Origin of the sequence: Lyngbya aestuarii BL J (assembly GCF_000478195.2) — a bacterium.
Classification (GTDB): Bacteria; Cyanobacteriota; Cyanobacteriia; order Cyanobacteriales; family Microcoleaceae; genus Capilliphycus; species Capilliphycus aestuarii.
The window spans coordinates 1-57,671 of sequence record NZ_AUZM01000031.1 but is presented as its reverse complement, the minus strand read 5'-3'; the positions used below and the strand labels follow the sequence as shown (position 1 = coordinate 57,671).

The window sequence follows — 57,671 nt, the reverse complement described above, 5'->3', positions numbered from 1 at the left end:
GATCATCACTCATCCAACCTGCACGTTTTCCTTTGGCTTGTCGCAAAACGGACTTTTTCACCCATCCCCAACCAAACCAGATCAGCAGACTACCGATAACTATTTGCAATAAGTACAAGGGGATTAACTGCAAACTACTACCAAGAGCGATCGCCGCCACAGCCACCACCGTCAACCCGGCTACCGTTCCCCAAATGGCTTCGCGCCTGTAGCCGGAACGGGCGATCGCATAAGCAATAGCCGCAGTTTCGAGAAACTCAACGCTGGCACTCCCCGCCGCCGCCAAAAAGATACTCCAGTTCATCGTACTTGAGATATTTTCTCAACATTACCGTGCTATTATACAGGCAGGTCAGCAAAAAAACCAGGATTTCGCTGAACTTTCCTTAAATCTCTCTTTTTGAGAATTAATCTGTCTAACAGTCTACAGTATAACAGTCTACAGTGAAAAATCTCTTGTGCTGAAACGCTTTTCATCTATAAAATTAAGTCGGATAAAATTAGGGGTAATAGCCCTCATGGTCGCCGCCATTGTGGTGGGGGTGACTAAATTACAATTCACCTCCAGCTATTACCATCCTCCGTTGCCAGAAAATACAGCCCTAGCGACTTCTGTTTATCCTCAACCTGTTTTCATCGAAAATATACAGGTTCGTAAGAATGTTGTCAACCTCACGACTGAGGAAAAAACAGCCTTTGTTAATGCGCTTAAAACCCTAAAAAATACCTTTCCAGAAGGCAGTCAAATTAGTCTTTACGATCAATTTGTTTTGCAACACGTTTTAACGATGGGGTTTCGGAAAAAGTTGGGTGCAGAAGGTTTTGCTGAAGGCAACCCCGCCCACAGTCAACCCGCTTTTTTGCCTTGGCATCGTCAATTTTTGTGGGAATTTGAACAACAATTGCAAAAAATTGATCCGAGTGTGACAATTCCCTATTGGGACTGGACCGATCCGCAAGCATTAACGATTATTTTAGATGAGAATTTTCTCGGCCCAAATGGAACGGGAGAAACGGTAGAAATTCCGGGTTTTGGTCCCTTTACAGGCGGCCCTGTAACCTCGGGTTTTTTGGCTGATTGGACGCTGAATGAAAACATTCATTTTGACCCGATTAATATGACTTCATTAGGGTCAAAACTCATTCGGTTTGTAGGTTTACCGCCCTGCGAAAAATACCCGATTTCCAAAACAGAAGTTGAACAATTAATGAGTTTTGATAACTATGAAGTGTTCAATGCGATTATTGAAGGCGCGTTAGTTTTAAAAACCGGAAAATATGTTCCGGGTTGGGCATTACACGCCTACGCACATTCTATCATTGGCGGGAGTTTAGTGGATGAAATTCGCCCGAAAGATCGGGTTCCCCATCAAACTAAAATCCTCGGTACAATGGATAGCATTCCCAGTTCACCTTACGACCCAATTTTTTGGTTAAATCATGCCAATGTAGATCGATTATGGGCAGAATGGCAAGATAACGGACATACGGGCGAAAGCTTTTATCCGAGTGCAAAAATGCCTGCCGGACACAACCTTAACGATCCGATGTGGCCCTGGGATGGAGGATTATCAAAACCGGGAGATTATGGATTGGGAAATATTGGGTCTTTGCTGGTTAATTTTCAGGGAGAAAAAACCGTTACTCCCGCCGATGTTTTGAACTATAGAAAACTCGGCTACACCTACGATACCACAGTTTTAAATTCATTTCAACATGACAACAACACAAAACTTTAATACTTGGTTAACCTGTTGGCAACCGAACCCCGAAGCAAAATTACGCCTATTTTGTTTTCATTATGCCGGAGGAGGAGCGTTAATTTTTAGAAATTGGCCTTGTTATTTTTCTTCGAGTATTGAACTGTGTGCAGTTGAACTTCCGGGGCGAGGAAAACGCCTGCTCGAACCCGCATATACAAAAATGAAACCCCTCATTCAAGCCTTGAGTTTAGCCCTTCATTCTTACTTAGATAAACCCTTTGTTTTTTTTGGTCATAGTATGGGCGGATTGGTGAGTTTTGAGTTGGCGCGTCAACTGCGTCGAGAATACGATCTTACTCCCCAACACTTGTTTGTTTCGGGGTGTCGTGCGCCGCAAATTCCCGATCCCGACCCGCCCATTCATCAGTTATCAAACTCCGAGTTTATCGAAGAATTACGGCGTTACAATGGAACCCCAGAAGCGGTTTTAAACAATCAAGAATTAATGGATTTATTGTTACCCTGTTTGCGGGCAGATTTTGCAGTTTTAGAAACCTACAACTATCAGTCTGAACCTCCGTTAACTTGTGGAATTACAGCCTTTAGCGGTTCGGAAGATCAACAAGTGAGTCAAGCAGAGATGCTGGCTTGGGAATACCAAACAACGGCTGATTTTTGCTTACAAACTCTTCCGGGCGATCATTTCTTTATCCATTCCCATCAGTCGCTTTTACTTCAGCTACTCAGCCAAGACATGACCAATGTTTTAAGATCGTTAATTCGATTATCTTAAACCATTTTTCTATTAAGCTGACCAAGAGAGGGGACAGGCAAGATTGATCATTCATAATTCATAATTTATAATTTATAATTTATCACTCCTGACTGTTTTAAGCACTTCTCAACGCAACAATGGGGTCAAGTTTTGCCGCTTGTTTGGCAGGAAATACCCCAAAAAATAACCCAATTCCACCGGAAACACTCACCGCCAACCCAATCGCAACAGGTGAAATTCCTGCTTCTAAAGGCGTTAACATTCCAATAATAAATATACCACTCACTCCGACTGTTGTGCCGATTAATCCTCCCACAGCCGATAAAATTACAGCTTCGATAATAAACTGCATTAAAATATCCCGTTGAGAAGCACCAATCGCTTTTCGCAGTCCGATTTCTTGGGTTCGTTCGGTAACAGAAACTAGCATAATATTCATAATTCCAATTCCACCCACAAACAAAGAAATTGCTGCGGTTGCTGCCAGTAATAATGTCAACGCCCCGGTAATTTTACTGAGTCTGTCCATCAACTCTTTTTGACTCTGAACTGTAAAGTCATCTTCGTTTGTAATTTTATGTCGCAGTCGCAGTAAATTTTCTATCTGAAATTGAGCCGCAGGCATTTTAGATTGATCTTCTACAGAAACGGAAATAAATGTCACTTGAATTCCATAAGGCGAGGTTTTACCAACAATTCGATTTGCCATTGTTGTCACCGGAATAAAAGCATTCATATCTTGATTATTTCCTAGCGTTGAACCTTTAGGGCGCATTACCCCAACGACTTGTAAAGTAATATCTTTGAGTCGCACCGATTTTCCTAACGGGTCTTCATTCCCAAATAATTGTTCGGCAATTTCTGAACCCAAAGCGACAACTTGTTCATTTCTTTTCAAGTCTAAATCGCTAATAAATCGACCCCTAGCCACATCAAAACCGCGAACCGTTAAATACTCGGGAGTCGCCCCAACTAAAGCCGCAGAAGAATTTTTTCCCCGATAAGACATCAGTTCGCTTCCTGTTATCGAAGGCGCCACTTCTTTAACAGAGGGAACTTGTTCCGCTATGGCTGTCGCATCTTCTAAAACTAAAGTTTGAGGCGGATAAACCGGACGACTTTGAGCTTCAGGACTTCCGGGGAGAACAAACAACACATTCGGCCCAAAAGAATTGACCTGTTGACTGACAAATTCTTGGGCGCCTTCTCCCACTCCAATCATTCCAATAACAGAAGCATTTCCGATAATAATTCCGAGCATTGTTAAGCTACTTCGCATTTTATGAGCGACTAGAGTTTGGGTTGCCATTTTAACGTGTTCTAGGAAGTTCATTGGTAACGGATGGGTTGAGTTTGGGTGTTTTAGGTTGATACTTTTGGAAACGGATGGGTTGAGTTTGGGTGTTTTAGGTTGATACTTTTGGAATGGGTTGATTTGTATAAGTTTAAGGGAATAGATTCTGCTTTCATTACTTAATAATGTCTTCTAGGGTTTGATTTTCGGGCAATTCAACAAATACGCGATCGCCCGTATATACCCCTTTGAGAATTTGAATTTGATTTCCTAGCGTTGAACCAATTGTTACCGGGTGAAATTCCGGTTGGTTGTCTTCATCGGGCATTAAAACCCCCGTTTCTCCTTGATGGGTGACAATTGCCACCGTCGGAACAACGAGAGCATTTTTGAGTTTTTCTCCGATAAATTTGAGATCAACATTCATCCCGGACTGTAGTTTTTCTTTGCCTGAAATAATCTCAATGCGGGCTTGAAATAAGGTAACATCTTGTTCTTTTACCGCTTCTGGGGCGATGAGTTGAACTCGTCCTGCAAAGACTTGATCCGGGTAAGCATCGGCCACAATTTCGACCTTTTGATTGGGTTTAATTTGAGCAATATCCGCTTCGGGAATTTTAGCTAAAACTTCTAAATCTTTTGCCAACGCGACAATAGAAGTCGAAGTCGCAGAAGTGGCATCAGATGCCGAAGTTGCCGGGGTCACAAACGCCCCTTCTACGGCATAACGTTGGGCAATAATTCCCGCAAAAGGAGCGCGAATTTCTGTATCTTTTAACTGAGTTTGATAAAATTGTACAGAAGCTTCTGCTTCGGCGACTTCGGCTTGAGAACCTGCAATTTCTTCGGATCGAGTTCCATTTAATAATTCATTCAGTTGACTTTGGGCTTCGGCGACTTCGGCTTCAACTTGAGCTATTTCTTCGGGACGCGCCCCATTTTGCAATTGTTGTAAAGCCTGACGTTCTTGTTCAACGCTTGCTTGCAATTGTTCAATTTGAGTTTTTCGACTTTGTTGAAGTTGTTCTAAACGTCTTTTTGCTTCCTCCACAACGGCATTAAGTCGGCGTTCATTTTGTCGATATTCTTCGAGTTCATCTTGAGAAATTGCGCCCTGTTCCCCTAAATTTTCATAGCGACTAACCCGTTCATTGGCAAGTTCTAATTCGGCTGTATTGCCTTCAATTCTGGCTCTGGCTTGAGCAATTTCTTCTTCGAGACTTCCCGATTTCGCATCTGCTAATCTTGCTTCGGCTTCGTTTAATTTCGCTCTGGCTTGAGCAATTTCTTCGATCCGAGTTCCGGCTTTTAATTCAGCTAAACGGGCTTTTGTTTGATTTAATCTCGCTTGGGCTGCGGCAATTTCTTCGGGACGACTTCCGGTTTTTAGTTTTTCTAAGTTGGCTTTTGTTTGTGATAATTTCGCTTTTGCTTGCAATAATTGCGCCTCTATTTCGCCGCTTTCCATGCGGGCAATCAGTTGACCAACTTCCACGCGATCGCCCTGTTCAACGTATAATTGAGCTAGGCGTCCTTGTGTTTTTGGACTGAGATTAACTCGCCGCACAGGTTGAACAACACCACTGGCTGTAATTCGCACAGTGATTTCTTTGGCTTCCACAGGTACAGTTAGAATTTCAATATCATCAGTCTGAATCTGATGGCGTGATCGCCAACTATAAAGAACAATTAAAGTCACCAGGAGTCCAGCAATCAACATCAGTCCAAATAGCCAATAATTACGAAACTTGGATTGAACTTTGGGCTGAAATTTGGGGTTATCTTCCTGTTTATTTTCTGATTGTTCTATTTCTTGCTTAATCTTGGCTTTATTCGTCTCATTTGTATTTTTTTGATTGGCTTCTTGTTCAAGATTTAATCTTGATACAGATTCAAAACTGGGTTCGGGTTCAGGATTAAATTCCGGTTCTGCTTTTGATTCAATATTCGACATAATCCCTGAAATAAATTCAATCTGATCGACTCGCTTATCGGAACTTTTTTATTAGCCTAAATCCTCCGATTGAAATCAACAGTAATCCCCAGATATTTCCCGGTTCAGGAATGGGAGTTGGTGGTTGTTGTTCGGCTCTCCAAATCGCAAATAATGGATTACTAATATTATCTAAGTCTCTCGAATTAATCAATTCGATATAAATGATATTATCAGTCGGGGAATAAAACAAATTTGAGCGATGAGCCAAGGTCAAACCTCGATGACCATACCATTGTCTGAGCGGACTTTCTAACGCCCCAATTCCCATACCATAAGCATCATAATTATCAGAATTAATGGGTTGCTCAAAGGTCAACATTTGCTCTAAAGAATTCTCAGCCAATAGCTGTCCACTTAGCAAACCCGAAATAAATCGTGCCAGATCAATTGGGTTAGAAACCATTGCACCTGCCGCCCAAGCCCAAGATAAATTAGCCCCAGAAACATCATTAAAATTACCATCTCCATCAAAATCCCAATAGGCATTAACATATCCTCCCGGAATCTCTTCTTCTTCCGCAAAGAATGTATCGTTAAGTTCCAATGGTTCAAGGATTCTAGAACGAATTTCTGCCGCCATATTAGATTCGGTGACGGCTTCAATAATTAGCCCCAATAAAATCACATTTGTATTAGAATATTCCCAAGATTCACCCGGCGCAAAATAAGGGTTTTGATTGGTAATAAAAGTTAAAAGTTCTTCCGGTTGCCAGTCTTGCAAAAATACTCCTGGATTCGTTTGAGCTTGAAAAAACAACGGCAGAGTATAGTCTGCAATTCCACTGGTATGATTTAATAATTGACGAATTGTAATCTTTTCAAAATTGGGAATATTTGCTAATACTTCTACAGATAGCCTGTCGGTTATCGGGTCATCTAGTCCGATCTTTCCTTCTTCAACTAATTGTAATATAATTGTAGCAACAAAGGTTTTGGTAATACTACCAATTTCAAACCGATCTTCGAGGGTTAAGGGAGTTTCGGTTTGAAGATTAGAAACACCGCTGACTCCCACCCAAGTTCTTTCTGGATTGATAATTCCAAGAAAAGCGCCGGGAATGTCATCGCGGACTTGATCAAGAGTTATTTGTAATTGTTCTGCTGTGGCATCGCTGACTGTATTCTCAAGGCTGTTGCGATTGAGAACATCTAATAGAAACTGATTATTAATAAGACTCTCATCAAAAGAAGCTGCGTGAGCAGTTGCAGATAAGCCCAAAGAAGCGATTAAACTGGCAGAAGCAACAGTTGTATAGATTAACTTCACGATTTCTTCCTGTAAAATTAGTAAAACTAGGACAGCAATTCCAACTGTGTCCCCAACTCAGTTTGAGTTTGTGCTAACCAGAATATCATTAATCCGCTTGGTTGACAAAGAATGTCATTAAATTATAAGCTTTAGACTATTCTTCGATAGGGTGGCAACTGATGCTGATTATTCGTGGGTTGAGCAAGACCTACAACAACGGAATCCAAGCACTACAGAACGTTTCTCTAGAAATTGAACCCGGAATTTTTGGACTACTTGGGCCAAATGGGGCGGGAAAGTCCAGTTTGATGCGAACCCTGGCAACCCTTCAAGACGCGGATTCTGGGTCTGTTCAACTCGATGGTGTGGACTTGCTGAGTTCACCTCAAGTCGCCCGACAACTGTTAGGATATTTACCCCAGGATTTTGGCGTTTATCCCCATGTTTCTGCCGAGGAATTGTTGAATCAACTCGCTGTTTTTAAAGGATTTGTTAATCCTAAAGAACGTAAAGAAATAGTTTCCCAACAGTTACAACTGGTGAATCTTTACTCTCAGCGTCAACAGAAATTAGGAACGTTTTCCGGTGGAATGCGCCAACGATTTGGGATTGCCCAAGCCCTTTTAGGATCGCCTAAACTCATTATAGTCGATGAACCGACAGCCGGGTTAGATCCAACCGAACGAATTCGGTTTCAGAATTTATTAGCAGAAATTAGTCAAAATCGGGTGTTATTACTTTCAACGCATATTGTGGAAGATGTGGCTGAACTGTGTCCCCAGATGGCAATTCTAAATCAAGGGAAAATTGTCTGTTCTGGTAGTCCTAAACTTCTAACAAATGCACTTCAAGGAAAAGTTTGGAAAAAAGTTTTTGATGATTTTAAAGTCTCTAATTCATCGGATAATCAATCAAATAACTGGGGATTAATAACCTCTCGAATGTCACGAGGAGCGCGTTGTATTCGAGTGTTAAGCGATTCTCAACCGGATGCAGGTTTTCAGATGACAGAACCCGATCTAAATGACGTTTATTTTACTGCTTTATTAGATCAATCTCAAGCTGAACCCGTTACTGTCTAGTTAAATCTATGTCTCCTATCTTAAGTTTTGAATTTGTTTATCATCTCCGCCGCCCCACGTTTTGGTTGATTGCAATTTTGTTTTTTGGGATTGGATTAACAGATATTGTTTCTAAAGCAGAACAGGGAAATGCTTTTTTCTTTGTCAATAGCCCATCACAGATTTTTCAAACTACAATTTGGTATACCATTTTTGGAATTTTAGCCGCTTCAGCCTTTGTTGCAGAAACATTTGTGCGAGATTATCAGACTCGGATGGAGTCCTTAATTTTATCTACCCCAATTCGGAAATGGGATTACCTCGTTACTCGTTTTTTAGCTGCATTTACTGTAACACTCCTGGCTTTTTCTGGCTACTTATTGGGGATGATTTTGGGAACGCTAATGCCGGGACTGAATCCCTTTGCAGTGGGGCCATTACGTCTCGATGCTTACATTTTTAGCTATTTATTATTTGTTCTCCCCAACTTATTTTTAGTTTCGGCGATCGCATTTTCTCTAGCTTCAAAAACCCGCAGCCTTGCGATTACCTATGCCGGGGCAATTATTCTCGTAATGCTGTATCTTGCCTCCTTAATTATGGTCGGGGTTGATGTCATTAATTTTGAGCAATATCAACTCTGGGCAATGTTAGATCCGTTTGGTTTTTATGCCTTTGAAGAACAAACCTTAACCTGGACGATCTATCAACATAATACACTCATGCCGCCCTTGAGTCAAACCTTAGTTTGGAATCGATTAGTTTGGATTGGTATGGGTTTAATTCTGTTTGTTGGGGGCTATCATAGCTACTCAATGAAACTGATTAATTCTGGTCGTTCAAAATCCGTTAAGTCGGTTAAAAATCTAGAAAATTCTTCATCTTCTATCATTCAAACTACGAAACAGATTGACTTTTTTGCTCGTTCTCCAAAACCGCAGAAAAGGTTTGGCGTAAAAGAGATAATTCAGCAATGGTTTGAACGGAGTTTTTTTGAAATCAAATCAGTTTTACAAGGGAAAGCATTTTTACTCCTAACAGGCTTTGGTTTAATTAGCCTCATACTCTCAGCAATGGGAACCCGTACCTATAATTATTCAAATCCCAGTACGGATATTTTAATTCATTCTGCCAATATTTATTTAGAATATATTCTTTTCGCCATTATTATTATCTATTCAGCCGAACTGATGTGGCGCGATCGCAATTTTCGTCTACAATCTGTTTTAGATGCCACACCCATTTCAAATTCGGTTTTACTGTTATCAAAACTCACAACCCTATTTGTCATCATTACCCTTAATTTACTGTTAGCAATGGCGGTGATGGTGATGTACCAAATTTTTAGCAGATATACAAATTTTAACTTTCCGCTGTACTTTCAAATGCTCTTTGTCGAACATGGGCTGTACTTTTATTTAACTGCTATTTTAGCATTATTTACCCAAGTCATAACGCGACATAAATATGCGGGGATGGCATTAGCCTTAGCAATTTCCCTCTCTAAAATTCCCTTAGATGCTTTGGGTTGGTATCACAATCTTTATCGTTTTGCAGCCACAAACGACATTGATTATTCCCCGATGAACGGCTATGGTCATTTATTTACCGGACATCTCTGGTACACCCTTTACTGGGGAATTATTGGGGCGATTATGATTGTCATTGCTGTTATTTTTTGGCCGAGGGGAACGGTTGATAAAAAACAGTGGAAACGTTCATGGCAACAAGCTGGAAACCGAATAAAGCAGATATTAGCCGGATTAGTTGTTGTGTTTGCGGGGGTGGGAGGATGGATTTTTTACAACACAAATATATTGAATGAATATCAACCTCCAGGCAAAGAAGAAACCGCAGCAGAAATAGAAAAGCAATTCAAACAATATGAAAGTTTACCCATGCCAGTGGTAACGGAAACTAAACTCAATATTGAACTTTATCCAGATGAGCGTTATTTTGTGGCAAAGGGTGAATATACACTAGAAAATAAAACCCAAAAACCCATCAATGAAATCCACCTGATAACGTTTATTCACCTGAAGTTAGAAGACGTTAGTTATCCCGGTTTAAAACTGCGAGAAGCCCATCCAAAATGGGGATATTATATTTACGATCTCGAACAGCCCTTAATGCCGGGTGAACGTCAAACCATGCAATTTACAACTCTAACCCCGCATCCTCAAGGGTTTGAAAATCACGTTAATAGTGATGATATTTATATGATTTATCCCAACGATGTTGTTGGCAATGGAACCAACTTATATAGCCCTTTTATTTTGCCATTTGTGGGCTATACTAAAATGGTAGAACATAAAAAAGCATGGCTACGGGAGCAATTTAATTTACCGCCCCTCGACGAACGGATGCGAGATCATAACGATCCCATTGGACGCTCTCAAGGCTTGATGTTGACTCATTTAGGTTGGGGAAAAACAGAGATTATTATTGGAACTTCCACCGATCAAACTGCAATTACTGCGGGTCAATTAGTCAAGCAATGGCAATCAAATAATCGTAACTATTTTCAATATCAATCAACGACTCCCGACCCAGGTAAGTTTACCATTTATTCGGGTCGATATGCTACTTATCGGGATAATAATTATCGGGTTCCGATAGAAATTTACTATCATCCTCAGCACGAACAGAATGTAAAGTTAATTGCCGAACAGGTTGGAAAAGCTTTAGAATTCTATGAAAAAACATTCGGAAATTATCCGTTTGAGCAAGTCCGAGTTGTAGAATTTGTTTACTATGATGGTATGGTATTTTCAGAGGCGGGAGTGATTGGAATTCCCGAAGTTTTGGTTTGGAAAAGTGAGGCTGAGGGATTAGGAAAAGAAAATATTATTGATTGGGTGACTTATCTTTTAGCTTATTCTTGGTGGGAAGATCAAATTATTTCCGCCGATGTTGCTGGAGGAATGACCATTCGAGAAGCCCTCAGTTCCTATGCGAGTTCTCTCTATCAACGTTCTCGTCGAACCCCAAAACAACAGCATCTTTCCCGACAACAACTGATGCGGGATTTCTTTCGTCAGTTGGGTAAAATAGACTTCCAAGAACCGCCTTTAATTGATGTTTATAATGAGTTACCAATTGCCCGTTTAAAAGGGGGAATGGTGTTAGAACAGATTGAAAGTTTGATCGGACAAGATGCTTTACTCGCCGCAATCAAAGACTTTCTACAAACCTATCGTTACCAACCCGAACCTTACCCAACCATTCTAGATTTACAAGGTGCAATTCTCAAAAAAGCTTCTTCTAAACATCAAGAAATAATTCGGGATTTGTTTGCAAATGTTGTCACCTATCAAGTTGGACTATCCGATGCGGTTTATGAAAGCTTACCCGATGGGAAGTACAAAGTAACACTTCAAATTGAAGCCCAAAAGTTGTATACTAAAAATTTAGGACAGCAAGAATCTACAACCTTAGACTTTCCCTTAACCCTTTCGTTGCTGAATCAGGATAGAGAACCAATATTTTCAAAACAGTATCAAATCTCAACTCAACAAGCGACTGTGGAAATTATCTTAGATCAACTACCAATCTATGCAGCAGTCGATCCAAATTATATTCTACCTTCTGCATTTCTACAGGATAATATTAAGCGAATTCGTCCAAAATTCAAAGAGGAGATTTAAGCGAAAAAATGGATTTATAGCTTCTTCTTTTCGAGAGCCATTAGGTATTGGTTAAGTTACCGGATGATAAAACTTATTCAACGGTTATAGCGGTTATCGATCCGGTGAGATACGAACAATCCCCCTAAATCCCCCTTCAAAAGGGGGACTTTTCGAGTGGCAAATCCTCAATTTAAAAGGGGATCTGAGGGATGTTAATTAAACCAGAGAAATATCGGGCGTATACACGAACAAATCAGAGGTTAATTCATCAGAATCAACACCTTGAATAATTGCCAAAGTTTCCCCAGATTCGATAACGCTAATCGTCGCACCCAGATCACTATTGGTAATCGAAAGATCCTCAAACATGAGTTCACCTTCGACCAAACCAATCATGTCTTCAGTAACATCAAAATCGGTAATAGTATCGGTTCCATCCCCATTACCAAAGACAAACAAATCGCTACCACTACCCCCGGAGAAATCATCCCCCGTCAGCGTATCGTTACCCGTGACGCCCATAATAGTGTCATCCCCGTCATCGCCGAAGATTTCATCATCACCCGCATCACCGCTAAGGAGGTCATTACCGCCCTTACCGCCAATCCGGTCATTACCAGCGCCGCCCGAAATAACGTCATCACCGCCATTTGAACCGCCCGGAGAACGACGATTCGCATCGCCCCGCAGGACATCATCACCCGAGCCACCGAAGATGCTGTCATCGCCCAAACCGCCCGCAACGAGGTCATCACCGCCCAAAGCATCGATGCTGTTATTTTCGCTATCGCCTTCGAGAGTTTCGGCGTCATTGGTACCAACGATATCGGGTTCACCGCCACCATCAACCGGAAGCAACGTCGCATTCAGCAAATAAGGACCCGGTTCAAAAGCGCCGGGGAACGTCCAACCGCTACCACTTCCCGCAACATTCGGGTCATAGAAATTATTGCCCAAATTGCTAATTCCGGCGTAGTAAGTCCCCGTTTCCGGAGCGATAAACTCAATATAAGTATCGCCATTGGCTTGAAAGATTTCATCGGGCGCCGCCGCATTTTCAACAATAGCAACCTCATTCCCTTCGCTATCGAAAATCCGCAGTACAGAGTCCATCAACGAACCTTCGACCCCCGCATCACCCGAACCCCCCGCATCAACATCGAGGACCAAAGTTTGACCCGCTTCCAACTCAAAGCCGTACATATCCACATCTTCGGAACGATCGATCAGGTTGCGGGTTGCAGGAGTTGTACCAATTTCTCCAGCAAGGGTAACAGTCGAATTAACCCCTACTTCGATACTCTTAGCATTGGCGATGGTATCATTTAACTCGGTTTCATCGAATGACGTTTCATCATCGGTTACAGGTACAGAATCAGGGTTTTCAATACCATCTTGAGTCGGTTCCGAGGGAATTTCTTGATTCAATAACAGATTGAGGGTATATTCGCCGCTACTGCTTCCGGTACCGCTACCCGCCTCAAAGGGTTCGTAGGGATTATTCTCAAAGTCAAACTCACCGTTGGGGGAACTGCTGACCCCCACATAATAAGTTCCTTCCGTCTCAGCAGTAAATTCTAGATAAGAATCTCCCTGACTATCGGCTAACAATTCATTGGGTGCAAAATCATCGTTACTTTGGGCGAGTTGATTTCCGGACCCATCAAACAAACGTAATACCGAGTCGAGGGAAGACCCCAACAATTCCGCATCGATATCTAATACAACGCTATCCCCCGCTTCCAAGTCAAAGGAATACATATCCACATCTTCGGTTTGATCGACCAAACGATTACCAAAGGTAAAGGAAATAGCACTATCTAGGGAAACGGTATCATTATCAGCGCTGAGATTCGTGGCGATCGCTTCGGTAATTGTATCATTGGGTTCGGAGATTTCCAACGGCGACGGTGGCGCTTCCTCAGTTGTGTCTACAATGGTAAAATTAGCTTCCCCAACTTCCGGTGAAACTTGATAACCCTCCCCTTCTGCAACGGTAAAAACAGCCGTTTCCAAACCTTCCGATTCGTTATCCTCAGCCAGCGTTAAATTAACCGTAGCGGCTTGTTCTGTGATTGTTAGGTCAAAACCATCATCCCGAACTTCCGCAATTGTAGCGCCCTCTAGGTCGATGCTGTCGAGGTCAAATTCGTTTAAATTGGGAGCATCAACTGATACAGTTAATCCTTCTGCGGGTGGGGGAGAACTTAAGTTAAACGTGTGAACCGATACGGTATTTTCCGACTCAATTAAAACTTCAGGACTCGCCTCTAAACTAACTTGAGTCAGAGAATTAGCATCATCGGCGATCGTTAGGCTGGCTATATTAGCATTATCGGCGATCGCATAACCCGGAACTTCTTGTAAGCTAAAGGTAATCGACTCCAAACCCTCAACCACATCATCCGCAAAAGCTTGTAGTTCAATGCTGGCAGTTGGTTCGGTAATTTTGAAGTAGAAACCCCCCCCATTGCCATCCGGCGAAGGGAAACCGCCCCCGCTGACCACCGCATCAAACAGGTTAAACTCACCTAGTTTGCCCAGAATACCACTACTAACATAAACCACCAGTCCTTCTGGGGGAATCTCGCCGTCAACGGTAAAGTTCAAAGTACCAGGACTGCCACCTTCTATTAGAGTATCGCGATCGCTAACAAACTCAATCCCCACTTCCGGCGGGTTGGTTAGTTGTGGAACTTGGTCAAGGCTATCATAAACATTAACAATAGACTCGCGCCTTCCCGCCTCATACCCAACGCCATCTTCGACAAAGAAACTGACGCTTTGTGAACCTTCCGCCTCAAAGCCAACCCCAACAAAATTCATCACCGCATTAGGCCCATCAAGTCGCATTTGCAAGCCCGTTGCAGTTCCGTCACTATTGTAAATTGCCCCTAAAACCTCTCCGGGACCAAAAACAGTCGGGATGAAATTCGCCCCCTGAATAAACTCGGTGATATCATCGAGATTGCTATTAATATTAACGATTAATCCCTCTTCGGGAATCTCGCCGTCAACACTAACCGCTAAACTGAGAACGGGAACACCCTCGGTAGATTCTACGATATTGGGAGAAATCAGTTCCGACTCGTTAAACGTACCCCCCAAAGCGCTAACAGAAACAACCGGATTTTCGCGCCTGTTAACCGGATCTTCGCTATCATCAATTGTTAGGGTAAATTCACCCGCATTACTATCAACTTCGTACTGTTCCCCGTTGGCTAATACAAAAGGTAATTCTTCGACTCCTTCACCGGAACCATCATCAAATACAGATAGGGTAATAGAGGCAACAGGTTCGGTAATGGTCACAAAAAAACCGCCTGCATCATTATCAGACTCGGGGAAACCTGCTAACCCTTGAATGTCTTCTTCGGGATCAATACCATTCTCACCAAAAATATTAAACTCACTCAAGCTACCTGCATTACCATCAACAAAGACGGGAATTCCTTCAGAGGGAATTTCACCCTCAACATTAAAAGTAACAGTAAATTCATCCCCTTCAGCCAACTCGGTTTGATCCACCGACATTCCCACTGTTGGGCCGACTCCGGGAGTGACACCATCGGTTAGGGTAGCAACCGCTTCGCCCCCATCTTCTGCAATAGAATAACCAACTCCTTCAACAATTCTGAAGGTAAATTCTTCGTCGATTTCCTCAATAATGTCATCAAAAATCGGAAATTCAATGGTAGAATTGGGAACGGTAAATAGAAGGTCATAACCGCCAATATCCGGCCGTTCAGTTACGGGCGAAAAAGCGCCTGACGGTTCCATGATAAACCGAATATTATCATTAGTAATTCGTTGTTCCGGGTCAAAAAGTTTCAGAAAGTCTCCGCCAATAGAAACCACTAACCCTTCTTCTGGGAAGTCTCCCTCGATATCAAAACCAAAGGTAATTGTGGGGTTGCCATCGTTGTCTTCTTCTGAGACAATTTTGGGTGTTGCGGTTAGGCTGACAACGGGTTTAGAAGGTTCGGGTTCAGGTTCAGGAACAGTTTCGGCAAATGATACATTAAAGTCAAGGGAGTAGGTTGAGAGGTCTCCCGTTTGTTGCAGCCAGAACGTATAGTCGCCACTGGGTAAAGGAGAGTCAAACCCTATTGCACCCTGACCGTTTGCCAAATCATCTAAAATATCCGTACCGACATCAATTGCTCCAAAATGGCTATAACCGAGTAAATTACCGACATCGGTTTGACTGGTGGGTTCTGTAAAAATAGTACCCGTTTGTACCGCAGCAAAGGCAATATCATCGGTATCAGAAGTGTAGGATGCAACGTCAACCGAGTCGAGTTGTAACCCGGATGGAACGGTTAGGGTAACATATTCGACATCACCCGCCACCGAAGTTGCGGTTAAAGAATTAACGCCCTCCTCTAATTCAAGCATAGTGGGAGCATTGCGATCGCCAGAAATATCCCCATCGACGGCTTCATCGTAGAAACTTGTTACCGGAGCCGGAGTTGGTGTAGAATCTGCTGTATCTTCGAGGGTAATTTCAACAGAATTGGCGTCGGAATCTAGGGTGAATTCTTCGCTCGGTTCGACGGTAAAGGTAATAGTTTCGCTGCCTTCTTCTTCGTTATCAGTAAATACGGGTAAACTAATACTTGCGTTTTGTTCGGTTAGTCGTAAAGTAAAACCATCTGTATCATCGCTGACACTAACAATTTGCGCCCCGGAAAATTCAGTTGCAAATACATCAAATTCCCCGAGCGAGTTAATCATATCGCTGCTAAGAGTCACTAGCAAACCTTCTTCTGGGGGCGCTTCATCGAGGTTAAAATTGAGCGTTAATACGGTTTGTTCGGCTTCAATTAAAGTTGTGGGACTGGCTGTTAATGAAAGTGTTGTCATGATTTTTTAGTCTGAGTTTTTGCGAATTTACAGAGATTGCGCTATTTTTTGTCTGCTCGATGATCGAAGATTGATATCACAAATTTGGGAAACTTCGAGGGTTGTTGTCATCGAGATCAAAACCATAGATGATTTTTAGTCGTGACCGACCTGTACAAGCCTCAACCTTGCACCCCTGTTTCGTCCGATTATTGAAATCGGGAAATTATTCTGTAAAGTTCAATAGGATAACTTTAGCATTATTTAGATTAATTCTCAATAGTTTTTCTCGAAAAAAACACCTAATTTTAAGCAAGATTAATCTACCAAATTTCAATAATTTAAAATTTGAAAAACGAAAAAATATTAATACTTAATCTCGAAGTTTTAAAAATTTCAATACATCATTGAACCCCTTTGGGTAATCAAATGATTTTTGATTATTGATGTAGAGACATACCCGTTCGGTACATCTCTACTTTCACGATTAATTAACCGAATGTTACATCGGGCGTAATTGTGAACAATTCTGAGGTTAATTCATCGGAATCAACACCAGAGAGAATTGCCAACGTTTCTCCCGTTTCTATCACGCTAATCATCGCGCCCATATCACTATCGGCGATCGCAATATCCTCAAACATTAATTCACCTTCGACCAAACCGATCAAATCTTCGGTAACATCAAAATCGGTAATTGTATCGGTTCCATCCCCATTACCAAAGACAAACAAATCGGAACCACTTCCGCCAGAGAAATCATCGCCCGTGAGAGTATCATTTCCGGTAACGCCCATAATAGTGTCATTACCTGCATCACCCCAAATTTCATCGTCGCCAGCATCGCCACTGAGGAGGTCATTACCCGCTTTACCACCAATTTGATCATTGCCAGCGCCACCAGAAATAACATCATCACCGCCAACAGAACCGCCAGGAGAACGGCTATTTGCATCGCCCCGCAGGGTATCATCCCCATCGCCACCAAAGACGGTATCATCGCCCAAAAGTCCGGCTACCAAGTCGTCACCCGCCAAAGCATTAATTGATTCGTTAGTATCAGTTCCGACTAATTCATCAGCCCCATCGGTTCCGATTATGTCTGCAACATTAGCCGAATTTAAACTAACGTTGAGGTCGTATTCCCCAACATAAACGCCAATTTCTGGGAAAATCCAACCGCTACCGCTTCCCGCAACATCGGGGTCGTAATTATTGTTTCCTAACTGGCTGACCCCAACATAATAGGTTCCCGCTTCTTCTGCGGTAAATTCAAGGTAAGGGTCGCGGCTAAATTCTTCACCAGGCGCTGCTGCATTATTAACGCTGGCTAACTCGTTACCTAAGCCGTCAAACAACCGTAGTTCGGAGTCTAAGCGTAAGTCAACGCCTTCATACAGGGACAAGTTCAATGCACCAACGGCATCAACATCAATCTCGACCGTATCTCCAGCATTGAGTTCAAAGGAGTAGAAATCTACGTCTTCGCTGGGGTCATTGAACAGAGGGAAAAATCCCCCTAATCCAATACCTGGTTGTTCGGGTTCAGTGGAGAAAAGACCTCCCCGGATCGTAGCATTGGGGTTGGCTGAACTGAGATTAATATCGAGAGCCTGCTCGATGGTATCATTGGCATCAAGCTCTGCTGTAAGAGGAACTTGGTCTGGATTGTCAACCAGCGTCAGCGTTGCCTCGTTGGTGTCCGGATTAATTGTAGAATCCGTACTGTCTACTAAAGCAAAGGTTGCCGTTTCTGATCCTTCTGATTCGCCATCTGCGAGTACGGGTAATTCAACCGTAGCGGTGGCATCGGTAATATTGAGGGAGAAACCCGAATTGGTAATCTCGGTAATTTCGCCTCCCGTTGCGGTTAATGCCTCGACATCAAACTCCGAGAGGTTGGGCGCATCAACCGTCACAGTGATACCGTCTTCTGGGGGTTCTGCCGTGAGGTTAAAGGTGAGTACGCCTGTCGGATTTTCTGACTCGACCAAAGTTTCCCCATCGCTACTCAAGCTAACTTGAACTACGGAGTCTGGCGTGTCAGCAATGGTGTAAGCCACTTCACCCGCATCTGGGTCAACGGTGTAGTGGGCTGCATCTGCCAGGGAAAAGCTAAAGCCTTGCAGCCCTTCGTCAAAGGGATCTTCAAACGCGGGCAGGGTAATCGTTGCCTCTTGTTCGGTAATTTTGTACAGAAAACCCGTGAAAACTTCGGTGGGGGAGGGAAAAACGCCCCCGTCAATCTCGATATTAAAGATATCAAACTGTTGGAGAATACCAGGGCCACTGCCATCAACTTGTACTAAAACCCCTTCTTCGGGTGGCGGTTCGCTGAGGGTAAAGGTTAAGGTGGTGGCAGTTTGCTCGGACTCAATTAACTCCGTTTCGCTGATGGTCATTCCGAGTTCTGGAATCACCGACGGTTCGGGGGTTTCCCCAGGTTCGTAGTAAGTCGCCACAATTTCAGCCGCATCGGGAGCGACGGCATAATCTTCCCCAGGTTCGATAAACCAGGTGACATTTTCGGGTTCATCCACATCGGGTTCGATCAGATCGGCCCACCCCGGACTTTGAGTGCTAAGACCAATGAAGGTGTAGGGTTCAAAAATTCTTAACTCAAACCCCGTCTCCCGTCCCGTCTCATCGTAAATAAACTGTTCTAGCTGCGAACCAGGAGAAAAAGGTGGAGATTGAAAACTTCGGGCGGCAATGTATTGTCGCAGGTAGTTGTCGCTATTTACATCGACCACAATTCCTTCCTCTGGAATTTCCCCTTCGACACTAAAGGTAAGAATGAGGGCGGAATTGGTACTCGGCAGCCCTTCGCTGAGATAGGGGCTAACCAAGTCATCTGTGTCAATATCAAAAGTCCCAGTTGCATAGTTGAGAGAAACGACGGGTTCACCGGGTTCGGGTTCGTCATAACTGTTAGGATTCCCCCCACCAACACCATCGGTAGCAAATTGGGGCAATTCCAAGACAATTTCTGGATTCAAACTAATGGTCAGGTCATACTCTCCATGTCCGGGAAAGTCAAACTCAGGATAACCGTCGTTATCTCCGCTCCCCGGAACAAAAGGATCGTATTTCTCGGTTTCAATTCCGAACGTCTCCCGTCGGAATTCGTTATTGCCACCATTTTGACCGCTTATCCCAAAATAATACGTTCCATCTTCTGGCGCGAGGAACTCCACATAGCCGTCATAACTGGTAAACAGTTCTCCGGGGCCTTGACCGATCCAGCTTGATAATAACTCCTCTCCCTCCGAATCAAAGATTCGCAGACCAGCAAAAACACTGGTGACGGGATTTGGCTCAAATTCGGAAACGGCGGCGGGAGGTTCGCCCCGTTGGTTGGAATCGACATCAGCGGTAATAACATCCCCTGCTGACAACTCGAAGGAATAAAGATCGACATCCTCCGTCATATCAACGTAGGTAAACGTTCCGTCTTCATTGAGATAGCGATTACCAATATCAAACGCAATGGAGGTTGTTGCTGTAAAAGTGGGATTATCGGCACTCAGTCCGGTTTCAACCGCAAGGGGAATAATATCATCGCGCTGGTTAAGTGCGTCAGCAGGAATTTCCGATGCAGTATCAACTAAACTAAATTCACCACTGCTAAAGTCAGAATTGACCTCATATCCATCACCCGCTTCTAAGGTAAAGCTGGTTGTTTCTAACCCTTCGGTTTCTCCGTCTGCTGAAATAGGTAAGTCAACGAGAACGGTAAAATCTGTTAGGCGAATATCAAAGTCATCTTCGCGAACTGCAACAATTTCTCCGCCTTCTGAGACATTAATTGCTTCCAAATCAAATTCGCTTAAATTCGGCGCATTTACAGAAACAACTAACCCCTCAGAGGGTATTGTTCCCCCGGTAATATTAAATACATGAGCCGAAACTGTTCCTTCTGCTTCTACTAAGTAATCTGGCCCCGTATTTAAACTAACTAAAGGCAACCCTGACATTGGCGGTGAGGGCGGTGAGGGCGGTGAGGGGGTAAGTTGACTTTCCTCATCGGCAAATAATACCGTTGAAGTTGCCGCATCGGGGTTAATAGTATAATCCCCTAACGTTCCCACATCGCCCAAATCTTCGGGTTCAACTTCGCCCGTCGCCACCAAGGAAAAGTTAGCTTCGACCAGCCCATCGAAGGTTTCGGGTAAGAACGTATCGGGTTCAGAATTATCAAATACATTAATGGTAAAACTACCACTCGTCGCCCCCTCGTCAATGGTCAAATAAAAGCCCGAATTATCGAAACTCGTTCCCAACAAAGACGGATTAATATTTTCGGCAACGGGGTTAAAAGCAAACCCCGGTAAATCCAAACGACTGACAATCTGTTCGACATCGCTATCGACAAAAACTTTCAATCCGCCCTCGGGTGCGGGTTCATCTAGGTCAAAGTTAACGGTTAGCGAGGTATCTTGGTCTTCAATCAAAGCATTAAACTCGCCCTCAAACGTTGTAGAGGTCGAGAAGCTAACTTGCACCATAAATGTTGAATCTCCTGTGATCTTTTTTCGCCCATTGAGATGGGGAATCATTCGGTCAAATCGAATGGGATTACTTTAGCAGTATTAAGATTAATTCTCAATAGTTTTTATAAAAATTTATTTCCTTAATTTTTAGCAGAATAAACCGCCGAATTTGCCCCCTAAAAAATTCGGAAATCGTCGATATATTTAAGGATTTGACTCCGATTTAGTTAATAATTAATTCATTGTTTAATTCTCCAAAATCGGGCGACCAACTGATCAAGTATACTCGTAAATTCAGACCGCTACCCCCCAACGGGATGGGATAGTTATGGCGTTACGCGCAAGTCAAAAGTCAAAAGTCAAAAGTCAGAAGTAGACGAAAACAGGCTTTCAGCTTTTTTGAGAGCTTGGCAATTTTCGAGTCGATCGCAACCGAGATGTTTGCCTATCGCATACCACAACAATCGCTTCTCGCACGGCATCGCCTAAAAATCGAATAAAATTATTCATCGATATGACCTCTACGCGCATTAGATTTTGACATGATTGCCCAGAAGTGACGTTCTGGGTTTTTTGTGAACCGAATTCGGGAAAAATTCCCAATCGGTTTTCTGCACCCGCAATTTCCGGTGACAGTAGAGACGGCGGAAAAACCCCAATACCGTAGAGATTCCCCGAGCATCTTAACATTTAATGTCAGCTAATTGAACCTAGAGACGTTTATACCATCTTGACCCCGCATTTCAAAGGAGTTTTTGGAAAATCTTTGAATTTCGACGCCGATCTTCTCAATGGAGACCTTACTCCCGAGGAAGTCGCCTGAAGTCTCTAAGCCGATCTCTTGAGAAATTGTAGATCCACGGCGCACCCACGAAGCGTTCCAACCGAACTGAAAATTAAGAGGTTTTGACTCGGAGCCATTCCCCTCGTCTGTAGAAACCTGAAATGATCGATAATTCTATCCCGACTCCAGCCACTAATGAAATTTAATCTCAATTTAAAATTCTGAAATTGATGTCAACCCAACTCGAATCTTGAGGATAGACGGCTCTAAACTCCCGAAAAATGAGTAAGATTCGGTTACTTCATCGGGGAAAATGCGGAGGTTTTCGAGACTTTAATTAAAGGTGTGGTGAGTTAGGGAAAGTCAAATCAGAAAGTATAAGTTCTGAAAAAAAATAGCAATTTTATTCGCCCCAAAACCCTTTGAGAAGACCTCAAAGGGACGGGGTATTTTTTTGTGGGCGATCGGTTTGGGTTCAATCTTGAGCAAGATCAACCCCATTGTTCCGATACCATGTCAATCCGATGTGACCCGACTGGAATAAACCTGAAGTCTGTGCGACGAGTTGAAAAATTTTTTACCTTTAAAATGCCGATTTTCCAGGCGTTTTGCCCTTGATTAACCCAGTGCAATATCCGGCGCGGCGATGAATAATTCCTCCGCAATTTCTGGGGTTTCAATTCCCTCAAAAACGCCTAAAGTTTCCTCTGCGACCATCGCATTAATAGCCGCCTCTCCCTCAATTTCGATGGCTTCAATATCATCAAAGCCGAGTTCTCCTTCGAGCAAACCAATCACCTCTTCCGTCGGGTCAAAGTCGGTAACGGTATCGGTATCTCTTCCGCCCAAGAAATTATCCCCCGTGAGGAAATCACCGGCGGGTTCGGGTGCGGATTCATCAGTGGATTCAGAAACATTGAAAGCCAAAGTGTAGTCGCTGGAGATTCCGATTTGTTGGAGTGCAAACGTGTAGACTCCGCCGGGTAATGCGCCCTCGAAACCCATCGCCGCCCATCCCCGTGCAATGTTATCGAGGATATCTGTCCCCACCTGTCGGGGTTCGCCAAACAAAGCGTAGCCCAGGAGGTTTCCTCTCACCGCAGAATCATTCAGGGGTTCGGTAAAGGTATCGCCCTCTTGCACCCCGATAAAAGCAACATTGCTCTCGGAAAAGGATTCGAGTACCAATGTGTCAAGTTGAAAACCTTCAGGAATGGTGACGGTAACGTATTCTTGATCTCTATCACCTGTGGTTACCGATAGAGGGGTTATTCCTTCCGATAAGGGCAGTTCTAACGGGTTGGTGGGGTCGTCAGAAACATCACCACTCACCGCTTCATCATAGCCCGGATTGAGGGGAGGAGGGGAGACGGGTAGCTGACTTTCATTATCGGCAAATAACACCGTAGAAGAAGCCGCATCGGGGTCAACCGTGTAGTCGCCGAGATCGCCCGTAAACTCCGCATCTTCGGAAGTCACCCCATCGGTCGTGACCAGCGAAAACTCGGATTCGACCAAGCCATCGAGGATTTCTGGCAAAGCTCTGTCCGGTTCGAGGTTGTCGAGTACATTAATTGTAAAGCTTCCCGCCGTTGCCCCAACATCTACCGTTAGAAAAAAGCCGGAACTATCGGAGTTGGTATCAATTGAAGATGGATCGATATTTTCTGCGATCGGACGAAATTCAAACCCGGTTAAATCCAAGCGATTAACAATTTGTTCGACCTCGCTATCAACGTAAACTTTCAGTCCTCCCGCAGGTGCGGGTTCATCGAGGTCAAAACGAACCGTCAGCGCCGTCCGTTGATTTTCAACCAAAGCATTCGGATCGCCCTCAAAGGTTGTTGAGGTTGAGAAACTAACTTGTACCATATTTGAATTATTTTTACCCAGATTGAACCCTACTTACCCCCAGCATTTTAGAACCAATTCCCAACCGAAATCTAAAAAATATTTCCGAAATTTTGGTCAAAAAATCAACCGAAAAGTGAACGGCCAGATTTTCAAAAGTTAAAAGGACGGTCTCGCCCGTTTGCAAGACCGTCCAGACTCAAAAATACAACTCGTCGGGGCAAATGCCGTTTAATTAACCGAATGTTACATCAGGAGTAACCACAAACAATTCTTCGGTCAGTTCATCAGAACCCACACCTTCAAGAACCGCTAAAGTTTCCCCAGATTCAATCACTTCAATTGCAGCATTTCCATCAATTTCAATAATTTGAATGTCTGCAAAAGTAAGTTCACCTTCGACCAAACCAATGAAGTCTTCAGTAACATCAAAATCAGTAATTGTATCCGTTCCATCCCCACTTCCGAAGACAAACAGATCCGAACCACTTCCACCGGAGAAGTTATCACCAGTGAGCGTATCGTTACCGGTAACACCCATAATAGTGTCATCACCCGCATCGCCGAAGATTTCATCATCCCCTTCGTCACCGCTGAGGAGGTCATTACCCGCCTTACCGCCAATGCGATCGTTACCAGCGCCGCCAGAGATAACGTCATCCCCACCAGAACCGCCCGGAGAACGGCTATTAGCATCGCCGCGCAGGACATCATCACCCGAACCGCCAAACACGGTATCATCGCCCAAACCGCCAGCAACGAGGTCATCACCGCCCAACGCATCGATGGTATTATCAGCCTCATCGCCAAGCAAAGTTTCGGCGTCATCGGTGCCAATAATATCAACGGGTGTACCGCCACCATCACCCGGTACCAGGTCAAAGGCGATATCGTATTCGCCGATATTGATACCGAAGTCGGGGAAGACGCGACCGCTACCGGTACCGGCTTCAAACGGATCGTAAACGGTATTACCCAACTGGCTGACACCCACAAAGTAAGTACCCGTTTCAGATGCGGTAAATTCTAAATAGGCATCGCGGTTAGCCGTGAAAATTTCATCGGGTGCCGCAGCATTATTTGCGTTAGCCAACTCGTTCCCTTCGGCGTCAAACAGTCGCAACTGAGAATCCAACCGTTGCGGTACATCAAAGCCTTCGAGTGCGTACTCAATGGAGTCCACATCAACACTGATGCTATCTCCGGCTGCCAGGTCGAAGCTGTACATATCCACATCTTCGGAGGGGTCAATCAAATCAGCCTGATAAACTTCAGGATCTTCCGACACCACGACATACTCGGAATCAATCGCGGCTTGGAAAGAGAATGTCTGGTTGGAGGGACTCAATCCGGTGTCAATCGCCGTTGTGATCGTATCATTGAGTTCTTGTTCTGGATTTTCATCGCCTTCATCCCCATCATCATCTCCATCGTCAGGATCGATAACCACTGAATCAGGGTTGTCCGCAATTGTGAGTGTGATATCGTTGGCATCAGGAGCGATCGCATAACCTACCCCGGGCTGGATTGTAAACGTGAATTCTTCAATGCCTTCTAGAGCGTCCTCTGGCGAAATTTGGGGATTAGTGGTTTCATCAAAGGCGGACAGCGTAATTGTGGCAGTTTGCTCCGTCATCTGGAAGAAGAAACCGCTAGCTTGGAAGTTAGGTGATGGGAATTCACCGCCAACAATCTCGGCATTGAACACATCAAATTCACCCAATGCTGACCGAATTCCGCTATCGACACCAATAACAACTCCTTCTTCGGGAGGAGGACTGTCCAGAGAGAAGGTCACTGTTGTCAGGTTCCCCTCGGATTCCACCAGAGCCGTTTCACTGACGTCTATACTTACTGTGGGAACATTCCCCGGATCGGGAATATCATCTAAGGTGTCATAGATGACGGTTGAAAAACTATCTTCTGCACCGACGCTATAGCCTGCACTCGGTTCAAGGTTAAAGGTAATCGTTTCAGAACCGTCGGTTGGCGCAACTTCTGGATTATCAAGGGTAAGGTTAATCAAGGAAGAATTGCTGGTGAGTTTCGTCCGCAACCCGACCAATGTTCCTGCTTCGTCATACACACCCCCCAGGACTTCAGCGCCCCCTTGAGAAAAGGGCGATCCTGTGCTGAAAATGCTGGCTAAGTCGGCATCGCTGGTGAGATAAACTTCAATCCCTTCTTCTGGAATCTCGCCCTCTACTTCTAAGGCTAGGGACAATATGGATGCTCCAGAATCGGGTTCAAGATACTGAACCAGGGCATTGGCTTCGAGAGTATCCCGCTCCTGCTCATCTCGTCGGTAAGTTCCAGGCGTTGCCCTCAACGAGACTGTCGGCCCTTCTCCGGTGCCGGATGGGATCTCTGTTGCCTCCGGAACAATCGGCTGGTTTAACGTCAGATTTACCGTATATTCACCAAAGCTCTCTCCCGTACCGCTCCCTGGGATATTCGGATCGTAGGGACGGTTCTGCACACCTACTTCATAATAGTCGAAGGGAGCATTCGGCCAACTGCTGATGCCGAAATAGTAAGTCCCAGAAGTTTCGGGGGTGAATTCCAGATAGGAATCAAAGCCAACATCTGCAAAGGCTTCCTCTGGTGCGGCCGCGTCATCCACCTGAGCGACTTGATTGCCATCGGCATCAAAAACCCGAACCACAGTATCGACCGTATCTGGATCGAACTGTTGAGCGTCGGTATCCAACCGCACCGTATCACCCGCTTCGAGATCGATTTTGTAGAAGTCTACATCTTCAGTAAAGTCAACGTAGAGCCGGCCGTCTTCGGTTTCGTAGCGGTTGCTATTGTCGTAATCTATTGTGCTGGTGAAGGAAACTTCCGGGTTGGCCGCACTCAAACCGATTTCAGTCGCCAGTTCGATGGTATCGTTGGGTTCGCTGACTTCTACAGGTGGTGCGGGAATATCATCAGCGCTATCCACTAAGCTGAAGGTTGCGGTACCGGCTTCGGGGTTGACTTGATAGCCGTCTCCGGGTTCAACGGTGAAGGTGGCTTCTTCTAACCCTTCGCTTTCGCCGTCTTCTGCAACGGGGAGGTTAATGGTTGCGGTTTGTGAGGTTAGTTTGAACTCAAACCCGTCTAAACCTTCATTAACGCTGACAATTTCTCCGCCCATGACTTCGATGCTATCCAAGTCAAATTCTGACAACATCGGAGCGCTAACGGATATGGTAACGCCTTCTTCAGGGGGAGGCGAACTGAGGCTAAAGCTATGAACGCCGACGGTGCTTTCTGATTCAACCAGTGTTGCAGGTTCGATAGAATAGGAAACTTGAATCTGAGAATCTGGGTTATCGGCGATGGTCAGATCAAATCCACCCGCTTCGGGATCGATAGTGTAACCGGGACTTTCGACCAATTCAAAGCTAAAGGCTTGTACACCTTCGACAACGCCTTCGGTGATTTCCGGGTTGGTCGTTTCATCGAAAGCGGGTAAAGTGATGGACGCGCCATCTTCAAGGACTTTGAAGTAGAAGCCGCTGGCTGAGAAGTTGGCAAACGGTACCGCACCGCCTGAGACTTCAGCGTTGAAAACATCAAATTCTCCCAACGCGCCGCCTGTGTTGCTATTAACGTAAACTAAAACGCCGTCAGAGGGAATATCGCCGTCAACGTTAAAGGTGAGGGTGGTGGTGTTTCCTTCTGACTCAACTAATGCGGTTTCGCTAACGGTTAAGCTAACTTGGGGTGAGGTTTCCGGTTCGGGTGCGGTTTCCAGACTGTCGTAGAAGGTGACAGTCGAAGATCCCATCTCGCTACTAACGCTGTAGCCTTCTCCCGCTTCTAAGGAGAATGTTGCATCTTCCGGGCCGTCGGTTTCGGCTTCTTCTAAGTCCTGAACGTTAAGCGCGATAAACGCAGTTGGACTGTTGACTCGCAGACGAATACCGGAGGCTTCCCCTGTTTCGGGGTCGTAAACGGCTTCTAAGACTTCACCGCCAATGGTCAGAGGAGGACGTCCTAAGTTGCTGAAGTAGTCCGTTAAGGCGATATCGCTGTTGATGGTAACTTCTAAGCCTTCAGAGGGAATTTCTCCTTCGGTTTGTAAGCCCAGTACCAATAAAGAGGCGCCGGCTTGTTCGCCTAAAGATTCCACCAATTCCGGCGTTAAGATGGTATCGCGGAGTTCAGTGCGATCGCCGTTAAAGGTGCCGGTCAGGGTTTGCAATGAAACAACCGGGCCTTCTGACGGAGGCGGAGGGGGTGTACCTTCGCTATCTTCGATACTGATAGTAAATTCGCTCGCGTCGGGATTAACTTCGTAAGCTTCCCCATCTGCAAGGCTGTAGGTAAACACTTCCTCGGCTTCGTCTTCATCGGCGCCATCTTCAAACACGGACAGGGTAATTGACGCTTCCGGTTCGGTGAGGGTGAGGAAGAAACCGCTATCCCCATCGGCGGGTCGGGGGAATTCGCCATTGGTTCCTTTGATATCGGTTGCGGGGTCAATACCAAAAACATCGAATTCGCTTAAGGTTCTGAATCCCGTTCCGTCAACCAACACTTCTACACCTTCCGGGGGAATTTCTCCCTCGACGCTAAAGTTAATGGTGAATTCATCGCCTTCGGTGAGTTCGGTTTCACTGGTAGAAATGCTGACAACGGGGCCTGTTTCACTGGGTTGATCGGCAATGGTGAGATCGATGGAACTGGCATCGGGGTCTACTTCGTATTCTTCCCCGTTGACGATGCTGAAGGGGATGTTTTGCACTTCTTCGGCAACGATATCATCAAAGACTGAGGTGGTAATGGAGGCATTCGGTTCGGTAATAGTAACAAAGAAACTGCTACCGCTTGCATCTGCGACTTCCGGTAAGCCTGCAATTCCATTCAGTTCTAGAGCGCTTAAATCCGCCAGATCGAACTGACCCAAAGCTCCAGAAACCGAACTTTCTACTAAAATGGTTGTTCCTTCTTCGGGAATCTCTCCATCAACGGTGAAATTAACGGTGAGTTCGTCGCCTTCAACTAAGTCAGTTGCACTCGCAGAGATACCAACGGTTGGGCCAACGCCGGGGCCGCCATTATCGTCAGTAATGGTTAATAAGGTGGAGTTTTTCTCCGGGTTAACGGTGTATCCCTCTCCTGGCGAGAGTTGGAAGTCAAACGGTTGGGTTCCTTCTTCGATGATGTCGTTGAGAATGGGCATCACGAAGGAGGCTTCGGGGGCAGACAGCAGAATTTCGAGTCGGCCTGTTTGTTCGTCGTAATTTACAATTTCGGAGTTGATAAACTCTACTTCTCGGTCTGCGGAAAATTGTTCGGTGAATTTGATCACATCGTTTTCACCGAGGGTATCGAAGTTGATCACAATTCCTTCAGAGGGGAATTCGCCTTCGACTGTCCATTTCCAAGTTACTGCACCCTCGGCTTCTTCGGAAATGGTGGTGGGGATGGCTTCAAAGCTGACAACCGGTTCTGTGGGTTCGGGGGGTTCGCCAACCTCGGTGTCATCAATGGTTACGGTAAATTCGCTCGCTTCGGGATTGACTTCGTAGGTTTCACCGTTTTCTAGGGTGTAGGTAAAGGTTTCGAGTCCTTCTGCTACATCGTCTTCAAAAACGGGAACTGTCAGGGTTGCGGTTTGTTCTGTTACCCGGAATAGCACCGCACTGACGGTTTCGTTGGTTCCGGCAATGTTTCCGCCTGTTACGACCGGCCCTTCAATGGTGATCTCGTCTTCTGGATCGCGGGGGTTGGAGGCGTTGACATCAAACTCGGCGATCGCTCGGGGTATAGCGCCATCGAGGTAAACCAAAACGCCTTCGGGGGGCGGCGGTTCATCTAGGGTAAATGTAACTGTTATCGCAGTTTGTTCGGACTCTAACAGGGTTGTTGGTGCTGCTGTTACGCTAACTGTCGGGCCGACCCCACTGGGTACACCGTCGGTCACGGTAAAGCTGCCGGAATTGGCATCATCGTCCACCTCGTACCCTTCTCCGCCAACAAGAGTGTAGGTGAATGTCTCGTCGGCTTCTTCGATCGAGTCATCGAAAACGGGGAAGGTAATACTGGCTGTGGGTTCGGTAATGGTGAAGAAGAAATCGCTGAGGAAATCGTCTCCCGCCGCCGCCTCGTTGGAAGCCGTTTCGCTCGGATCGCCATCTTCGAGGGAAAATAGTTCGAGTTCTCCACCCATAACGTTATTTTCCACCAATCCGCGATCGAAACGGTAGATGGGTTCTAGATTTTCATTGAAGCGGGTTTGCGAGGCGACGAATTCCTCCATAATGCGGGGTGCATCGCCTTCGAGCTTGACCGTGATCCCCCCTTCAGGAATCTCACCTTCGACGCTGAAGTTCATCACCAGGTCCGTGCCTTCTGCTTCGCTGATTAACTCTGGAGTTGTGCTAAAGCTGACAACGGGTTCGGACGGTTCGGGTTCCGGTTCGGGTTCCGGTTCCGGTTCCGGCGAGGGGGGTGCATCCACGTCAATGGAGACGGTTGTGACCTCGGAGTTTTCCTCACCGTCACTCGCCTGATAGGTAAAGCTATCGGTTCCCACGAAACCCGCCGAGGGGGTATAGGTGAAGGAGCCGTCTTCGTCCAATTCAACGCTGCCGTTGTTCGGGGTGCCGACAAAGGTTGCCACCAACGGGTCGCCATCGGCATCGCTATCGTTGCTGAGTAGGCCTTCGCTCGCAGAAACGGTAAGCGGGGTATCGGCCGGGGTCGTGTAGCTGTCTTCTTCGGCAACGGGAGCGGTATTGGCGGGGGGTTCGTCTTGGTCATTATCGTCTATTGACAGCGTCACCGAACTGGCACTGTCATCGATCTCAAAATCATCGCTGGCCTGTAAGCCGTAGGTGATCTCTTCGATGCCCTCATCGAGGTCGTCGTCAAAGACGGGTAGCTCTATGGTGGCAACTTGCTCGGTCACGTTCAGGATGACGCCGCTGGAGTCGGCATTAACACCGACCAGTTGGGCGCCGCTCAGGTTGACCGCACCGACATCGAATTCTGCCAGTGAATCGGGAATATCGCTGTCGATGGTGACGTTGATGCCGCCTTCTGGTGGGGCTTCACTGAGGTTAAGCGTCAGCGTTGTCACCGTGCCTTCTTCTTCTACGAGTGCGGTTGGGCTGGCAGTGATACCGATTTGTAGGGGTTCCGGTTCGGGTTCCGGCTCGGGTTCGGGTTCCGGTTCGGGTTCCGGTTCGGGGGGTGCATCCACATCAACCGTAACGGTGGCCACGTTGGAACTGTCTTCGCCATCGCTAGCCGTATAAGTGAAGCTGTCTTCTCCGCTAAACCCTTCGTCGGGTGTGTAGGTGAAGGAACCGTCGGAGTCGAGTTCTAGGCTGCCGTTGGCGGGTTGACTCTCTATGCTGGCGGTTAACGCATCTCCGTCGGCGTCGGTGTCCCCGTCGAGAACCCCTAAATCTGCATCAACGAACAGGGGAGATTCAAAACCTGTGCTGTAGCTGTCATTATCGGCGACTGGGGCTGTATTTTCCGGTTCGGGAGGTGCGTCCACATCAACCGTAACGGTGGCCACGTTGGAACTGTCTTCGCCATCGCTAGCCGTATAAGTGAAGCTGTCTTCTCCGCTAAACCCTTCGTCGGGTGTGTAGCTGAAGGAACCGTCGGCGTTGAATTCTAGGCTGCCGTTTTCGGGCGGACTTTCCAAGCTGGCGGTTAACGCATCTCCGTCGGCGTCGCTATCCCCGTCGAGAACGCCCAAATCTGCATCCACGAACAGGGGAGATTCAAAACCTGTACTATAGTCGTCATTGTCGGCGACTGGGGCTGTATTTTCCGGTTCGGGTTCCGGTTCGGGTTCCGGTTCGGGTTCCGGTTCGGGTTCCGGTTCGGGTTCCGGTTCGGGTTCGGGTTCGGGTTCCGGTTCGGGTTCCGGTTCGGGTTCCGGTTCGGGTTCCGGTTCGTCGCTATCTTCAATTACAAATGTTGCTGAACTCGCTGAGGGAGATACTTCATAACCTTCGCCCGGTTGGATGGTGTAGGTAAAGCTCTCGGAACCTTCATCCTCACTGTCATCAAATACGGGTAGGCTAATGCTTGCGGTTTGTTCGGTGATGCGAAGGGTAAAACCGTTGGTATCGTCGCTTACCCCAACAATGCGGGCGCCGCTATATTGGGCTGCAAATACATCCAACTCGGCTATAGCATTAACAATGGGACTGGTAACGGTGACGTCAACTCCTTCTTCTGGTGGGGGTTCACTCAGGTCAAAGGTCAGGGTGAGTACCGTTGCTTCTTCTTCTACGAGGGTTGTCGGAGTTGAGGTTAAACCCACACTCGGAACGAATACCCCCGCATAGGTTTCGGTAACAGAAGGTAGAAAGGCTAATTTTTCCTGTACTGAACCTCGGAACTCTCCAATGCGGATGTTGAGGTTCCAAGTTCCCCCTAAGTTGGGGTTTCCGACCCGTTGTTCTGAGGCGGTAATATTAGCTCCTGTGAGCTGATGCAAGGTTTGTAAGAAATTACGCCCGACGCCAAAAGCTACTTGGCAACCGTATAAAACTAGGGAGTTGCCTTGTAGATATTTTGACCAATTTTTCAGCTGTTCTTGGTATTGGCTGAGGGTATTGAGACTTAATGGCGTTTGACCTAAAAATAAACAGCCCGGTTCGCCGTGGGAGACGATGTGCAGGCTGTTGATAGCCGGGGAACGCTCTAAAGCTGCGGTAATTTGCTCAACGCCGTCTAGATTGGGGTCTAGCAGCAATACTTCTGCGTTCGGTTGTACTTGGCTGGTTAACCAAGAAGCATTACTTACTCCAGAATCAATCGCAACAAGTATATTAGCTGCTTTGACTCGACGAGCAACAGTTGTGCGATCGCCTAAAAATCGAATAAAATTGTCCATTATATGACCTTTGCGAAGGTAAATTTTGACATGACAGCCCAGAAGTGACGTTCTGGGTTTTTTTGTGAGCCAAATTGGGAAAAATGCCCCAGTCTGTTTTCTGTATCCCTGTTCTGCGATCAAAACAGAGGGAATGAGGAACCCCAATGGGATTGAGGTTTAACCTCTCCTTTTGACAATAACTGTCAAGTAATAAAGCCTAGAACTGTTTATAACATCTTGACAAGCATTTAAACAAGGGATTTTGAAAAGATTTTATTTTTAGCAAATTTTTTGATTTGAAATACTTATCCCAACTCTCGTCTAAACTATTTTTGCTGGGATGTTTATTCGACTTTTTAAGAGAATAAAATAGGAAAAACGAGATGAAAACTTATCAAAATTTTCACCATATCAATAATGATTTTTTAGAGATTAAACCGAGAGAACTTGAGGTTTTAGATGTATTAATTCATTTTAGTGATTGGATGCTTCTGGGTGTTACCCGTCAAGGTACAAATCCTCAGCTATGTGTTCAGTTCTCAAATATTTGAGAATTAATTTCAAGAACGAGGTGATCATAAGGGGTTGTTTTTAGGGAAGTCTAGGGGGTTTTGTAAAGTTGGGGCGGCATTTTGGCCGAGTTTTGTAAAGCTTCTGTAAAGCTTATCACCCTTGTTACAGTCACCCGTAATTTAGGGGAGGGTTCAAATAGATTTGTTCTGATGAAAGGGACATCCTTGAGTCCGATGGGCAGGATCAAGCTGTTGTGAACGACTGCGGGCAAATTTATCGAGAGTTTTGAGGGCATTTCCGCGATCAAAACGCAAGCTTCCGGTTTCTTCTCCGCCAAACTTTTCACAGACGGCTTTGTGTGCGGTTGCGAGTTCAAAATAGGCTTGAACAAAGCGTTTATGTTCGGGTTGTAATGGGGTGGGTAGCTGTTGAAAAAGGGGGCGCAAACGCTTCCAAATTTGCATTAACCAAGCGTGATCCCAAGACATTAATCCACTAAAATCCGCAGATTTAACGTGAGGCGGTGCCATTGTTGGGCGGATATATTCTTCATATTCATCCCGACTAAAACTTCCCGCCAGAGACATGGCGGCGCCGGATGCTAACATTAAATCTGTGGCGGTTTTTAGTTCGATTTGTGCTTGGGAAAGATTGCCAGAAGTGAGATGTTTTTCAAACCGACTCAGGCAAATAATTAAACCTTGGATATTCACGAAAAATGACCAGTGAAATCCTTTCCAAATTTGATGGGAATTTTGTTGAGTCATGGGTTATCCTCTAGGTAAACATCAAAAAGTCTTGCTAATAAGTGAGCGTAACTGATAAATCCTTGTTTCTGTTGTTCAATTTGATTTGAGTCTAATTTGGGGAAGTTGGAATCGGGTTGATTCTGACTGTTCAAACACAGAATTAAAAATTGTTGACTCGCAACAATAACACTTTTTAGCAAACAGAAAGCGGGTTGTTGGGTTTGAACGTGGTTCACTTGAAAATAGCGATCATAATCTTCGACTTCCCAGGTTTTTAGCGATGCTTTTGTTGTGGATAGTTTAGCGGGAGAACTCTCCACAGGTTCTAAGGTTTCTAAAGTTTCATGGGTGAGACTCAATGCGGTTTCTAGGCGAGTTTGTTTCAGGGCGGTTAGAAAACAGTTTAAAGCTTGGGTAATTTTAACTCGTTCGGCTTCGTTTAAGGGGTGTTCTGTGAGTAAATCCCAAGGAACAAGTAAATCAAGCTGAGGGGTGGGATTTGTTTCACTCATATTTGAGGAAAGACATTCAAAGGAACGTCAATATTAATTAGTTTGCTCAAAAATATCCCGCCCCTCTCAGTGAAAAGAAAAGAGGTTTCTTTAAACCTCTCTTCGGGTTGAAGAAATTTAGGATGTTTGTGATTCCTCCATTTTTCGACGCAAACTGAGAGGGCGCATATCTGTCCAGACTTCTTTGATATAGTCCAAACACTCTTGTTTGAGTCCACTTTTTCCAACATCTCGCCATCCAAAGGGGATTTCTCTATAGTCTGGCCAGATGGAATATTGTTCTTCTTCGTTGACAACAACTCGATAAATTGTGGTATCTTCTTCTGAGTTCATGGTTGATATTCCTCGATTAAATTAGGTATTTTTTGAAGTCAATTAAACTCAATTAGGCTACGGTTACTTCGGTGACGGGTTCGAGATTTCCTTCGCCTGTTAGGGTTGGTAAGTTGATATCGGCGATACATCGAACTTTAACATAATTCAAGGTTAAATCTCCTTCAATGTGAGCGGTTCCTGTTGCTTGTTCAAAGTTGGTGGTTTGAAAGTTACAAGCTTTTTCATCGAGTTGAACACCGAGTTCAGTTCCGCCTCGGGTTTGAGTAAATTTAATGTAGACATAGCCTCTATCGATGCTTTCTTTAAAGGCTGTTACTGTTTTTTCGGGTCTTAAACCGACTTCAACGGGATGTTTTCCTTCCGATAATCGTTGCACTAATTCGTCCATGTTTTTCCTTGATGTTTTGAGTAAAAAAGTTTGAGTAAAAAACTAAGATTCTGTTTTTTCGGTTTCCGAGGGTGTTGCGGTTACGTTTATGGGTTCATAAACCGGAATTTCAAATTTTAAAACCGTATCACAGAATTGTTTCCATTCGGGGGTGATGTTGTCAAAAATGATGTTTTCATCTTTAAATATTCCATCGGTGACAACATAATTTTCTTGCAAATACAAAAAGTCATCTTCTGTAAGTTCTCGGTTAATTTCTATTTCTTCACCCTCAACGGTTTTGGTTTCTTTGCGGGTGTTTTCTTTGTTTTCCGTCCACTGACTAAATTGACGGAATTTTTCAATCGGATAAGCTTTGCAATATTTTCCCATTGTTGCCATTTTGTTTCCTCCTGAATGCAGTTTTTTAAGTTTAGTAACCGGAAATAATACCAGCTTCTTTGAGTTCAACTAAACCCTGTTTAAACGTCTGAAAAATGGTATTAATATCCTCATCGGTGTGAGCGGTTGACAAGAAACCTCCTTTGTCACCCCGACGCAGATGAATTCCTTTTGTTAGCAGATGATAGGAAAGTAAGTTAATTGCTAAGGGAGAAATCGAACTTTCTGACATGGCGATTGCAAAAAAAGAGCCAAAATGGGTAAAATGAACGGGTATATTTTCAGATTTAATCGCCGTATTCAAGCGATTAACCAGTTTTAAAGTCCGCTGGTTTAGCTGTTCTTGCAGGGTTGAACCTTGGGTTTTTAAATGCAAAAGTGCGGCTTTGGCTGCGGCTAAGGATAGCGGATGTTTGCAGAAGGTTCCGGCGAAAAAGGTTGTCTTTTCTTGGGGAGCGGAATTATCCCCAAAGTTCCACATTCCGCCATCTATTTTATCAAGATATTTGGCTTTTCCGGCCAGAATTGACATCGGTAAACCGCCCCCGACTATTTTACTATAAGTTGCGATATCCGCTTGCACCCCAAACCAGGCTTGGGCGCCGCCGGGATGTATCCGAAATCCCGTCACCATTTCATCAAAAATTAGGGCGATTCCCCGTTCTTGAGTGAGAGTTCTCAACTGTTGAATAAAGTCTTTTGGCTGCAATTCTGGACAGCGACTTTGAACGGGTTCAACCAACACGGCTGCAATGTTTTTAGAATTAGATTTTATCACATTTAAGGAGTAAGGATTACCATATTCCAGCACTAAAACATCTTTGGCTAAACTCCCCGGAATTCCCAAGGCTGCGGGAACCGCTTGCGGGTCGATTGTTGATTTTAATCCGAATTCAATCGGACGGGTAATCGCTTGTAAAAATCGGTTGGATTGGGATTTTTGATCGATTTTCCTTCTAACGGCTTTTTTAGCGTATTCTGTGAGTTTTGCTCGCACAAGAGTTTGGTCATGATGACCGTGATAGGAGTTGGTAAACACAACTATTTTTTTGCGTTTTGTTGCGGTTCTCGCTATCCGAATTGCGGTCATTATTGCTTCGGTTCCGGTGTTGCTAAATGTCACCCGTTCCATCCCGGTTAATTCGCTCACCAGTTGGGCGACTTCCCCCGCTAATTCTGCTTGTGAACCGATTTGAATTCCTTTTTCTAACTGTTCTTGAATGGCGGCTTTAATAAACGGGGGATTGTGACCAAAGAGGTTAATTCCTAATCCCATTAAGATGTCAAGATATTCGTTTCCGTCGATATCCCAAAGGCGAGAACCGAGGGAACGTTCCGCGACAATTGAGTAGCAAGCTTCTTTGAGTTGGGGTTCAAAACTCAATCCCAAAGAGCTTTTATCCGCGAGAACCGAACGAGAATCTTGAGCATATTTTTTTGATTTTGGCGTGCGTTGAATATAATCTTGAATCAGGGTTTCGATATGGGATTGTTCTAAATTGTTGGTGTCTTTAGTTTGAAGTTGCATGGCTTATGAATGGGGATAAATTTTACAAATTTACAAATCTCTAGTTTTTGCGGGCGATGAAGTAAGCAGAATGATTGTTATCGAGTTGTAAATTTCCTTCAATTGTTCTCACTTCAACATCGGTAAAGCCGACTTCTTCTAATATCTGTTTAACTTCTGTTGCCGAATGACCTCTAACTTTGTAGATAATTTCTGAACGTTTCCAATCTTTCTCCCAGGATGAAAATTGATTGAGGATTTTTAGTCTAAATCGGGTTAATCTCCTTAAACTGACCAGCTTGTAAACCAAGCCTTTTAACTGTTTTTGAATTAAAGCGAACGGCCAATAGCGTTTCTGAGTTGGAGCCTGATAAATTGTTACTTTAAAATAGCCCAGTTTATCATCTTTATTGTAATGGGGCGTAAGTTCCCAAGCAAAATGGTTTTCAATTTCGCCCTCAACTAAGCGACCTTTCCACCATTTTTCCATTTGTCCTTGATGGTTGATATCAAACAAGAATATACCATTTTGTTTCAAAGATGAATAAACATTTTGAAAAACGCTCTTGAGTTCTTCTAACTCTAATATATGGTTGAGAGAAGCGCTGGTTGAAAAAACCGCATCAAAACGTTCTGGGAGTTCAAAACTGCGAGCGTCACCCAGAATAATTTGAGCTTTGGGAGCATTTTGACGCGCATATTCTAACATTTCCTCTGAGCCATCAAACCCCGTAATTTGATAGCCTCTCTCGCACAATTTCTTCATTAAATGTCCCGTCCCGCAACACAAATCTAGAATTTCTGCATTTTTAGACAGGTGAGGAAGCAGCATTTTTTCTAGGGGTTGAAGTTGGTTTTGACAATATTCAGGCCCCATTGTGGTATTGTACAACCAAGCCCAATTGTCATATTCGTTGTAGCGTTCTTGAAGATTCATATCAGAAACCATAGTTGTAATTTTAACTCCGAGTAGATTGTTGTTTAGGCTTGTTGAAAATTGGCTTTTTGAATTAATTGGGAGATGTAAGTTTTTAGCAAGTTAGCATCAATAGGGGGACAAGTAATAGACGTTTCCGCTAAACCTTCGATTGTATTTTTGCAGTCAAATTTGAGATTCATTGATTTTTCCTTTGCTTTTTGGGAAGACGTTGAGGAGAACAGCGAAACCAACGGATAAAGTGCGTGTCCGGGCGAACCTTTTGCTATCTCTAAAAGTCGGCTGTACCACCGTTCGTAAGGTATTCTTTGGATGGAATAACCCATTAAACCCAGTTGTTCAAACAGTAGATTTGAAGAAACAGGTTGAGGGTGAATCAGATGAAACGCGCCTCCGATTAATTCCGGTTTTTGTGATAGGTGAACAATGGCTTCACTCACATAGTCAACGGGGATTATATCGAGTAACATTTCTCCTTGCGGTGCGCTACCCAGTTCGATATAACCTAACATTAATCGATAGAGAAAGTCGTTGGTATTGAAAAAACCGGTTTGGCTGCTTCCAGAAATTGGTCCGACTCGATAAATATAGGTTGGAAGTCCTCGCTGTGCTGCAATTTTAACTAATTTTTCCGCCACCCATTTACTTTGAGCATAGCCACCGTTGGGAACTTCACCGCTTTCTAAATCATCTTGTTCGCGAATCACTTTAACTTGAGAAAATTCGTTAAAGTTAAACACGCTAACCGTTGAAATAAAATGTACAGGTTTGGGGTGAGATTGACAAGCAAATCGCAGTATTTCTTGAGTTCCTAAAACGTTCGTTGACTTCAAAAGCGAATAGGGTGAGGCGTGGTGTACCCAAGCGCCGTTATGATAAATTACATCAATCTCATCTGCTAATTGCTGAAATTTTTCGGAAGATAAACCCAAAAGCGGTTTTGATAAATCTCCTTGAATGGGGATAATTCTAGCCTTGAATGAGTCATCCCAGAGAGAAGCAGACTTGAGAACATTTTTCAGCCGATTTTCTATGGTTTCCGGTTGTTCGCCTCTAACCAAACAGTAGATGTTTGCTTCGGTTTTTAGCAACAGTTGGTTGAGTAAAAAGCTTCCTAAAAAACCCGTTGCACCCGTTAACAGAATGTTGTGGGGTTGATTCCATGAAATGACTTGGGTTTGAGGAAAAATGCTTTCATCTAATGTCGCTTCTGCTTTTAGATAATCTAATGTTATTTTCTGTTGATTTTGAGAATTAAGATACTGAATAATTTCGGGTTTGCGTTCTTTGAGTTGTGCTTTAATATCAGATGTCAGCGCTCCTTTCGGGGCGTTACAGCGAATCCGATCATTTTCGGCAAAAATTTTAATATCCAATTGATTGAGTTGCGATAAAAACTCGGAAATCGGCTGATAGTTTTCGGGTTGGTTTAAACTGGGTTTTGGTTCGGGGTGACTCACGGAAAAGTTAACGTTAATTGCGGTTTCTGAACTTGATTCTAAAATGATTTCTTGACTCCCAAACAAACGTTTACCAATAATATTTTGACTTTGGCAATATTCAATTACTCGATTTGATTCTAGAATCGGTTTAGAATCTGGGGTATATTGAATCGAAGTAATAAAAGTTAGCCAGGGTTCCTGTCCCATCGCATAAATATAAACTTGCTGAGGGTTTAACTGATTAATAAGTTTAATAGCTTTGTAACTATCCGAACCGTCGAGTCGGCGAGTTTGGGCAATTTTTCGGGGGATAGATTGAGTTAATAACGAACCGTAAGCCCAGGTAAACGGTGCGCCTTCGCATTCCATCCCCACAAACAAAATATCCAGTCTTTTGACTAAATTTGAAAGATGTTTGTACAGTTGAGGTTCGATATTATTGGAATCCGCAGCGCACAAAATAGAACGATTTTTGACTTGGATTAAATAAGCGGTTTTAGCTGCAATATTTAAGTCACCATGTTCGCCCAAAACGGGTAAACTAACTATCTCACCTTCGGGAATGTCTATCACTTCTAATTCATCGACTTCTCGAACGTTTGCAAAGCCAATTTGTTGTAATATTAACTTTAAAGACGGATCGATAAGCACACCTTTATTACTTTTCGGAACGATAACATTTTTAATTTTATATCGCAACTGTAACAAGGTTTCAAACATCACATGATCTTGATGATTGTGAGTGATTAAAGCGTAGTCAATTGTTGGGGGTAAATCTGCATAACTGTAACGGGGAATTCCATCGAGAGATTGATCGCTAAATTGATAACTAATAAGAGGATCGCATAAAATACTAATATCTTTGGTTTCAATTAAAATACACGCATGACCAAAGTAACGCACCCTCACATCATTTTCTTGATATTTAGATTGAGAAGGGGGAGGAGTTTCTGTTAACAAAGAAGCGAATAAAGGTTCATTTTGGGGTTGAATTTCTAATAACTCTAAAATGTCTTGATAAGCTTGCGGCTTTTCTCTCATTTGAACCAGTTTATCGAGTCGTTTATCCGCAAAAGATAGGTTTAAATGTAGAGTGTTATCATCGGGTAAACGGGGGGTACTGAGTACAAAAGAACGCTGATCGATATTTCCCAAAGATAACGCGACGGTTTGCAAAGCAGAATTATAGTATTGACTTTTATATAACAGTCCTTCTATCAATCGAATTGAGGGGTTATTTTGAACATCATAAACCAACTCAACATATCCTTTTAACGCTTCGGGTACTTTTTGATAAAGCGGTTCTAAAGAATAACCCGTTGCTTCTTCTTTTAACAGGTTTTCTAAATCTTTAATCGCCCGTTCTAACTGTAACAGTAAAGCTAAATTATCTTTGGTTTTCTCCCATAACGTTTTAATTTCATCCAACCGACTTTCATCGTAGTTAATAAAGGGTCCCCCTCGCATTGCGGGATTTTTTAAAGCATCCAAATGAACTTGAGGCGCCGCAATAAATGACTCTAGAATTTTTAGATGAGAATTAGCCACATACAGGGATGCTGTTGCGGGTGGAATGAGATAAGACCAAGCGTACCACTGATTAAAAAGTGGTTCTACAATTACATTGGGTTTGAGATAGACTGGTTTTGATATCATCATGGTTAAAACTCGATTTCTTCTCGCTCCTCTTCAACTTTTATCGGGGTTTGTAACTCAGATATGGTTTGTTTTTTCTGCAAAAGTTCCGCCAAACTCGCAACGTTGGGAGCCTCAAACAAGTCTACAACGGTTATATTCACCGGAAATTTAGGTAATAACTGGACAATTAATTGAGTCGCCAGCAAAGAATGTCCTCCCAACTCAAAGAAATCATCATAAATTCCGACCCGTTCAACTTCAAGAACTTCTGCAAAAATCTCCGCTAATATTTCTTCTGTAGCGGTGCGGGGTGGAACAAATTCTTCCGAGGTTAATGGTTCTTGATCGAGTTTAGATAAGGCTTGATGATCGACTTTTCCATTGGGAGTTAGGGGGATAGTTTCCAATTCAACAAAACTGCTCGGAATCATGTATTCTGGCAACTTTTCTTTGAGGAAATTTCGCAGTTCTTTTGAGGTTAAATTGACTTCGGATTCACAAACAAAGTAAGCCGCCAATCTTTTATCTTTTCCTGGTTCTTCTTGAACGATAACAACGCTGTTTCTAACTTTCGGATGCTGATTTAATAAAACTTCTATCTCTCCGGGTTCTATGCGAAACCCTCTAATTTTGACTTGATGATCGATCCGTCCAAATAACTTAATACTTCCGTCGGGTAAATAACAGGCTAAATCTCCCGTTTTGTACAAACGATTTGAGGAATTATTATTCTCATAGGGAGCATAAAAAGGGTTAGGAATAAACGTCTGGGCTGTTTTTTCAGGTTGGTTCAAATAGCCTCGCGCTAAACCCACGCCTGCGATATAAAGTTCACCTAAAACTCCAACGGGAACGGGTTGTAAATTAGCATCCAAAACATAAAGCTGTTTGTTCGTACTCGGGAGAATTGTGGGTTGATTTGAATAGCCATTTCCACACTCAACCATACTCGCATTTACTGTTACTTCTGTCGGTCCGTAAGCGTTAATAAAACGGCGATTTTTTGACCAATTATTAATCAGTTCAACAGAAGGTGCTTCCCCTCCGACTAAGACCATTTCTAAAGCAGGTAAATCTTCAAAAGGGGTGGCGGCTAATGCGGAGGGGGTAATGGTAATGTGGGTAATATTTTTTTCTCGTAAAAGTGTTAACAAATCCCATCCGGGGAGTAAGGTTTCTGCGGGCGCCAAACAGAGTTTTCCACCGCTTGCTAACGCCATGATAATTTCGGGAATGGACGCATCAAAGCTAAAGGAAAAGAACTGAAGAACGCAGCTATCCGAATGAACTTTACAGACGCGAATTTTGTCTTCTGTGAGGTTGACTAACCCGTTGTGAGGGATTAATACACCTTTGGGAATCCCGGTGGAACCGGAAGTATAAATTAGGTAGGCGAGGTTATCGGGTGTAACTTGAACTTGGGGATTTTCTGCGGGTTCTTGAGTGATATCATTCCAGTTTTTATCTAAACAAATAACTTCCGAAACCTCGGTTTTAGAAATCGATAAATTAGATTGAGTTAATAAAACTGAAATTTGCGAGTCTTCCACCATAAAAGCGAGTCGTTCGGGTGGATAGTTGGAGTCGAGGGGAAGGTAAGCACCCCCCGCTTTAAATACGCCTAAAAGGGCGATAATCATCTCAAAAGAACGCTCAACACAAATCCCGACTTTTACTTCGGGTTTGACTCCTTTTTTGATTAAATAATGGGCGAGTTGGTTGCTGCGTCTATTCAGTTCTTGATAGGTTAATTGTTCGTCTTGGAAAATTAAAGCAACAGCATCGGGGGTTTTTTCGACTTGGGCTTCAAACAGATGATGAAAGCATAAATGTTCTGTATAGTTTTTCTGGGTTTTGTTCCAATTTTTTAAGATTTTATGCTGTTCTTTTGAGGTTAAAAGGGATAACTCACCAATGCGTTTATCTGGGTTTTTAACTATTTCTTCTAATAAGGTTTGAAAATGTTCAACCAGTCGCGAGATTGTTTCGGGTTGAAATAAATCTCGGTTGTATTCAAATCCCCCAACTAATCCCGATGGGGTTTCGTAGATATCTAGGCTTAAATCTAATTTCGCTGTGGGGTTGGTTTGTTTGAGAGCAGTTAGGCTTAAATCGGGTAATTTAAAGTCGGTTTGGGGAGCGTTTTCGAGTCTAAATTTAACTTGAAATAAGGGGTTATAACTGAGATCTCGTTCGGGGTGGAGATGTTCAACCAGTTTTTCAAAGGGTAAATCTTGATGGTCGTAGGCTTCCCAGGTTGTCTTTTTAACCTGTTGCAAAAATTCTTGAAATGTTGGGTTTCCTTTTAAAGAACTTCTCAAAACTAAGGTATTAACAAAAAAGCCGATTAATCCTTCTATTTCTTTGCGGTTACGATTCGCAACGGGAGAACCAACGATAATATTTTCTAAGCCGGTATAACGATAAAGTAAGACTTTATATACCGCCAATAAGAATACAAATAGTGTCGCGCCTTCGGTTTGGCTGATGGTTCTGATTTTATGGGTTAAATTATCGGAGATTGTAAAGGTTTGATTGGCTCCTCTAAAGCTTTGAATTCGGCTGCGAGGAAAATCGGTAGGAAGTTGTAAGACGGGTAATGTTCCCGGTAATTGTTGTTTCCAATAAGAAAGTTGTTTCTCTAAAACTTCGCCTTGTAATCGTTGACGTTGCCAAGTTGAAAAGTCTGCATATTGAATGGATAATTCGGGTAAGGGTGAGGGTTGATGTTCACAAAATGAGGTATAGATGCTAACCAGTTCGCGGATAAAAATTTCCATTGACCAGCCATCGGAAATAATATGGTGCATTGTTAAAAACACCACAAATTCGACTTGATCCAGTTTTAATAAAGTAACTCTTAATAATAAATCTTTGGCTAAATTAAAGGGTTTTTGTGATTCTTCAGCCATTAAACGAATGACTTCGGCTTCCTGTTCTCTTTTGTCTAAAGACTGTAAGTTAAAGTGAGAAATTTCTAAGGTTGCATTCTCAGAAATAACCTGAATGGGTTGACCGTCTTTTAGAATAAAGTTGGTGCGTAATATTTCATGTCTTCGGATAATTTCATTGAGCGTTTTTTCAAACACCCCAATATTTAATTCTCCGCTTAAACGGACTGCGGTGGGAATATTAAAGGTTGCTGTATTGGGTTGTAATTGTTCTAAAAACCAAAGTCGCTGTTGAGCAAAAGAAAGGGGTAAATCTTGCTGGCGCGAGACGGGTTGAATGGCTTCTAACGGAGTTTTAACAGACTGCTGAACTTCGCTAATAAAGCTGATAATTTCGCTTTTTCGTTGCTTCAGTTCCTCAATAAAATCATCGGTTAATACTTCTTCTGGCGCACTGAAGCGTAACCGTTTGTCGATGTTACTTTTTTGGTCTGCACCCTCGACCCATAGTTTGACATCCAAACGATACAGGTCTGATAAAAATTCGTCAATTGATTTCATAATTAAGATTGAATGTCATTAATTTTGAGTAAGGGAGGTTGACTCAGGTTGTCTGCGAGAAACATCCATCTTTGTTGAACTTATCCCTACAGGTTAATGATCGACCTTTCTAGCTTCTTGCGAAAAATTCTTAAAAGAGTTTAGCACAGTCTTTTTGTTTAAGCAAGGAAAATTGATTCATCTAACAATATCCGGTCAAAGCCTAAAAAATCAACACAATTATTGTTGAAATTCACCATTTTGCCAGGTTCCCTCTACACGGGTACCGTCAGCATAAACATAAGTTCCTTTACCATGTTTTTTCCCGTCTTGAAACTCACCTTGATATTGATCACCATCAGCATATTTACAAACAGCTTTACCGTTAAAATTGCCTGCTTGAAGTTCTCCTTCACAGCGATCGCCATTGGCAAAAATATACACGCCTTCCCCACTAATTTGACCGTCTTTAAATTCTCCTTCATAACGATTCCCATTGGCAAAAGTTAACACCCCTTCCCCTTCAGGTGTTCCGGCTTTAAATTCTCCTTGATAGCGATTCCCATTAGCATATTCTCGCACACCCTGACCATTAAATTGTCCGTTATTAAATTCCCCTTCATAGCGTCCGCCTTCAGCATAAATATAAACGCCTTCTCCCTGAAATTGTCCGTTATTAAATTCGCCTTCATAGCGATCGCCATTCGCCAAAGTATAAACCCCCTCACCCTGACGGCGACCATTAACCAACTCCCCTTCATAACGGTTTCCCGTCCCATATTCACAAACGCCTTGACCATTAAGTTGACCCTCTTTCACCTCGCCTTCACAGCGATCGCCATTGGGTGTAATATAAACCCCTTGTCCGCTCGGAGTTCCGGCGTTAAATCCCCCCTCATAACGCGCACCATTGCCTGAAATAAACACCCCTTGACCTTGAAAATCACCCGCTACAACTTCACCTTCATAGCGATCGCCGTTGGCAAATTCCCAAACCCCTTGACCTTGAAAATCACCCGCTTTAAATTCCCCTTGATAACGACCCCCATCAGCAAAGTTATAAACCCCAACACCTTCGGGTTTTCCGTCTACAAACATCCCCTCATACTTTGCACCATTGGGATATTCACAAACGCCTTGACCGTTTAATTTCCCATTACTAACTTCCCCTTCGCAGCGAGTCCCGTCCGGGGTAGTAATTTCAGCAGAAATCGCCGGATTTGTCAACAGAAATAAAAAAGGAATTGTCAATAAATAGATCAAACGAAACATGGCAAATCAAGACTGGATAAACTGCAAATTTTTTAGTTTAATGTAAATTGAATCGGTAAACGAACCGGACGACTTCCACCGCCATCAGGAGGCAAAAACCGCATCCGAGAAGCGGCTTCGAGAGCGGCTTCATCAAGATCGATATTCCCACTGGACTGCACAATTTCCAGTTGAGCAACGCGGCCATCGATTCCCACCAAACCCCGAACAATCGCCGTCCCTTCAACGCCTTCATTTCGCAGACTGTTGGGATATTGCGGCACACAGTTATCGACACAACTCAGGCGTCCACCGCCCGCAAAAGCCGTGTCAGTCTCATTTCCCGCGTCGTTTCCGGTTCCTCCCTCAACCCCATCAGGACGGCCCGGCGCCTCACCTCCCCGGCCATTTTCCAAAGGAGAACCCCCAAACGCCATGTCTCCCTGTCCGGGGGTTTGGCTGCCTGTGGGACTTTCACCGCTGCCAATGCCCGCAAAGGAGCCTTGTAAAGCAGAAGTTGATCCCGAGGTTCCGGGTTGAGGGACGGTGCCTTGAGTGGGTTGGGAACGCTCGGCCGCCGCCGCCCCCAAAGGCGCGGTTTCATTGGCATCTGGGGTTTCGGTGGGGGTGTTGGCTGCCCCCGTTTCCATTTCTAACTCACTCAAGGGGCTGGTCAGGGGGTCATTCGGGGCGATATCCGCCGAAGCCAGGGGTTCAGGAGGCGCAGACTCGGCGAGGGGTTCGGGGGGAACAGGATCGGGGAACGGTTCTTCTGCGATGGGTTCCGGTTCGCTCAAGGGTTCTTCGGACATTGCGGGTGGCTCGGGGGCAGGTTCCGGTGCGGGTGCGGGTTCGGGGGGCGGTTGCTCTGCGACGGGTTCCGGTTCGGGCGGAGCCAGGGGTGCGGGTTCGGGGGGCGGTTGCTCTGCGACGGGTTCCGGTTCGGGTTCGGGAAGGCTCTGGGGCGCTGGCGGGGCGGGTTGCAGCGATGCGGTTTCCGGCTGTTCGAGGGGAGGTTCTACGGGGGCGAATTCTTCAACAATTTCTTCGGGAATTTCTTCGGGAATGGGTTCGGGTTCAACAATTTCTTCGGGAATTTCTTCGGGAATGGGTTCGGGTTCAACCACCTCTTCTTCTGGTTCGGGTTCAATTTCTTCTTCTTCGATGACCTCTTCTTCTATCACGATAAATTCGATAGCATCAACTTCAGTAATTTCGAGTTCTCTATCCAGAAAACCACTAAATGCCAAAGCCAGTAGTCCGCCATGAAAGATGGCTGATGCAACTAGACCTCCGATGATCCAAAGTTTCACCTTTTGCTGGTCTTTATCTCGCTGTTCTAGGCAGGTTTCTGAGAGACTCATAACTGAAAATTTTCCAAAAACGATTCAGAAAGAAGGAGGAATTTTTAACCCTGATTTTATTCAGAATCGGGTTTTTTGGTGGCGATCGCGAGTTTTGCCCCTTCGACTCGCCGAATTTGATCCATGACTTCTACAACCTTTCCGTGATTAACCGCTTCATCTGCATTTAAAATCACAATTCGACTGTCATTGTTGGGGATGAGTTGTCGCAATGAATTTTCGAGTTGTGCAATTTCTATGCTTTCGCGATTGAGGGCAACTTCTCCCTCACTGTCAATGGTGATGGCGATTTGTTCGGTTTTTTGTTGTTGAGAAGTTGAGGCTTTGGGCAGGTTAACGGGTAATCCTTCGGAGCGGGTTAAAAATAGGGTGGAAATGATAAAAAATGCCAAAATTGAGAAAATGACATCAATCATCGGCACGATGTTAATTTCTGCGGGAGTATCAAGGTCGTCATCGATGAGATTGAGCATAATTTCACTGGTGATCAGGCTGACAAAATTTTTAATGGGTTTCAGGTTTCAATTAGACTTTATGAACCAGGGCATTATCTCGCAATTTATCATATTCATATTTACGACGATAAAGCAGTTCGAGTTGACCTCCGTATTCTTGGATGAGGGCAATTTGTCGTTTATAAAGGCCTCGAAAAGTATTGGCAAATAACACTGTAAAAATAGCTACGACTAACCCGATTACCGTAGAGGCTAAAGCTTCGCTAATCCCTCCCGTTACACCTGTGCTGCTACTGCCTCCAATATCACCAATTCGCAGAGAAGAAAAGGCGGTAATCAGTCCTAAAACGGTTCCGAGTAATCCGAGTAATGGAGAAACGGCAATAATGGTGTCAAAGACGGTATTAAAGCGCCGTAAAACGGGAATTTCTGCTTGGGCTGCGCTTTCGATCGCGATCCGAAATTCTTCGGGGTTGGGATCTTCAAGTTCGAGGGCTTCGAGAAAAATTCTCGCGATCGGAAGATCGGCATTGAGTTGCAGAAGATCCATCGCCTGTTGGGGATAGGACTTGTAGAGTTTGAGGGCATCTCGCACGACTTGACTCTGACGCTGCCAAATGCGAAACCAAAAAAAACCTCGCTCGATCACCAGGGCGATCGCTACCACTGAAAACACAAGCAATGGCCACGCCACAATACCTGCGTCTTGTACAAAACGACTAACTTCCATGGAATTCGGTTTTTGAGGTAGACAATGAAACTGCTAACGGATGCCTAACGTTATACCACGATCTCATTTAGATGAAAAGAGTTATCAATAAGATTTTAAGATTGACTAGCAGTTGACAAGATGAAGAAGAATCGGTAAACTCTATTTTTGCCGAGTCAAGTAAACCGTTCCGGGTTTTATCTGGCGGGCAAAAACTAGCTAAAACTAATACTGTGACTGAATTGTAGCGGTTATTCGTCATTGACCCAAAAGTGAACGGGTTGGGTTAATATCGGCTCTCAATCAATTCAGCTCAACTGCTATATAGAGCAGAAATAGTCTGACTAAATGAGACTAAACGTTAATTAAGTTTTTGGATAACTTGAGAATAGCTGACAATAATCTGGAGAAAGTTCCGAGAGTTTAATTCTGTTAAAAAGATTTAATCTCATTTAGACTCTAGTGTAATTATCACTGTTGTTATCGACTAACAAACAATAAACCCGTCTTGATGGGCTTTATATCGAGTCCGCTATAATCTAACCTGTTTTATTAATTGAGAAAAATTCTTAACCATGAGTAGTAGCTTTGACCCATCCGGTAACATTTTACAACTGACGACAGGCCCCGATGTTTTCACCGTCTTTCCCGGACAGCTTGCCAACTCACCAGGAGGTTTAGTGGCTTTAGCAGGCAATGACAGTGTAACCGGGTCAGCGGGTAACGACCTGTTGAATGGAAATGAAGATCGAGACACCCTATCCGGGAGTGGGGGGGGTGACACCCTGTTTGGAGGTCAAGGAGAAGATGAACTATTTGGACAGCAAGCCAATGACACCCTGTATGGGAACAAAGGGTTAGATAACCTCGATGGCGGCGATGGTAATGATTTATTATTCGGAGGTCAAGAGCAAGATGCTTTAGTGGGTGGCATCGGAAATGATACCCTTTCTGGTGATAAAGGAGAAGATTATCTGATCGGAAATGAAGGGGCAGATGTGTTTGTTTTGACTTCGGAAGGGGCGATCGCATCCAATCAATTTGGTGATTTTATCCTGGATTTTGAAAACAGCGATTTGATTGGATTAGCCGGAGGATTAACCGCAGGTAGTCTAACCTTTAGTGAGGAAAGTATTAATTTGGAAGACACCTTAGAGTTGTTACCTTTTGATTTGGGTTTGGCAGATTTAGCAGGACAAGGTGTGTTTAATCTCCCTTCTCTATTTAATGCCGCAGGTTCGGTAAACTACACAGAAGTTTCAACAGCCAGTGGCGAGGTGTTGGCTTCTGTGGTCAATCAAACCCCCGAAGATTTATCCAGTCGCATCATTTCCGTACAGTTTTAAACTTTAAATCTTGTTGTTGAGAGAGATAGAATTTCCCGAAAAAATAGACCTCTATTTTCTCTCTAATTTCTTTCCAAATTCCATTGTTAGCGTTAGTTTTGTGGACTTAGCAGCCTCAAGTTTTTCTGATGAAATTCGATGAAAATTACCTGTCATTTGTCTTTGCTACCTTGATGAGTATGGGAGTCATGCCCGTTGCTTTTGCTGAGTCCACTTGTTTACTAGAAGAAAGCAATCACCAAGCTGAAGAATTGACATCCGATTCGGTGAGTTCATTTTCCGAGGAGGAAACAACAAATTACTGTCAATCCCAACCTCAAGAAGGATCAGAAAAACCTGCCATATCATCAACACCAAATTCCCCAGTAACTCTTAGTTTATATAAACCAGAAATATCAGAATTTTCAACAATTCAAGAAGTAGAAGAACCTTTAACAGAAGCTAAATATCTGTTTTCCGAATTCTCTCCCCCTCCCCCTCAAAATTTTGAAGTTACCCAAGCCGAATCAGAAGTTGTAGAAATTACCGGAGTGAGTTTAAATCCCACACCCGGAGGCGTAGATATTGTCTTAGAAACCGCCAATCCAACAGCGCTGCAAACCTCAACTTCTATTGAGGGAAATACCCTAACCGCCGAAGTTTCAAACGCCGTTTTAGCTTTGCCCGGTGGGGGAGATTTTCAAGCCGAAAATCCAGGCACAGGAATTATTTCTGTGCGAGTCCAACAAATCGCAAATAATCGCGTTCAAGTTATTATTGTTGGACAAGATGCCATTCCGTTTGTAAACGTTAATCCGAGTGATGCGGGTTTAGTTTTAAGCGTTACTCCCGAAGAAGTTATTCAAATTACCGTTACCGCCACCAGAACCGAAGAAAGCCCCGATGATATTTCTCGATCTATTACCATTATAGAACGAGAAGAAATCGAACAGCAGCGAAATTTATCGATTAATTTAAGAGAAATTCTCGCTCGGGAAGTTCCCGGATTTTCACCCCCCGATTTACAACGAAACCAAAATGGAACCTTGCGAGGACGTCCGCCTTCTTATTTAATTGATGGTGTACCGATTGATTCTAACGGAATTCGAGGTTCATTTTTAAATATTTCCCCCGATGCGATTGAACGAATAGAGGTTATACGCGGCCCTAACGCCGTTTATGGTTCAGAAGCAACAGGCGGAACGATTAACTTTGTTACTCGAAAACCCTCGGAAGTACCTGTTACGAATGTCAGAGCTGGAGTTGATTTGTCCGGTGCAGATGATTCGTTTTTTGAGGGAGATAGTGATGGAAATATTCTGGAATATTCTCTATCAGGAGCAATTTCGCCCAAAGTAGGTTTTCGGGTAAATTTTTCCCGAGAGCGAACAGAAACCTATTATGATGGCGAAGGAGATCCGATTTTTAATTTTCGCCCCCTCGACCAAAGTGAAGCCTTTAATGCTTTAGCCAGTTTAGGGATTTATTTTACCGAAAAACAACGACTCAATTTCACCTTAAACTATTACTATAATGAGCGAGTAGAAAATAATTTAATTCTCGATCAAAGTGTTAATGATCTTCCCGCTGGAACCAGTAAAGCCAGAGCAATAGAAGTGGGCAATCAAGATTTTATTGATACAAATCCAGCTTTTAATCGTAATACTTTAGCAAACATGGTTTATAGCCATGACGATTTATTTTTTGGAAGTCAAGTTCAGCTTCAAGCTTACTACACTTCTAAACCTGAATCTCAAGGGGTTCAAGATGGTCGAGTCTTGCTGCAAGAGGTTTATGTGAGTCAAATTGATGTCGAAAACTGGGGCGGACGTCTACAAATTAATACCCCTTTATTTACCGGAGCGAGTTTATTTTGGGGAGCAGATTATAAACACGATAGACCCAGTAACACCTATGATATTATCGATGCAGACGAGTTTGACGAAAGTGGCGGTCGAGTGATTCGCAAAATTGAGGAGCGAACATTTATCCCGGAATACACCATTGGAGAATTAGGGATTTTTGGTCAATTTAAGTGGGAACTCGGCGATGATTGGGTGATTAATAGCGGTGCGCGTTATTCAAGTTTTGACGTGAGTATTCCCGATTATACCAGCTTTGAGGAGGTGGAAGTTGAAGGCGGCGATTTAAACTTTAATAACGTTGTTTTTAACGTGGGTACAGTTTATAAAATCACCGATCAATTTAATGTTTTTGTTAACTTTTCTCAGGGGTTTTCCTTACAACGATTTAGCGAGTTACTGACTTTTCCAGAAGAAGGATTTTCAATTTCTGAAGACGTTGACCAACTCCAACCTCAAAAAGTGAGCAATTATGAACTCGGAGTGCGAGGAACTTGGTCAAGTTTTGACTTTACTGTTGCAGGTTTTTATAATGATTCACAATTTGGGGTAGTTTCTGTTGATCGGGGTGATGGTTTATTCTTACCTGTACGCGCACCCAGACGCATCTATGGGGTAGAAGCAACCGTTGATTGGCAACCTTTTAATAAGTTACGTTTAGGGGGAACTGTGAGTTGGCAAGAAGGTGAAGTTGATATCGAAGATGAGGGAGATTATTTAGCAATTACCAGTACAGAAATTTCGCCTTTGAAAGTTACGGCTTATGTAGAAAGTGAATTTATACAAGGTTGGTTTAATCGTTTACAATTAATCGTGGTTGGCGATCGCGAAAGAGCCTTTGATGATGATATTGATTCCTCTCCGGTCGAGAGTTATACCGTTGTCGATTTTATTAGCACGATTCAAATCGGCCCTGGGTCGCTGAATATCGGAGTTGAAAATATTTTTGATAACTTTTATTTCCCCGTTGAGTCGCAAGTTTTAGGCGGAACGAGTAATGATAACCGTCGTCCGGGTCGAGGTCGAACCATTAGTTTTAATTACCGAGTCACCTTTTAGATGAATTATCAGTTCAACACTCAATTTTGGCAGCAATTTGGGTTAATTGCTAAACCCTATTGGTTTTCGGGGGAGAAAAGAAAAGCCAGACGTTCGCTGTTACTGCTGATTTTTTTATCTATTATAAGCAGTGGTTTTCTGGTTTTAGAAACCTTACAAAGAGGGGAAATTTTATCGGGTCTTGCCGAGCAAAATTACAGTCGATTTCTACAAGCAACCTTGCTTTTTTTAGGTTTAATTTTAATCGGTGTTCCCAGTTTAGCATTCAATAACTACATTCAAAGCAATTTAAGCCTACATTGGCGGCGTTGGATGACTCGCAACTTTTTAGAACGATATTTAGACCATCAAGCCTTTTATCACCTGAATACCAACTCTGAAGTTGATCACCCCGATCAACGAATTTCTGAAGATATTCGTGCTTTTACTCAACAATCTCTCTACTTTTTAGTTTTAATCTTTAATGCAGTCGTCCAACTGATTTTATTTATCGGCTTGTTATGGTCTATTTCTCATTTTTTAACTCTATTTTTGGTTTTGTATGCTTTGGTCGGGACGTTAATTGCTACCGTTGTTTTTGCTCGGAATTTAGCTAAAATTAATTATGTTCAACTCCAAAAAGAAGCCGAACTCCGCTATGGTTTAGTTCATCTTCAAGATCATGCTGAAGCAATTGCACTCTATCAAGGTCAATCTCAAACATCCCAAGGACTATATAATCGATTTTTACAAGTTTATCAAAACTTTAGCCGATTAATTAAATGGGAATTTAATCTTAGTTTATTTCAAAATAGCCTACAATATATCACCTTTATTTTACCAGTAATTATTCTTGCACCGAGTCTTTTATCAGGACAATTAGAAATCGGGGTAATTGCTCAGTCTGAATCTGCATTTGGTCGAATTTGGTTTGCACTCAGTCTGATTATTAATGAATTAGAACAATTAAGTGCTTTAGCTGCTTCAGCGACCCGTTTATTTATCTTAAATCAAGCCCTCAATAATTCCGATAAACTTTTTTATAAACAAACCATAAAAATCCAAGAAAGTCAACAGTTTAACATCGAAAATCTTATTTTAAAAACTCCAGATTATCAAAAGATTTTAATTCAAAACTTATCCCTAATTATTCAATCAAACGAATCTTTGTTAATTACCGGAGCTAGTGGAGTCGGGAAAAGTTCTTTACTGCGTGCGATCGCTGGTTTATGGACTTCAGGAGAAGGAAAAATCACTCGACCCCAACGAGAACAAATGTTTTTTCTTCCCCAACGTCCTTATATGATTTTAGGATCTTTACGTCAACAACTCCTCTATCCTCATTCAGAAAGTCACTATAACGATGAACAATTACTTCATGTTCTCAACCAGGTGAATTTACCTCATATTTCTACTCAATTTGGGGGGTTAAACTCGGTTATCAAATGGTCACAGGTGCTTTCACTCGGAGAACAACAACGTCTAGCTTTTGCGAGATTACTATTACATCAACCCCAATATGCAATATTAGATGAAGCCACCAGTGCATTAGACGAAGAAAATGAAGAATTACTCTATCAATATTTGCAAAAAATAGAAATTAACTTGATCAGTGTTGGTCATCGTTCCACACTCTTAAAATATCATCAACAGGTGTTAGAACTCTCAGAAAACTTCAATTGGCGTTTAATGGCTTCCCAGAACTATTATTGTTCTGACTCAAACCCCTAAAATTAAGTATGAAAAACATTAACTTAAAGCTTTTAAAAAAATTGTGGTCAGTGACTCATCTGTACTGGTTCTCTTCAGAAAAATGGGGTGCTATATTAATTTTAGTTTTAATTATAATTTTATCAATTATTGTCTCAGGTTTATTAGTGGCTGTCGCTATATTTTTAGGAGAAATTACATCCGCACTCGTCGCCCAAGATACTCAACGTTTTCAACAAGCATTACTGATCTTCGTCGGGGTGATTGTTATCGGTACTCTCTGCGGTTCACTCAAAGTTTATTGTCAAGCAAAATTAAGCCTTTATTGGCGACGATGGCTAACCCATTACTTTCTTAATACTTATCTAGAAAACTCGACATTTTATTTCATTAGCGAAAGTTATGAAATTGATAATCCCGATCAAAGAATATCCGAAGATATTAAAACCTTCACACAACAGTCAGTAATTTTATTTTCTATTTTACTAGATTCTGTTCTCCAACTGATCGCCTTTACAGGTACACTCTGGACAATTTCCCAGTTTTTAATGATTTTTCTCGTGAGTTATTCGCTGATCGGGACTTTATTTGCAACGTTATTTTTTGGTCGCATTTTAGTCGGAATAAACCTTGAGCAACTGCAAAGAGAAGCCGACTTACGTTATGGACTCATTCATATTCGAGAACAAGCAGAATCCATTGCTTTTTATCAAGGTCAACACCAAGAATTTAATCAAGTATGGAATCGATTTAAGCTCGTTTTTATCAATTTTAAATCTTTAATTCAATGGCAACTCTATCTTAACCTTTTTCAAAACAGTTACCAATATATAACATTTATTGTTCCCGGTTTAATTCTCGCTCCTCAGATCGTGTCGGGAGAACTGGAAGTCGGAGTTGTTACCCAAGCAGGAACCGCATTTAAAACGATTTTAATTGCTTTAACGTTAATGATCGCTCAACTGGATAAACTTAGCATTTTAGGAGCAACTATTAACCGTTTAGAACAGCTTAAAACCTTAATCACAACTTCACCAATTCGCAATTCAGACCAAAGGAAAATTAAAATTGTTGAAAGTTCTCACATCGCTTGTGAAAATCTCACCTTACAAACGCCCGATCATCAAAGAACAATTATCAAAAATTTATCCTTTTCTGTTTATTCTCAAGAAAATCTCCTAATTATTGGAGCAAGTGGAGTGGGTAAAAGTTCTCTTTTACGAGCAATAGCAGGGTTATGGAAATCTGGAGAGGGAGTCATTTTTCGACCCAAACGTGACAATATTTTATTCTTACCGCAACGTCCTTATGTCTTTCAAAGTTCTTTGCGCTATCAATTACTTTATCCTCAAGTAGAACGAGACATTTCTGATGAAAAATTATATTATATTTTGCAAAAAGTCAATCTTTCAAAGTTAGTAGAAGAATGGGAAGGATTAAATAAAATTGCTGATTGGAGTCGAATCTTATCTACAGGAGAACAACAGCGTTTAGCTTTTGCGCGTTTATTTCTCTATCAACCTGATTACGCAGTTTTAGACGAAGCCACCAGCGCTTTAGATCTCAAGAATGAAGCATTACTTTATCAAGAACTGCAAGCTTTTAATATTACCTATATTAGCGTTAGTCATCGGATGACTTTACTTCAGTATCATCAATCTCTTTTAAAACTAAAGTGAGATTAACGACTTGTGGAGTTTGATTTAACTATAAATGGCGGATAGTGAAAAGGGCGCTGCGGTTTGCGCCCCTACTATGTTTTTGAGAAAAATTACTTAGATTCAAGCAATTTTGACAGGGCTGTTTTTAGCATTTGAACAGCTTGATTAACTTCAGCTTCGCTCACAATTAAAGGTGGAACAAACCGCACCACTTTCGGGCCAGCCGGAACCAACAGTAAACCTTCTTCCATCGCTGCTTTAACAATTTCAATTGAAGTTAATTCGGCTTCTGCATTCAGTTCCAAACCATTAATTAAACCCCAACCTCGGACATCTACAATTAAGTTAGGATATTGAGTCGCTATCGACTGAAGTTGACTGCGAAGTTGTTCACCCCGCTGTTGAACATTCTCCAAAAGATTCTGCTGTTCAACCGTTTGACAAACACACAGCGCCACCGCACAAGCAAAGGGATTTCCGCCAAAGGTACTCGCATGATTTCCCGGTTCAAACACATCGCAAAACGACTTACAAAGCATCGCCCCGATGGGAATACCGCCACCCAGTCCTTTCGCAGAAGTGAAAATATCCGGTTCAATACCCAGATTTTCATATCCCCAAAGTTTACCACTACGACCCATTCCCACCTGCACTTCATCAAGAATCAACAAAATGCCTTTTTCGGTGCAGATTTCCCGAATTCTTTGGAAATAAGCCAAATCTCCCGGACGAACTCCCCCTTCACCTTGCAGGGCTTCGAGCATGATAGCCGAGACTCGACGTTCATTACTATCAAGTTCAGCAATAGTCGCTTCTAGAGCGGTAATATCGTTGTAAGGTGCGTAGGCAAACCCCGGAACAAGCGGACTGAAGCCTTTTTGATATTTGGGTTGTCCCGTCGCCGTAATCGTTGCTAAGGTGCGACCATGAAAGCTAGAATGAGCAGTGATGATCACCGGGTCAGCAATATTTAACTTGTCGTGAGCGTACTTCCGAGCGAGTTTAATCGCCCCTTCGTTGGCTTCGGCACCCGAGTTGCAAAAGAAGACTTTATCAGCGCAAGAATGAGCGGTGAGCCATTGGGCGAGTTCTCCTTGGGGGGGAACATAATACAAGTTGGAGACATGATGCAGCGTCTTTATCTGCCGGGTGACGGTATCAATCAACGCCGGATGAGCGTGTCCAAGCGTGCAAGTTGCAATTCCCGCTACAAAGTCCAAATATTCTCGTCCATCCGTATCCCAAAGACGACACCCCTCACCCCGTTCTAGAGCCAGGGGAAAACGTCCATAGGTATTCATCACATGAGCGTTAAACTCATCTGGACTGAAGGGCGTTGTATCGGTCGTTGTAGAGTCTTTAAATAGTGTCTTTAAGATCACAGTGAACTCCTAAACTTTAGCTTTAGTTTCTATCCTGACCTTGATTTTAGGCGAAAAATTTAGATTAGGGGCGTCACAAATGATTTGACATACTCCCCATTTCTAAAGAAAGGGGATTCTCCAAGCCTCACGGCTTTGGATTACTGATTCATTGACAACCCTTACACCAAGCTAGTTTCCTAACCTACTCCAGAGGGGTTCGTCTCCCCAGTCGTTCATCCCATTTCAGAGATAGTTGTTAAACTAAGCATAAACGTCACCGTTTTATACTCGTCTTCAGAACGGTGCATGAGACTTTCGTTCACACCGCTCCTCAATAACTAGGCACTTGTCTTGTGTACCTCATCGTGGCAGTGGCGATGTAATAAGGTTAAATTTTCCCATTTGCTGTTATGGTGATTCTTATCGATGTGGTGGATTTCCATGAGGTCATCCACGAAGAATCTGAGTCCACAATGAGAGCATTTTCCCTTTTGTTGATTTAGTAGGTAAGCGACTTTCTTTTTGGCTTCGGGATGTCTCCCCATTCGGGTTGACCAGTAAACCCAGTCCCCATCA

General features: G+C 43.5%; 33 protein-coding genes (1 of these 33 running past the window's edge). 9 read left to right on the top strand and 24 right to left on the bottom strand.

Annotated features, from left to right (window positions below; translation table 11 throughout):
• Positions 1–304, bottom strand: the beginning of a protein-coding gene (locus M595_RS14465) for a COG4280 domain-containing protein (protein ID WP_023067039.1). 440 nt of this gene lie to the left of the window's left edge; the window shows 304 of its 744 coding nt (coding positions 1–304); it begins with the start codon at positions 302–304; its stop codon lies beyond the left edge, outside the window.
• Positions 305–458: 154 nt separating this feature from the next.
• On the opposite strand from M595_RS14465, the gene M595_RS14460 reads away from it, so the two are divergent.
• Positions 459–1,739 carry a tyrosinase family protein gene (locus M595_RS14460; protein ID WP_203419084.1) on the top strand — a complete coding sequence of 427 codons (1,281 nt, stop codon included), beginning with the start codon at positions 459–461 and terminating at the stop codon, positions 1,737–1,739.
• The gene (locus M595_RS14455; protein WP_023067049.1) at positions 1,717–2,496 is read left to right on the top strand and encodes a thioesterase II family protein; all 780 of its coding nucleotides are present in this window, start codon (positions 1,717–1,719) and stop codon (positions 2,494–2,496) included. Before M595_RS14460 ends, M595_RS14455 begins: the two co-directional genes overlap by 23 nt.
• A 97-nt stretch (positions 2,497–2,593) precedes the next feature.
• On the opposite strand, the gene M595_RS14450 is transcribed toward M595_RS14455, so the two are convergent.
• The 3 genes from M595_RS14450 to M595_RS14440 form a co-directional block, all read right to left on the bottom strand.
• Complete coding sequence (locus M595_RS14450; protein WP_023067019.1) at positions 2,594–3,811, bottom strand: ABC transporter permease; 1,218 nt, start codon at positions 3,809–3,811, stop codon at positions 2,594–2,596.
• A 136-nt stretch (positions 3,812–3,947) separates the two neighbouring features.
• Positions 3,948–5,492, bottom strand: coding sequence for an efflux RND transporter periplasmic adaptor subunit (locus M595_RS14445; protein ID WP_152983579.1), 1,545 nt, complete (start codon positions 5,490–5,492; stop codon positions 3,948–3,950).
• A 268-nt stretch (positions 5,493–5,760) separates the two neighbouring features.
• Complete coding sequence (locus M595_RS14440) at positions 5,761–7,035, bottom strand: serine hydrolase domain-containing protein (protein ID WP_023067023.1); 1,275 nt, start codon at positions 7,033–7,035, stop codon at positions 5,761–5,763.
• A 161-nt stretch (positions 7,036–7,196) separates the two neighbouring features.
• On the opposite strand from M595_RS14440, the gene M595_RS14435 reads away from it, so the two are divergent.
• Together M595_RS14435 and M595_RS14430 are read left to right on the top strand one after the other, a co-directional pair.
• A complete protein-coding gene (locus M595_RS14435; RefSeq protein ID WP_023067058.1) occupies positions 7,197–8,099 on the top strand; it encodes an ABC transporter ATP-binding protein in 903 nt (300 codons plus the stop codon).
• An 8-nt stretch (positions 8,100–8,107) separates the two neighbouring features.
• Complete coding sequence (locus M595_RS14430; RefSeq protein ID WP_023067045.1) at positions 8,108–11,725, top strand: ABC transporter permease/M1 family aminopeptidase; 3,618 nt, start codon at positions 8,108–8,110, stop codon at positions 11,723–11,725.
• A gap of 198 nt (positions 11,726–11,923) precedes the next feature.
• On the opposite strand, the gene M595_RS14425 is transcribed toward M595_RS14430, so the two are convergent.
• From M595_RS14425 to M595_RS31195, 5 genes are all read right to left on the bottom strand, one after another.
• The gene (locus tag M595_RS14425; RefSeq protein ID WP_023067026.1) at positions 11,924–16,573 is read right to left on the bottom strand and encodes a pre-peptidase C-terminal domain-containing protein; all 4,650 of its coding nucleotides are present in this window, start codon (positions 16,571–16,573) and stop codon (positions 11,924–11,926) included.
• Between the two features lie 470 nt (positions 16,574–17,043).
• On the bottom strand, positions 17,044–21,060 hold the full coding sequence (locus M595_RS14420; RefSeq protein ID WP_023067041.1) for a pre-peptidase C-terminal domain-containing protein: 4,017 nt from the start codon (positions 21,058–21,060) through the stop codon (positions 17,044–17,046).
• 375 nt (positions 21,061–21,435) lie between these two features.
• On the bottom strand, positions 21,436–21,735 hold the full coding sequence (locus tag M595_RS14415) for a hypothetical protein (RefSeq protein WP_040484122.1): 300 nt from the start codon (positions 21,733–21,735) through the stop codon (positions 21,436–21,438).
• A gap of 712 nt (positions 21,736–22,447) precedes the next feature.
• Positions 22,448–23,701: a hypothetical protein gene (locus M595_RS14410; RefSeq protein ID WP_023067037.1), complete on the bottom strand. Its 1,254-nt coding sequence runs from the start codon at positions 23,699–23,701 to the stop codon at positions 22,448–22,450.
• Positions 23,702–23,915: 214 nt separating this feature from the next.
• Positions 23,916–32,540, bottom strand: coding sequence for a cadherin-like domain-containing protein (locus M595_RS31195; RefSeq protein WP_023067030.1), 8,625 nt, complete (start codon positions 32,538–32,540; stop codon positions 23,916–23,918).
• Positions 32,541–32,905: 365 nt separating this feature from the next.
• On the opposite strand from M595_RS31195, the gene M595_RS31190 reads away from it, so the two are divergent.
• Positions 32,906–33,073 carry a hypothetical protein gene (locus tag M595_RS31190; protein WP_023067022.1) on the top strand — a complete coding sequence of 56 codons (168 nt, stop codon included), beginning with the start codon at positions 32,906–32,908 and terminating at the stop codon, positions 33,071–33,073.
• 153 nt (positions 33,074–33,226) lie between these two features.
• Here the strand turns inward: M595_RS31190 and M595_RS14400 are convergent, their stop codons facing one another.
• From M595_RS14400 to M595_RS14340, 13 genes are all read right to left on the bottom strand, one after another.
• On the bottom strand, positions 33,227–33,802 hold the full coding sequence (locus M595_RS14400; protein WP_023067029.1) for a 3-methyl-L-tyrosine peroxygenase-related protein: 576 nt from the start codon (positions 33,800–33,802) through the stop codon (positions 33,227–33,229).
• A complete protein-coding gene (locus M595_RS14395) occupies positions 33,799–34,296 on the bottom strand; it encodes a hypothetical protein (protein ID WP_023067056.1) in 498 nt (165 codons plus the stop codon). The genes M595_RS14400 and M595_RS14395 overlap by 4 nt, the downstream gene beginning before the upstream one ends.
• A 117-nt stretch (positions 34,297–34,413) precedes the next feature.
• Positions 34,414–34,629, bottom strand: a complete 216-nt coding sequence (locus M595_RS14390; protein ID WP_023067057.1) for an MbtH family protein — start codon at positions 34,627–34,629, stop codon at positions 34,414–34,416.
• Positions 34,630–34,681: 52 nt separating this feature from the next.
• Positions 34,682–35,020, bottom strand: coding sequence for a hypothetical protein (locus tag M595_RS14385; protein ID WP_023067021.1), 339 nt, complete (start codon positions 35,018–35,020; stop codon positions 34,682–34,684).
• 42 nt (positions 35,021–35,062) lie between these two features.
• Entirely contained in the window at positions 35,063–35,401 is a 339-nt protein-coding gene (locus tag M595_RS14380; protein WP_023067048.1) for a hypothetical protein, read from the bottom strand.
• Between the two features lie 31 nt (positions 35,402–35,432).
• Entirely contained in the window at positions 35,433–36,929 is a 1,497-nt protein-coding gene (locus M595_RS14375; RefSeq protein ID WP_023067035.1) for an aspartate aminotransferase family protein, read from the bottom strand.
• Positions 36,930–36,969: 40 nt separating this feature from the next.
• The gene (locus M595_RS14370; RefSeq protein WP_023067055.1) at positions 36,970–37,857 is read right to left on the bottom strand and encodes a class I SAM-dependent methyltransferase; all 888 of its coding nucleotides are present in this window, start codon (positions 37,855–37,857) and stop codon (positions 36,970–36,972) included.
• A gap of 32 nt (positions 37,858–37,889) precedes the next feature.
• Entirely contained in the window at positions 37,890–40,946 is a 3,057-nt protein-coding gene (locus tag M595_RS14365; RefSeq protein WP_203419082.1) for a thioester reductase domain-containing protein, read from the bottom strand.
• A gap of 2 nt (positions 40,947–40,948) precedes the next feature.
• Positions 40,949–44,377, bottom strand: coding sequence for a non-ribosomal peptide synthetase (locus tag M595_RS14360; RefSeq protein ID WP_040484121.1), 3,429 nt, complete (start codon positions 44,375–44,377; stop codon positions 40,949–40,951).
• Between the two features lie 219 nt (positions 44,378–44,596).
• A complete protein-coding gene (locus tag M595_RS14355; protein WP_023067050.1) occupies positions 44,597–45,628 on the bottom strand; it encodes an MORN repeat-containing protein in 1,032 nt (343 codons plus the stop codon).
• A gap of 32 nt (positions 45,629–45,660) precedes the next feature.
• Positions 45,661–46,971 (bottom strand): energy transducer TonB, encoded by a 1,311-nt coding sequence (locus tag M595_RS14350; protein ID WP_023067033.1) that lies wholly within the window; start codon positions 46,969–46,971, stop codon positions 45,661–45,663.
• Positions 46,972–47,027: 56 nt separating this feature from the next.
• Positions 47,028–47,444 carry an ExbD/TolR family protein gene (locus M595_RS14345; protein ID WP_023067046.1) on the bottom strand — a complete coding sequence of 139 codons (417 nt, stop codon included), beginning with the start codon at positions 47,442–47,444 and terminating at the stop codon, positions 47,028–47,030.
• 52 nt (positions 47,445–47,496) lie between these two features.
• Positions 47,497–48,156: a MotA/TolQ/ExbB proton channel family protein gene (locus M595_RS14340; RefSeq protein ID WP_023067052.1), complete on the bottom strand. Its 660-nt coding sequence runs from the start codon at positions 48,154–48,156 to the stop codon at positions 47,497–47,499.
• A gap of 554 nt (positions 48,157–48,710) precedes the next feature.
• On the opposite strand from M595_RS14340, the gene M595_RS14335 reads away from it, so the two are divergent.
• The 4 genes from M595_RS14335 to M595_RS14320 all read left to right on the top strand — a co-directional run bounded on the left by M595_RS14335 (position 48,711) and on the right by M595_RS14320 (position 55,749).
• Positions 48,711–49,481, top strand: a complete 771-nt coding sequence (locus M595_RS14335; protein ID WP_023067043.1) for a calcium-binding protein — start codon at positions 48,711–48,713, stop codon at positions 49,479–49,481.
• 128 nt (positions 49,482–49,609) lie between these two features.
• Complete coding sequence (locus tag M595_RS14330; RefSeq protein ID WP_083492825.1) at positions 49,610–52,381, top strand: TonB-dependent receptor domain-containing protein; 2,772 nt, start codon at positions 49,610–49,612, stop codon at positions 52,379–52,381.
• Positions 52,382–54,091, top strand: coding sequence for an ABC transporter ATP-binding protein/permease (locus tag M595_RS14325; RefSeq protein ID WP_023067032.1), 1,710 nt, complete (start codon positions 52,382–52,384; stop codon positions 54,089–54,091).
• A gap of 8 nt (positions 54,092–54,099) precedes the next feature.
• On the top strand, positions 54,100–55,749 hold the full coding sequence (locus M595_RS14320) for an ABC transporter ATP-binding protein/permease (protein WP_023067044.1): 1,650 nt from the start codon (positions 54,100–54,102) through the stop codon (positions 55,747–55,749).
• Positions 55,750–55,841: 92 nt separating this feature from the next.
• On the opposite strand, the gene M595_RS14315 is transcribed toward M595_RS14320, so the two are convergent.
• Positions 55,842–57,113, bottom strand: a complete 1,272-nt coding sequence (locus tag M595_RS14315) for an aspartate aminotransferase family protein (RefSeq protein WP_023067040.1) — start codon at positions 57,111–57,113, stop codon at positions 55,842–55,844.
• 320 nt (positions 57,114–57,433) lie between these two features.
• A partial coding sequence (locus tag M595_RS14310; protein WP_040483967.1) for an HNH endonuclease occupies positions 57,434–57,671 on the bottom strand: 238 nt, incomplete at its 5' end.

Excerpts from the sequence above, each read along its gene's own strand:
- M595_RS14385 (WP_023067021.1), bottom strand. The coding sequence starts at position 35,020 with ATGGACGAATTAGTGCAACGATTATCGGAAGGAAAACATCCCGTTGAA.
- M595_RS14335 (WP_023067043.1), top strand. The coding sequence starts at position 48,711 with ATGAGTAGTAGCTTTGACCCATCCGGTAACATTTTACAACTGACGACA.
- M595_RS14430 (WP_023067045.1), top strand. The coding sequence starts at position 8,108 with ATGTCTCCTATCTTAAGTTTTGAATTTGTTTATCATCTCCGCCGCCCC.
- M595_RS14455 (WP_023067049.1), top strand. The coding sequence starts at position 1,717 with ATGACAACAACACAAAACTTTAATACTTGGTTAACCTGTTGGCAACCG.
- M595_RS14410 (WP_023067037.1), bottom strand. The coding sequence starts at position 23,701 with ATGGTACAAGTTAGTTTCTCAACCTCAACAACCTTTGAGGGCGATCCG.
- M595_RS14390 (WP_023067057.1), bottom strand. The coding sequence starts at position 34,629 with ATGAACTCAGAAGAAGATACCACAATTTATCGAGTTGTTGTCAACGAA.
- M595_RS14415 (WP_040484122.1), bottom strand. The coding sequence starts at position 21,735 with ATGTTAAGATGCTCGGGGAATCTCTACGGTATTGGGGTTTTTCCGCCG.
- M595_RS14435 (WP_023067058.1), top strand. The coding sequence starts at position 7,197 with ATGCTGATTATTCGTGGGTTGAGCAAGACCTACAACAACGGAATCCAA.
- M595_RS14420 (WP_023067041.1), bottom strand. The coding sequence starts at position 21,060 with ATGGTGCAAGTTAGCTTCTCGACCTCTACAACGTTTGAGGGCGAGTTT.
- M595_RS14345 (WP_023067046.1), bottom strand. The coding sequence starts at position 47,444 with ATGCTCAATCTCATCGATGACGACCTTGATACTCCCGCAGAAATTAAC.
- M595_RS14375 (WP_023067035.1), bottom strand. The coding sequence starts at position 36,929 with ATGCAACTTCAAACTAAAGACACCAACAATTTAGAACAATCCCATATC.
- M595_RS14445 (WP_152983579.1), bottom strand. The coding sequence starts at position 5,492 with ATGTTGATTGCTGGACTCCTGGTGACTTTAATTGTTCTTTATAGTTGG.
- M595_RS14380 (WP_023067048.1), bottom strand. The coding sequence starts at position 35,401 with ATGGCAACAATGGGAAAATATTGCAAAGCTTATCCGATTGAAAAATTC.
- M595_RS14330 (WP_083492825.1), top strand. The coding sequence starts at position 49,610 with ATGAAATTCGATGAAAATTACCTGTCATTTGTCTTTGCTACCTTGATG.
- M595_RS14395 (WP_023067056.1), bottom strand. The coding sequence starts at position 34,296 with ATGAGTGAAACAAATCCCACCCCTCAGCTTGATTTACTTGTTCCTTGG.
- M595_RS14365 (WP_203419082.1), bottom strand. The coding sequence starts at position 40,946 with ATGATGATATCAAAACCAGTCTATCTCAAACCCAATGTAATTGTAGAA.
- M595_RS14325 (WP_023067032.1), top strand. The coding sequence starts at position 52,382 with ATGAATTATCAGTTCAACACTCAATTTTGGCAGCAATTTGGGTTAATT.
- M595_RS14355 (WP_023067050.1), bottom strand. The coding sequence starts at position 45,628 with ATGTTTCGTTTGATCTATTTATTGACAATTCCTTTTTTATTTCTGTTG.
- M595_RS14450 (WP_023067019.1), bottom strand. The coding sequence starts at position 3,811 with ATGAACTTCCTAGAACACGTTAAAATGGCAACCCAAACTCTAGTCGCT.
- M595_RS31190 (WP_023067022.1), top strand. The coding sequence starts at position 32,906 with ATGAAAACTTATCAAAATTTTCACCATATCAATAATGATTTTTTAGAG.
- M595_RS14400 (WP_023067029.1), bottom strand. The coding sequence starts at position 33,802 with ATGACTCAACAAAATTCCCATCAAATTTGGAAAGGATTTCACTGGTCA.
- M595_RS31195 (WP_023067030.1), bottom strand. The coding sequence starts at position 32,540 with ATGGACAATTTTATTCGATTTTTAGGCGATCGCACAACTGTTGCTCGT.
- M595_RS14350 (WP_023067033.1), bottom strand. The coding sequence starts at position 46,971 with ATGAGTCTCTCAGAAACCTGCCTAGAACAGCGAGATAAAGACCAGCAA.
- M595_RS14360 (WP_040484121.1), bottom strand. The coding sequence starts at position 44,377 with ATGAAATCAATTGACGAATTTTTATCAGACCTGTATCGTTTGGATGTC.
- M595_RS14340 (WP_023067052.1), bottom strand. The coding sequence starts at position 48,156 with ATGGAAGTTAGTCGTTTTGTACAAGACGCAGGTATTGTGGCGTGGCCA.
- M595_RS14425 (WP_023067026.1), bottom strand. The coding sequence starts at position 16,573 with ATGACAACACTTTCATTAACAGCCAGTCCCACAACTTTAATTGAAGCC.
- M595_RS14370 (WP_023067055.1), bottom strand. The coding sequence starts at position 37,857 with ATGGTTTCTGATATGAATCTTCAAGAACGCTACAACGAATATGACAAT.
- M595_RS14320 (WP_023067044.1), top strand. The coding sequence starts at position 54,100 with ATGAAAAACATTAACTTAAAGCTTTTAAAAAAATTGTGGTCAGTGACT.